Annotated in this window: 68 protein-coding genes and 5 tRNA genes (1 of these 73 cut by a window edge); 41 read left to right on the forward strand and 32 right to left on the reverse strand. The window is 62.1% G+C overall.

Annotation, left to right across the window (positions count from 1 at the left end; all coding sequences use genetic code 11):
- Positions 1-85: 85 nt before the first annotated feature.
- The 4 genes from WA070_RS08475 to WA070_RS08490 form a co-directional block, all read right to left on the reverse strand.
- Positions 86-880, reverse strand: a complete 795-nt coding sequence (locus tag WA070_RS08475; protein WP_422633657.1) for a tyrosine-type recombinase/integrase — start codon at positions 878-880, stop codon at positions 86-88.
- Positions 881-1,037: 157 nt separating this feature from the next.
- A tRNA-Ile gene (locus tag WA070_RS08480) sits at positions 1,038-1,113 on the reverse strand.
- Positions 1,114-1,143: 30 nt separating this feature from the next.
- A complete protein-coding gene (locus WA070_RS08485; RefSeq protein WP_422633658.1) occupies positions 1,144-2,184 on the reverse strand; it encodes a polysaccharide deacetylase family protein in 1,041 nt (346 codons plus the stop codon).
- 42 nt (positions 2,185-2,226) lie between these two features.
- Positions 2,227-4,029: a sensor histidine kinase gene (locus tag WA070_RS08490; protein WP_422633659.1), complete on the reverse strand. Its 1,803-nt coding sequence runs from the start codon at positions 4,027-4,029 to the stop codon at positions 2,227-2,229.
- Between the two features lie 172 nt (positions 4,030-4,201).
- Between WA070_RS08490 and WA070_RS08495 the strand changes: the two genes are divergently transcribed.
- Complete coding sequence (locus WA070_RS08495) at positions 4,202-4,675, forward strand: Lrp/AsnC family transcriptional regulator (RefSeq protein ID WP_422633660.1); 474 nt, start codon at positions 4,202-4,204, stop codon at positions 4,673-4,675.
- Between the two features lie 309 nt (positions 4,676-4,984).
- Here WA070_RS08495 and WA070_RS08500 read toward each other — a convergent pair whose 3' ends face one another.
- Together WA070_RS08500 and WA070_RS08505 are read right to left on the reverse strand one after the other, a co-directional pair.
- Positions 4,985-6,232: a tetratricopeptide repeat protein gene (locus WA070_RS08500; protein WP_422633661.1), complete on the reverse strand. Its 1,248-nt coding sequence runs from the start codon at positions 6,230-6,232 to the stop codon at positions 4,985-4,987.
- Between the two features lie 83 nt (positions 6,233-6,315).
- Positions 6,316-7,596, reverse strand: a complete 1,281-nt coding sequence (locus tag WA070_RS08505) for a hypothetical protein (RefSeq protein ID WP_422633662.1) — start codon at positions 7,594-7,596, stop codon at positions 6,316-6,318.
- 271 nt (positions 7,597-7,867) lie between these two features.
- On the opposite strand from WA070_RS08505, the gene gyrA reads away from it, so the two are divergent.
- Both gyrA and WA070_RS08515 read left to right on the forward strand, forming a co-directional pair.
- Positions 7,868-10,627, forward strand: a complete 2,760-nt coding sequence (gyrA, locus tag WA070_RS08510; RefSeq protein ID WP_422633663.1) for a DNA gyrase subunit A — start codon at positions 7,868-7,870, stop codon at positions 10,625-10,627.
- On the forward strand, positions 10,624-10,971 hold the full coding sequence (locus WA070_RS08515; protein WP_422633664.1) for a DUF952 domain-containing protein: 348 nt from the start codon (positions 10,624-10,626) through the stop codon (positions 10,969-10,971). The genes gyrA and WA070_RS08515 overlap by 4 nt, the downstream gene beginning before the upstream one ends.
- 200 nt (positions 10,972-11,171) lie before the next feature.
- Here the strand turns inward: WA070_RS08515 and WA070_RS08520 are convergent, their stop codons facing one another.
- The 3 genes from WA070_RS08520 to WA070_RS08530 form a co-directional block, all read right to left on the reverse strand.
- Positions 11,172-12,251, reverse strand: a complete 1,080-nt coding sequence (locus WA070_RS08520) for a serine/threonine protein kinase (RefSeq protein WP_422633665.1) — start codon at positions 12,249-12,251, stop codon at positions 11,172-11,174.
- A gap of 9 nt (positions 12,252-12,260) precedes the next feature.
- Positions 12,261-12,674, reverse strand: coding sequence for a DUF3010 family protein (locus WA070_RS08525; RefSeq protein ID WP_422633748.1), 414 nt, complete (start codon positions 12,672-12,674; stop codon positions 12,261-12,263).
- A 588-nt stretch (positions 12,675-13,262) separates the two neighbouring features.
- Positions 13,263-14,378, reverse strand: coding sequence for a glycosyltransferase (locus WA070_RS08530; protein ID WP_422633749.1), 1,116 nt, complete (start codon positions 14,376-14,378; stop codon positions 13,263-13,265).
- Between the two features lie 49 nt (positions 14,379-14,427).
- Between WA070_RS08530 and WA070_RS08535 the strand changes: the two genes are divergently transcribed.
- The 7 genes from WA070_RS08535 to WA070_RS08565 all read left to right on the forward strand — a co-directional run bounded on the left by WA070_RS08535 (position 14,428) and on the right by WA070_RS08565 (position 20,856).
- On the forward strand, positions 14,428-15,279 hold the full coding sequence (locus tag WA070_RS08535) for a lysophospholipid acyltransferase family protein (protein ID WP_422633666.1): 852 nt from the start codon (positions 14,428-14,430) through the stop codon (positions 15,277-15,279).
- A 59-nt stretch (positions 15,280-15,338) separates the two neighbouring features.
- Positions 15,339-15,983, forward strand: coding sequence for a phosphoribosylanthranilate isomerase (locus WA070_RS08540; RefSeq protein ID WP_422633667.1), 645 nt, complete (start codon positions 15,339-15,341; stop codon positions 15,981-15,983).
- A gap of 99 nt (positions 15,984-16,082) precedes the next feature.
- Positions 16,083-17,324, forward strand: coding sequence for a tryptophan synthase subunit beta (gene trpB / locus WA070_RS08545; RefSeq protein WP_422633668.1), 1,242 nt, complete (start codon positions 16,083-16,085; stop codon positions 17,322-17,324).
- A gap of 2 nt (positions 17,325-17,326) precedes the next feature.
- Positions 17,327-18,154, forward strand: a complete 828-nt coding sequence (trpA, locus tag WA070_RS08550) for a tryptophan synthase subunit alpha (RefSeq protein ID WP_422633750.1) — start codon at positions 17,327-17,329, stop codon at positions 18,152-18,154.
- Complete coding sequence (accD, locus tag WA070_RS08555) at positions 18,151-18,999, forward strand: acetyl-CoA carboxylase, carboxyltransferase subunit beta (protein ID WP_422633669.1); 849 nt, start codon at positions 18,151-18,153, stop codon at positions 18,997-18,999. The genes trpA and accD overlap by 4 nt, the downstream gene beginning before the upstream one ends.
- Before the next feature lie 26 nt (positions 19,000-19,025).
- Positions 19,026-20,348, forward strand: coding sequence for a bifunctional folylpolyglutamate synthase/dihydrofolate synthase (locus WA070_RS08560; protein ID WP_422633670.1), 1,323 nt, complete (start codon positions 19,026-19,028; stop codon positions 20,346-20,348).
- 67 nt (positions 20,349-20,415) lie between these two features.
- Entirely contained in the window at positions 20,416-20,856 is a 441-nt protein-coding gene (locus tag WA070_RS08565) for a DUF6628 family protein (protein ID WP_422633751.1), read from the forward strand.
- On the opposite strand, the gene WA070_RS08570 is transcribed toward WA070_RS08565, so the two are convergent.
- Entirely contained in the window at positions 20,841-22,163 is a 1,323-nt protein-coding gene (locus WA070_RS08570) for an AmpG family muropeptide MFS transporter (RefSeq protein ID WP_422633671.1), read from the reverse strand. The two genes, WA070_RS08565 and WA070_RS08570, sit on opposite strands and share 16 nt — an antisense overlap.
- 82 nt (positions 22,164-22,245) lie before the next feature.
- Entirely contained in the window at positions 22,246-22,704 is a 459-nt protein-coding gene (locus tag WA070_RS08575) for a response regulator (RefSeq protein ID WP_422633672.1), read from the reverse strand.
- A gap of 738 nt (positions 22,705-23,442) precedes the next feature.
- Here WA070_RS08575 and WA070_RS08580 point away from each other — a divergent pair.
- Together WA070_RS08580 and rsmD are read left to right on the forward strand one after the other, a co-directional pair.
- Positions 23,443-24,309, forward strand: a complete 867-nt coding sequence (locus WA070_RS08580) for a pseudouridine synthase (RefSeq protein WP_422633752.1) — start codon at positions 23,443-23,445, stop codon at positions 24,307-24,309.
- The gene (gene rsmD, locus WA070_RS08585; RefSeq protein ID WP_422633673.1) at positions 24,306-24,845 is read left to right on the forward strand and encodes a 16S rRNA (guanine(966)-N(2))-methyltransferase RsmD; all 540 of its coding nucleotides are present in this window, start codon (positions 24,306-24,308) and stop codon (positions 24,843-24,845) included. The genes WA070_RS08580 and rsmD overlap by 4 nt, the downstream gene beginning before the upstream one ends.
- Positions 24,846-25,026: 181 nt before the next feature.
- On the opposite strand, the gene WA070_RS08590 is transcribed toward rsmD, so the two are convergent.
- Complete coding sequence (locus WA070_RS08590) at positions 25,027-25,497, reverse strand: Fe-S oxidoreductase (RefSeq protein ID WP_422633674.1); 471 nt, start codon at positions 25,495-25,497, stop codon at positions 25,027-25,029.
- A 127-nt stretch (positions 25,498-25,624) separates the two neighbouring features.
- Positions 25,625-26,023, reverse strand: a complete 399-nt coding sequence (locus tag WA070_RS08595; RefSeq protein WP_422633675.1) for a GFA family protein — start codon at positions 26,021-26,023, stop codon at positions 25,625-25,627.
- A 115-nt stretch (positions 26,024-26,138) separates the two neighbouring features.
- Here WA070_RS08595 and WA070_RS08600 point away from each other — a divergent pair, with 115 nt between their 5' ends.
- Positions 26,139-28,415 carry an ATP-dependent helicase gene (locus WA070_RS08600; RefSeq protein WP_422633676.1) on the forward strand — a complete coding sequence of 759 codons (2,277 nt, stop codon included), beginning with the start codon at positions 26,139-26,141 and terminating at the stop codon, positions 28,413-28,415.
- Positions 28,416-28,539: 124 nt separating this feature from the next.
- Here WA070_RS08600 and WA070_RS08605 read toward each other — a convergent pair.
- The 3 genes from WA070_RS08605 to WA070_RS08615 all read right to left on the reverse strand — a co-directional run bounded on the left by WA070_RS08605 (position 28,540) and on the right by WA070_RS08615 (position 29,257).
- A tRNA-Ala gene (locus tag WA070_RS08605) sits at positions 28,540-28,615 on the reverse strand.
- Positions 28,616-28,758: 143 nt separating this feature from the next.
- A tRNA-Ala gene (locus tag WA070_RS08610) sits at positions 28,759-28,834 on the reverse strand.
- A gap of 87 nt (positions 28,835-28,921) precedes the next feature.
- Complete coding sequence (locus WA070_RS08615; protein WP_422633677.1) at positions 28,922-29,257, reverse strand: FYDLN acid domain-containing protein; 336 nt, start codon at positions 29,255-29,257, stop codon at positions 28,922-28,924.
- A 178-nt stretch (positions 29,258-29,435) separates the two neighbouring features.
- On the opposite strand from WA070_RS08615, the gene aroA reads away from it, so the two are divergent.
- From aroA to WA070_RS08645, 6 genes are all read left to right on the forward strand, one after another.
- Entirely contained in the window at positions 29,436-30,746 is a 1,311-nt protein-coding gene (gene aroA / locus WA070_RS08620; RefSeq protein WP_422633753.1) for a 3-phosphoshikimate 1-carboxyvinyltransferase, read from the forward strand.
- 11 nt (positions 30,747-30,757) lie between these two features.
- A complete protein-coding gene (locus tag WA070_RS08625; RefSeq protein WP_422633754.1) occupies positions 30,758-31,006 on the forward strand; it encodes a CBU_0592 family membrane protein in 249 nt (82 codons plus the stop codon).
- Complete coding sequence (gene cmk, locus WA070_RS08630; protein WP_422633678.1) at positions 31,003-31,638, forward strand: (d)CMP kinase; 636 nt, start codon at positions 31,003-31,005, stop codon at positions 31,636-31,638. Before WA070_RS08625 ends, cmk begins: the two co-directional genes overlap by 4 nt.
- A 170-nt stretch (positions 31,639-31,808) precedes the next feature.
- Entirely contained in the window at positions 31,809-33,521 is a 1,713-nt protein-coding gene (gene rpsA, locus WA070_RS08635) for a 30S ribosomal protein S1 (protein WP_422633679.1), read from the forward strand.
- Between the two features lie 161 nt (positions 33,522-33,682).
- Complete coding sequence (locus tag WA070_RS08640) at positions 33,683-33,973, forward strand: integration host factor subunit beta (protein WP_422633680.1); 291 nt, start codon at positions 33,683-33,685, stop codon at positions 33,971-33,973.
- A gap of 57 nt (positions 33,974-34,030) precedes the next feature.
- A tRNA-Leu gene (locus WA070_RS08645) sits at positions 34,031-34,116 on the forward strand.
- Positions 34,117-34,202: 86 nt separating this feature from the next.
- On the opposite strand, the gene WA070_RS08650 is transcribed toward WA070_RS08645, so the two are convergent.
- The 15 genes from WA070_RS08650 to WA070_RS08720 all read right to left on the reverse strand — a co-directional run bounded on the left by WA070_RS08650 (position 34,203) and on the right by WA070_RS08720 (position 42,283).
- The gene (locus tag WA070_RS08650; RefSeq protein ID WP_422633681.1) at positions 34,203-34,700 is read right to left on the reverse strand and encodes a DUF1643 domain-containing protein; all 498 of its coding nucleotides are present in this window, start codon (positions 34,698-34,700) and stop codon (positions 34,203-34,205) included.
- A complete protein-coding gene (locus WA070_RS08655; protein WP_422633682.1) occupies positions 34,697-35,917 on the reverse strand; it encodes a tyrosine-type recombinase/integrase in 1,221 nt (406 codons plus the stop codon). Before WA070_RS08655 ends, WA070_RS08650 begins: the two co-directional genes overlap by 4 nt.
- On the reverse strand, positions 35,910-36,164 hold the full coding sequence (locus tag WA070_RS08660) for a hypothetical protein (RefSeq protein WP_422633683.1): 255 nt from the start codon (positions 36,162-36,164) through the stop codon (positions 35,910-35,912). The genes WA070_RS08655 and WA070_RS08660 overlap by 8 nt, the downstream gene beginning before the upstream one ends.
- Positions 36,164-37,738, reverse strand: coding sequence for a DNA cytosine methyltransferase (locus WA070_RS08665; protein WP_422633684.1), 1,575 nt, complete (start codon positions 37,736-37,738; stop codon positions 36,164-36,166). The genes WA070_RS08660 and WA070_RS08665 overlap by 1 nt, the downstream gene beginning before the upstream one ends.
- Positions 37,738-38,148 carry a hypothetical protein gene (locus WA070_RS08670; RefSeq protein ID WP_422633685.1) on the reverse strand — a complete coding sequence of 137 codons (411 nt, stop codon included), beginning with the start codon at positions 38,146-38,148 and terminating at the stop codon, positions 37,738-37,740. Before WA070_RS08670 ends, WA070_RS08665 begins: the two co-directional genes overlap by 1 nt.
- Positions 38,145-38,447 carry a hypothetical protein gene (locus WA070_RS08675; protein WP_422633686.1) on the reverse strand — a complete coding sequence of 101 codons (303 nt, stop codon included), beginning with the start codon at positions 38,445-38,447 and terminating at the stop codon, positions 38,145-38,147. The genes WA070_RS08670 and WA070_RS08675 overlap by 4 nt, the downstream gene beginning before the upstream one ends.
- On the reverse strand, positions 38,447-38,893 hold the full coding sequence (locus WA070_RS08680; protein WP_422633687.1) for a hypothetical protein: 447 nt from the start codon (positions 38,891-38,893) through the stop codon (positions 38,447-38,449). The genes WA070_RS08675 and WA070_RS08680 overlap by 1 nt, the downstream gene beginning before the upstream one ends.
- Positions 38,893-39,318, reverse strand: a complete 426-nt coding sequence (locus tag WA070_RS08685; RefSeq protein ID WP_422633688.1) for a hypothetical protein — start codon at positions 39,316-39,318, stop codon at positions 38,893-38,895. The genes WA070_RS08680 and WA070_RS08685 overlap by 1 nt, the downstream gene beginning before the upstream one ends.
- Positions 39,315-39,593 carry a hypothetical protein gene (locus WA070_RS08690; RefSeq protein ID WP_422633689.1) on the reverse strand — a complete coding sequence of 93 codons (279 nt, stop codon included), beginning with the start codon at positions 39,591-39,593 and terminating at the stop codon, positions 39,315-39,317. The genes WA070_RS08685 and WA070_RS08690 overlap by 4 nt, the downstream gene beginning before the upstream one ends.
- Positions 39,593-39,742: a hypothetical protein gene (locus tag WA070_RS08695; RefSeq protein WP_422633690.1), complete on the reverse strand. Its 150-nt coding sequence runs from the start codon at positions 39,740-39,742 to the stop codon at positions 39,593-39,595. The genes WA070_RS08690 and WA070_RS08695 overlap by 1 nt, the downstream gene beginning before the upstream one ends.
- Complete coding sequence (locus WA070_RS08700; protein ID WP_422633691.1) at positions 39,726-39,878, reverse strand: hypothetical protein; 153 nt, start codon at positions 39,876-39,878, stop codon at positions 39,726-39,728. The genes WA070_RS08695 and WA070_RS08700 overlap by 17 nt, the downstream gene beginning before the upstream one ends.
- On the reverse strand, positions 39,875-40,156 hold the full coding sequence (locus tag WA070_RS08705; protein ID WP_422633692.1) for a hypothetical protein: 282 nt from the start codon (positions 40,154-40,156) through the stop codon (positions 39,875-39,877). The genes WA070_RS08700 and WA070_RS08705 overlap by 4 nt, the downstream gene beginning before the upstream one ends.
- A gap of 130 nt (positions 40,157-40,286) precedes the next feature.
- Positions 40,287-40,646, reverse strand: a complete 360-nt coding sequence (locus WA070_RS08710) for an HIRAN domain-containing protein (protein WP_422633693.1) — start codon at positions 40,644-40,646, stop codon at positions 40,287-40,289.
- Positions 40,647-40,651: 5 nt separating this feature from the next.
- Complete coding sequence (locus WA070_RS08715) at positions 40,652-41,185, reverse strand: DUF4760 domain-containing protein (protein WP_422633694.1); 534 nt, start codon at positions 41,183-41,185, stop codon at positions 40,652-40,654.
- A 324-nt stretch (positions 41,186-41,509) separates the two neighbouring features.
- Positions 41,510-42,283 (reverse strand): XRE family transcriptional regulator, encoded by a 774-nt coding sequence (locus tag WA070_RS08720; protein ID WP_422633695.1) that lies wholly within the window; start codon positions 42,281-42,283, stop codon positions 41,510-41,512.
- A gap of 3 nt (positions 42,284-42,286) precedes the next feature.
- Between WA070_RS08720 and WA070_RS08725 the strand changes: the two genes are divergently transcribed.
- The 13 genes from WA070_RS08725 (at position 42,287) to WA070_RS08785 (ending at position 49,215) form a co-directional block, all read left to right on the forward strand.
- Entirely contained in the window at positions 42,287-42,580 is a 294-nt protein-coding gene (locus WA070_RS08725; protein ID WP_422633696.1) for a helix-turn-helix domain-containing protein, read from the forward strand.
- Between the two features lie 62 nt (positions 42,581-42,642).
- Positions 42,643-43,104 (forward strand): hypothetical protein, encoded by a 462-nt coding sequence (locus WA070_RS08730; RefSeq protein ID WP_422633697.1) that lies wholly within the window; start codon positions 42,643-42,645, stop codon positions 43,102-43,104.
- 31 nt (positions 43,105-43,135) lie between these two features.
- Positions 43,136-43,942 carry a DNA-methyltransferase gene (locus WA070_RS08735; protein ID WP_422633698.1) on the forward strand — a complete coding sequence of 269 codons (807 nt, stop codon included), beginning with the start codon at positions 43,136-43,138 and terminating at the stop codon, positions 43,940-43,942.
- Positions 43,939-44,358 (forward strand): hypothetical protein, encoded by a 420-nt coding sequence (locus WA070_RS08740; protein WP_422633699.1) that lies wholly within the window; start codon positions 43,939-43,941, stop codon positions 44,356-44,358. The genes WA070_RS08735 and WA070_RS08740 overlap by 4 nt, the downstream gene beginning before the upstream one ends.
- Before the next feature lie 22 nt (positions 44,359-44,380).
- Positions 44,381-45,313 carry a DUF2303 family protein gene (locus WA070_RS08745; protein WP_422633700.1) on the forward strand — a complete coding sequence of 311 codons (933 nt, stop codon included), beginning with the start codon at positions 44,381-44,383 and terminating at the stop codon, positions 45,311-45,313.
- Between the two features lie 4 nt (positions 45,314-45,317).
- The gene (locus WA070_RS08750; RefSeq protein WP_422633701.1) at positions 45,318-45,896 is read left to right on the forward strand and encodes a hypothetical protein; all 579 of its coding nucleotides are present in this window, start codon (positions 45,318-45,320) and stop codon (positions 45,894-45,896) included.
- 2 nt (positions 45,897-45,898) lie between these two features.
- Entirely contained in the window at positions 45,899-46,084 is a 186-nt protein-coding gene (locus WA070_RS08755; RefSeq protein WP_422633702.1) for a hypothetical protein, read from the forward strand.
- The gene (locus WA070_RS08760; RefSeq protein ID WP_422633703.1) at positions 46,081-46,683 is read left to right on the forward strand and encodes a hypothetical protein; all 603 of its coding nucleotides are present in this window, start codon (positions 46,081-46,083) and stop codon (positions 46,681-46,683) included. The genes WA070_RS08755 and WA070_RS08760 overlap by 4 nt, the downstream gene beginning before the upstream one ends.
- Positions 46,683-47,105, forward strand: a complete 423-nt coding sequence (locus tag WA070_RS08765; RefSeq protein WP_422633704.1) for a VRR-NUC domain-containing protein — start codon at positions 46,683-46,685, stop codon at positions 47,103-47,105. Before WA070_RS08760 ends, WA070_RS08765 begins: the two co-directional genes overlap by 1 nt.
- The gene (locus WA070_RS08770; protein ID WP_422633705.1) at positions 47,087-47,959 is read left to right on the forward strand and encodes a hypothetical protein; all 873 of its coding nucleotides are present in this window, start codon (positions 47,087-47,089) and stop codon (positions 47,957-47,959) included. Before WA070_RS08765 ends, WA070_RS08770 begins: the two co-directional genes overlap by 19 nt.
- 7 nt (positions 47,960-47,966) lie before the next feature.
- Complete coding sequence (locus WA070_RS08775; RefSeq protein ID WP_422633706.1) at positions 47,967-48,398, forward strand: hypothetical protein; 432 nt, start codon at positions 47,967-47,969, stop codon at positions 48,396-48,398.
- A gap of 81 nt (positions 48,399-48,479) precedes the next feature.
- Entirely contained in the window at positions 48,480-49,034 is a 555-nt protein-coding gene (locus WA070_RS08780) for a hypothetical protein (RefSeq protein WP_422633707.1), read from the forward strand.
- 108 nt (positions 49,035-49,142) lie between these two features.
- Positions 49,143-49,215, forward strand: a tRNA-Val gene (locus WA070_RS08785).
- Positions 49,216-49,438: 223 nt separating this feature from the next.
- Here the strand turns inward: WA070_RS08785 and WA070_RS08790 are convergent.
- The gene (locus WA070_RS08790) at positions 49,439-49,798 is read right to left on the reverse strand and encodes a hypothetical protein (protein WP_422633708.1); all 360 of its coding nucleotides are present in this window, start codon (positions 49,796-49,798) and stop codon (positions 49,439-49,441) included.
- A 78-nt stretch (positions 49,799-49,876) separates the two neighbouring features.
- Between WA070_RS08790 and WA070_RS08795 the strand changes: the two genes are divergently transcribed.
- The 9 genes from WA070_RS08795 to WA070_RS08835 all read left to right on the forward strand — a co-directional run.
- Positions 49,877-50,197, forward strand: coding sequence for an HNH endonuclease (locus WA070_RS08795; protein WP_422633709.1), 321 nt, complete (start codon positions 49,877-49,879; stop codon positions 50,195-50,197).
- Positions 50,197-50,424, forward strand: coding sequence for a hypothetical protein (locus WA070_RS08800; protein WP_422633710.1), 228 nt, complete (start codon positions 50,197-50,199; stop codon positions 50,422-50,424). Before WA070_RS08795 ends, WA070_RS08800 begins: the two co-directional genes overlap by 1 nt.
- Positions 50,425-50,618: 194 nt before the next feature.
- Positions 50,619-50,891 (forward strand): hypothetical protein, encoded by a 273-nt coding sequence (locus WA070_RS08805; RefSeq protein WP_422633711.1) that lies wholly within the window; start codon positions 50,619-50,621, stop codon positions 50,889-50,891.
- A 185-nt stretch (positions 50,892-51,076) separates the two neighbouring features.
- Complete coding sequence (locus WA070_RS08810; RefSeq protein WP_422633712.1) at positions 51,077-51,280, forward strand: hypothetical protein; 204 nt, start codon at positions 51,077-51,079, stop codon at positions 51,278-51,280.
- Between the two features lie 26 nt (positions 51,281-51,306).
- Positions 51,307-51,597 carry a helix-turn-helix domain-containing protein gene (locus WA070_RS08815; RefSeq protein ID WP_422633713.1) on the forward strand — a complete coding sequence of 97 codons (291 nt, stop codon included), beginning with the start codon at positions 51,307-51,309 and terminating at the stop codon, positions 51,595-51,597.
- Positions 51,598-51,930: 333 nt separating this feature from the next.
- A complete protein-coding gene (locus WA070_RS08820; protein ID WP_422633714.1) occupies positions 51,931-52,251 on the forward strand; it encodes an HNH endonuclease in 321 nt (106 codons plus the stop codon).
- 281 nt (positions 52,252-52,532) lie between these two features.
- Positions 52,533-52,778, forward strand: a complete 246-nt coding sequence (locus tag WA070_RS08825) for a hypothetical protein (RefSeq protein ID WP_422633715.1) — start codon at positions 52,533-52,535, stop codon at positions 52,776-52,778.
- On the forward strand, positions 52,775-52,975 hold the full coding sequence (locus WA070_RS08830) for a hypothetical protein (protein ID WP_422633716.1): 201 nt from the start codon (positions 52,775-52,777) through the stop codon (positions 52,973-52,975). The genes WA070_RS08825 and WA070_RS08830 overlap by 4 nt, the downstream gene beginning before the upstream one ends.
- Positions 52,976-53,164: 189 nt before the next feature.
- A protein-coding gene (locus WA070_RS08835) for a head maturation protease, ClpP-related (RefSeq protein WP_422633717.1) crosses the window boundary here: on the forward strand, positions 53,165-53,530 show its 5' end (the start). It continues 477 nt past the right edge of the window; 366 of the gene's 843 nt are visible here — the first part of the coding sequence; its start codon is at positions 53,165-53,167; the stop codon falls past the right edge of the window.

A 53,530-nucleotide genomic window follows, 5' to 3' on the forward strand; every position in this document is an offset into this window, starting at 1 on the left:
CCAAAACCAACATCCCGATCTCGCCGCCTGAAAATCCAGCCGGCTGCTTAAACCATCGAAATGAGGGGTCCCTTTTAGACGCCGATCACCCCGCTAACGGGGTCCTTTTTGCACGCCGATCCACAGCCCTGAGGACACCGATTCGAACGGCCGTGAGCGCGAGGAGGCGAGAAGCAAGCTTGATGGCGATGCTGGATTTCGCCCGATCGACGCATTGCTGGAGGTCTAGAAGCTCAGGGATCGTCGTGAGAGCCGGTTGCCTCCTTCCCCGCCGTGCGGGCTTGAGAGCATCTCGAAGTTCGTCGATTTCCATGATCATCGCCACGGTCACGAGTTGTTCGCCCTTGGCTTTTTTGAAGACCGATCGAACGTAGCCCCGAACCCGCTTGGCGGTTTCAATAGCCCCGCGCGCTTCGATGGACCTTAACGCCCGAAGGATATCACTGCTCTCAATCATACCGATCGGTGTCGATCCGAAAACCGGGTAAAGATCCCGCTCGAAGCGATTGCGGACGCGCGTCGCGTTGGAAAGCGACCAAAGGGGCGCGTGATCCGATAACCATTCGTCGGCCACCCGGCGGAATGTTGCTTCGGCGGCATCCAGTTTCCGCTGCCGCTCTCGCCTTTTCTCCAGAACGGGATCTTTGCCTTCCAAGAGAAGGTCTCTGGCATCGTCACGCGCTACTCGTGCTGCAGCGAGTCCGATCTGAGGGTATCGGCCAAAGCTCAGCAGCCTCTCCTTGCCACCGTGCCGATATCTGAACCGCCATGATTTTGTGCCGGCTGGTGACACCTGCAGAAACAGGCCATGCGCGTCGGTGAGCTTGTAAGTGCGGTCTTTAATTTTTGCGTTCTTGATGTCTGCGATTGTGAGAGTCATTTTTACCCCCAAACCGGCCTACTTTTACCCCCAATTTTACCCCGAGTCGCGCGCAACATTGTGAAACGTCGTGCTACGATCTGAATAAACATCGGCCAATAAACCCTTCAAATTGAAGGGTTTATTGATACCATATGTGCTCTATGAATTGAAGCGTTGGTGGGCCCGGCAGGAATCGAACCCGCAACCTAGCCGTTATGAGCGGCCAGCTCTAACCGTTGAGCTACAGGCCCCACCTGGAACAGCGCGCTGATTAGGCAGCATTACGCTGCTTTGCAAGCCTCCGCGCGCATCGGCACTGCCGCCAGCAACGCGTTTAGACTGGCCGACGTCACGCCGCGCCGCGCCAGATGGGCCAGCACGGCATCCCACCACCTGTAAAAATCGATGCGATCGCCCTCATCGCAGACATAGGGCGTATGCCCCGGCTCCAGCGTCGGCGAATGAAAGCTGAAGTTGAGCACCCGCACACCCTCCTCGATCAGCGCGTCAATCGCTGCGATCGCTTCGCCCACGGGCACGCCTTCAGGCGTCAGCGGCACCCGGCTAAGCATGCGCGCGCGTGACAGCGCCCCTGCCAGCGGCCCCACCGCCTGTGCGGCGCGATACAGTCTCTCGCCGCCTCCGCGCAGCAATCCGACGAATGCCGTGGACAACGGCAATTCCACCAATCCCCGCGTCGGCCCCGCCCAATAGGCATTTTGCGGCAATCCGCAAAAGTCCGGCCCATGCTGGTGACTATAATCGAACCGGCTCCGCACCGAACTGTCCAACCTGAAACCGGCCTCCTCAAGCGCCTGCGCGCTATGCGGTCCTACGCCGTAACGCCCCGCGCGATAAGCAATTGGTCTCTGCCCGAAACGTTCCTCCATCCGGCGACACAGTGCCTCCAGCTTCGCCCGTTCGACGGCCTCAGGCAGGAATCCGACATAACTGTTGGCCGCGCTCACTTCCTCGACATGGGGCGGGTTGACCCACGGGTGCAGATGCGCGCCGATGTCGGCCGCGCCATCGTCGGCCCATTGCCCCATCATCGCCGCCGCTGCGTCGCATTCGATCACCGGATAGTCGGTGACATAGACCGGCTTCACACCGGCCTGCGCAAAATAAGCCTGCCCCCGCGCCATACCCGGCAAAGCGGTCACGCCATGGCCGGTGCGGCTGAACGGCGCATTCCAGTCGAATTCCTCTTCGGTATCGACGAACAGCATGAAACGGGTGCCAAAGGCGGGATCGAGCGCGATCATGTCGCTGGCCAGCGGCGCCGCCAACAAATTGCCGTCATGAACGTTGGAAATTGTCATGCCCCGTCCCTAGCGCGCAATGGTTGCGATAGGGTTGCGCTATCATCCCAGATCGGCGGCATCTTCGACAGGAACTGCTGCGGGAATGGCCAGCATCAGCCGTCCTGTCTCCACGTCCAGACTACCACCGCAAGTCCCCGCCAGACTACGGATCAACCGCAGCGAAAAGCCCAGCCCCAGCAAAGGACCATCTGGCCAGTCCCCATCGGACATGAAACCGGGATCAAGCAGTTGCGCCTCTTCCATATCCATGATGCTGCTTGGCCGATCGATCGCCAGAACAACCCGCCCGCCGCCACCGCCCGGCTGAAACCAGCAAGCCCCGGTAACCCGTTCGCCCGCAGGCGTAACCGAAATCACCGTGCGCAACAGATGCTGCACCATCCGCTCGCCCTGCACCGGATCGATCCGTACCTGCGGCAGATCGGGCGCCATCGATATGTCGATCGGCGCTACGCCGGACCCGGCCTGCTCGCGAAAGCGCGCCATCACCTGTGTCACCAGCAAAGCAGGGTCCAGTAATTGCCCTGCGCTTATCGGTTCACCGCGCGACACCCGCGCCGCCAGATCCAGATCGTCAAATGCCGCCAGCAAATGCCTGGCGTCCAGCGCGATCTTCCCCGCCATGTCGCGATAGGTCACGCCCGCTGCGCCGAAGAGTTCCTGCTCGATAATCTCGGCAAAACCCAATATCGCATTCAACGGCGTGCGCAGTTCATGCACAAGCTGGCGCAGCGAATCCGCCGACAGTCCGGCAATCGCCATCTGCGCGGGATGCCCCGCCACTTCATGCAGATAGGGTCGCCGCGCCTGCCCGCGATAGCCCTGGAACCGGCCCGATGCCGGGTCGAAAAAGGGCGAGGCGGATATGCGCCATTCACCCGCCATGGCTCCGTCAACGATCGTGAACCGGCCATTGCGAAAGCCACTACGCCGCGCGAATGCCCCCGCAACATGGCCGTCCGGCCCGCTCCCGCCCTCCAGCGCGATGTCGCCCAACGCCAGCCCGATCAACGCAGCGCGCGGCCCCTGATCGATCCACACCAACATGCCCGCCACGTCGGTTTCGAATGCAAAGCCATGCGTCGATGCAGCCGCCGGTTTGGCTTGAAGCGCGACGTCCGGCTCGACTTCGGACGCATAATCCTCTTCCGGTGCGGGGACCACCGGAGCCGCGCGCGCGCTGGTAAAGCGCGCGATGCGATCGACCAGATTGCGAATCTGATCCTGATCCCCTGCGCCATCGGGCGTCTCACGCACATCCGGCGCGTCCTTGATCGCCGGATCGGGCGCACATGCGACGTCATTGGCCGCCACCATTTCCGGCGTCAGCAGCATGTCCGCTTCGCCGGTCAGGTCGTCGCGCACGGTCGTCAGCACAAAATCGGATGTACCAAACGCCTCAAGCGCCAACCGCGTCTGCGGCCCCACATCCCGTCGCCCGCGCAGCACACCGCGCGCCGTCGGCGTCAGCCTGGACAGCAATGCCGCCCATGTCGCATCTGGCAAGTGCGCGCGTGCGATGGCGGCAGCGGCAATGGACGGCTTGTCATGCGCAAAAAAGGTAACGAGGCTGGCGGAACGCAAACGCCCGCCCAGTTCCACTACGGTCGCAATCCGCTGCGTTTCCGATAGCTTGGGCCGCAGGCTTTCCAGACGGTCGAGCAGCTTTGCGCTATCCTCCTGCGCCATGGGTTGCCGGTCGGCACGATCCTGCTGCGCCAGCAGATCGACGCATTGCCGCCACGCCGTTACCGCACCCAGTCCGGCACGGTCCTCGGCGGCCAGCACTGTTTGCATCAGATCGTTGAAACGCACCGAAAATCCCCATTCAGCGGCGACCATACCACATTATCTGCTCAAAACGGCAGTGATTATCCCCATCGATAAGCGCTCCTTCGACAAAGGGAAAGGGGCAGTCCACGAACGAATATGACCGTCGCATAGTGGGACAATTGCAATGCACTGAAACATTATTATGATAGGGGGCGAAAACCAGACAGGAAATTATAGAATAATGGCCGGCGCGAATATCGACGACATCGACCTGCAAATCCTTGGCGAATTGCAGGAGGATGGCAGAATGACCAATGTGGAACTGGCCCGCAAAGTCGGCCTGACCGCCCCGCCCTGCCTACGCCGCGTCCGCGCTCTGGAGGAAGCGGGCGCGATCACCTCCTATCATGCCGTGGTGGATCCCGGCATGCTCGGCTACACCATCACCGTATTCGCGATGGTCAGCCTAAAAAGCCAGGCAGAAGCCGATCTGAAAGCCTTTCAGGATCATGTCGCTGGCCTGCCCGAAGTGCGCGAATGTCACATGCTCAACGGCGAAATAGACTTCATTCTCAAAGTCGTAGCGAAAGACCTTCAGAGCTTTCAACAATTCCTGACGTCCAAGCTGACGCCTGCCCCCAACGTGGTCAGCGTCAAGACGTCCCTCACCATCCGCACATCGAAGAACCTGCCCGGCGTCCCCCTACCGTTATAAGATACAAAATCCTGCCCAGCGGGCAGGGCTATAGGACTGGCACCATGCGCGTTCTATTTGTTACCCGGAAGCTGTTCAGCATGACGCAGAAAACTGGCGGGTATCTATATGCGATAATCCTCTCCAGGCGGGAGAGGTGGCAGGCCGAAGGTCAGACGGATGGCTGGCACCCCACATGGTAAGCACCACCCGGCGACCATGTAACGTCCGTTCGCTTCGAGCGAAGTCGAGAAACGCAAGCACAGCGCCCAGCCTCTCGCCTTCGCCCGAACCAAACAGATTACGGTAAGATCGCCTCGCTCCGACTAATCAGGCCGCTTTCTGGCTCTGCTTTGCCACCCAAACCGACCAGAAACCGGCAACGCTTGCCCAGTTTCCGCTCGCCTGCGCCAGCGCCGCCTGCCCATTGGCCAGATCCCCCGACCGAGCCAGCGCCACGCCCAGGCGAGTGTTGACCCGACCGGCATCTACACCACCCTTGGACAGCGCCAGACGATATTGCTCCACTGCCTGCGGGAATTGCGACAGGGCGAAATAACTATCCCCGACTTCCACCGCTTCTTTGCCCGATGACGCTGCCGCCGCCTTCTTCGCCTGTGCGGGTAAAGCGGCCAGTTCCTTCGTCGCCTTGGGCGTCACGCTCTTGAGCAGCGCGCTGGTGATCGGCTGCGTCGTCGTCAGCTTGCCAGCGCTCCGTCCGGCTTCGATCACGGATTTGGCCTCGGCGAAATAGCCCGCCTTCTCTGCCAGTTGGGCATAGGCCTGATAATCCCGCTCGCTGGCCATCGCGCCATTGGCGGCCTGCAGGCGGTACAGATCCAGTTCCAGTTCCTTATCGACCGACGCCGCCGCCAGATAGTTGGTCAGCGCCGAACGCCACTCGCCCCGCTCGCTGGTCTGCAACAGACGCTCGCGATACAACTGGCCTACCTCGTTCCAGTCACCCGCCTGATAGGCCATAGAAATGCTCCGGTCGATCCAGGGCAAAGGCACCGGCTTGCCGGACGCGCGCTGCTGCGCCAGCGCCTGCTGCACGAACACCCGTGCATCCTTGGGCTTGTTCCGGCGCAGCGCGATGTCGGCGCGCAACAATGTCGCATCGACCCCGTCATATCCCAGCGTCCTGGCGTAATCGAGTTGCGCGGTCGCATCGTCATAATTACCCACGACATAGGACAGATAACCCGCGACATAGCGCAAGCGCGGCGCGTCCTTCTTGGGCAGAGCGCTGGTCTTGAACAAATCTGTCAGCGCAATGCGCTGCGCCTGCACGTCGCGCCTGCGCGTCGCCAGTTCGAACCGCAGGCCTGCGACCGTATAGGTTTCGAAATCGTTGGTCGGCACAAGCGCATTGATCCGCGTGCCCGCCGTCGTCACGTCGCCCGACCGCATCGCTGCTTCTGCCTGCGCCAGGTCGGCCCGGAAACTGTCGGACATGGCGATCGGCGGGCCGACATCCAGCTTGGGCTTTTTCGCCGCCATCACCGGCGTGGATAACAGCATCACGGCTGACAGGCCCGCAGGCAGGCCCTTGGATAGAATCGAACGTAGCCGCATGGCCCCCGAAGTCCCTTTAAAAACATGGAATATTCAATGAAAATGCGCCGCCGCCTGCTTTTGCGCGACGGCGCACATCATGATCAGGCGGCCTTGGTGCCCAGATAGGCGATCCACAGGTCGGCGATTTTCTTGCGCGATCCGCCCTGCACCGACTGGAACGCCGCCTTGGCAGCAGCATTGTCGCCGCCCAGCGCCTTGGCGATGCCCATGCGGGTGCTCACTTCGTCCGCGTCGACGCCGCCCTTTTGCTTGGCCAGTTCGAACATGGTGGCTGCCTTGGCATAGTCGCCATAGCCCATATAGGCATCGGCGGTCGCGGCGGCGATCTTGCCGTTCGCGGCCTTCTTCGCATCGGCTTCGGCCGACGGCAGGGACGCCTTGTCGCTCGCGATCTTGGCAACCGCCGCCTGATAGGTTTCTCCGCCCTGGCTGGCGTTCAACACGCCTTTGGACCGGCCCTGATCGATCGATGACTTGACCTCGCCATAAATGCCCAGCTTCGACGCCGTTTCGGCATATTCGATGAAGTCGCCCGCGACAACCAGACCGCCAGAAGCAGCCATCAGGCGCAGCACGTCCAGATTTTCGCGGTTGGAGATATTAGGATTGGCCTGCTGGAACAGGCGGATCAGCGTGCGCAGATTTTCGCCGCTCGGCTGCGCGCTATAGGCCAGCGTAGCCCATTCTGTCACTTCAGGTAGCTTCGCGGTCGCAGCCCGGCTCACGCCGATCTGATACCATTGCGCCGGCACGGCCTGTCCCGCCGCCTTCATCGCTTCGGCACCGGCCTTGAGCGCCGCCAGACCCTGCTGGTTCAACGAACGCTGCGGCTCGACGGACGGATTGGCAGTTCCCGCCTTGCCAAAATAAGCCTGAGCGAGTGTGGGATTGACCGCTTCGGGCTTATACCCTGCGGCCAACGCCGCCTGCGCGCGCTTGATCGCCAGATCGTAATTTTTCGCGCCCATCGCCTGATCGGCGGCAACGGCATTGAACTGACCGGCCTGTTCGGGCGGAGTAAGGCCGCTGTCCAGCATCTGGGTCAGTGCCTCTCCCTGCAAAACCGAATCTTTCGAAGCGATCGAGGTGTTCAGCTTGATCGCGCCGATCTGATATTTGTCGTCGTTCGACGTCGCCTTCGTATCGGCCTCGGCAAGGGCGGCCTTGGCACCTGCAAAATCCTGCGCATCGACAGCCTTCTGCGCCACCTGCAACGACTTGATGACCTCGGGCGACACGTTCAGCTTGGGGCCGGTCGCCTTCTTGGGATCTTCCTTCTTGGCCGCGAACGCAGGCGCGCTGATCGCGCCGCCCGTCATCGCAAGGGCCAGCACCAAAGCTACCTGGGTAACAAAACGCATGATCATCATCTCCTGCTCGCGTCCTGACAGTCGTGCCATGGACGATCCTTCGGGTGTGTAGCGCCGATTAGGGGTCGGCGCGTGAATAGGCATTGAACAAGCCTATATCGGCGGATTTTGCAACTGTCATGTCCCCGCTTCGTTCCATCGCGCGCCGCGACCGTCTTGTGTCCGCACGCGAGCGCGCGTGCGCGCGAGGGGTGACAAATTTGTTTCGCTCGGCTAACGCGAACATCAGACGCATCCCACCTTTCCAAAAAAGAGAATCGCCTTGAACGACGAGACAACCCTCGCCGACCCTTCGGACATCAGCCCCGTCAGCATCGTTGACGAGATGAAGGCGAGCTATCTCGACTATGCCATGTCCGTCATCGTGTCCCGCGCCCTGCCGGACGTGCGCGATGGCCTGAAACCAGTGCATCGCCGCATTCTCTTCTCGGCCCAGGAATCGGGCTTCGTCTACAACCGCCCCTATCGCAAATCGGCGCGTCTCGTCGGTGAGGTCATGGGTAAATATCACCCCCATGGCGACAGTTCGATCTACGACGCGCTGGCCCGCATGACGCAGGACTGGTCGATGCGCGTGCCGCTGATCGACGGTCAGGGCAACTTCGGTTCGATGGACCCCGATCCGCCAGCCGCCATGCGCTACACCGAAGCGCGCCTTGCCAAGGTCGCGACCGCCTTGCTGGACGATCTCGACAAGGACACCGTCGATTTCACGCCCAACTATGACGCATCGGAAAGCGAGCCGCAGGTTCTGCCCGCCCGCTTCCCCAACCTGCTTGTCAACGGCGCAGGCGGCATCGCGGTCGGCATGGCCACGAACATCCCGCCGCATAATCTGGGCGAAGTGCTGCGCGCGTGCCTGGCCTATATCGAAAATCCCGGCATCACGACCGACGAACTGATCGCCATCGTCCCCGGTCCCGATTTCCCCACCGCCCCGCTGATCCTGGGCCAGTCGGGCGCACGCAGCGCCTATCACACCGGTCGCGGCTCGATCATGATGCGCTCGCGCTATGTGATTGAGGAAGGGCGCGGCGCGCGCAATGATGGTCGCCAGTCGATCGTCCTGACCGCCATCCCCTATCAGGTCGGCAAGAACGGCCTTGTCGAAAAAATTGCCGAAGCCGCCAAGGACAAGCGGATCGAAGGCATCAGCGACATTCGCGACGAATCCAGCCGCGAAGGCGTGCGGATCGTCATGGATTTGAAGCGCGACGCGACGCCCGAAGTCGTCCTCAACCAATTGTGGCGCAACACGCCCGCGCAATCGAGCTTCCCGGCCAACATGCTCGCCATTCGCGGTGGCCGCCCCGAACTGCTGGGCCTGCGCGAGATTATCGAGGCCTTCGTCAAGTTCCGCGAAGAGGTCATCACCCGCCGCACCAAGTTCGAACTGAACAAGGCGCGCGACCGCGCCCATATCTTGCTCGGCCTCGTCGTCGCCGTCAGCAACCTCGACGAGATGGTCCGCATCATCCGTGGATCGTCCAGCCCCGCCGAAGCGCGCGAAAAGCTTCTCACCCGCGAATGGCCGATCGGTGAGATCGCCCAATATATCAAGCTGGTCGAAGCGATCGACACGGAAATCAGCGGCGAATTCTACAAGCTGTCGGACATTCAGGTCCGCGCCATCCTCGACCTGCGCCTCCATCGCCTGACTGCGCTCGGCCGCGACGAAATCGGCAAGGAACTGTCCGAACTGGCCGACGCCATCGCCGGTTATCTCGCCATTCTGGGCGATCGGGTCAAACTCTATGCCGTGATGCGCGAAGAGTTCGAAGCGATCGAGCGCGAGTTCGCCACCCCGCGCCTGTCCGAAATCACCGCCGCCGCCGACGGCATCGATGACGAAGACCTGATCGAGCGCGAAGACATGGTCGTAACCGTCACCGTGCAGGGCTATATCAAGCGCACCCCGCTCGAAAGCTTCCGGGCGCAGGCGCGCGGGGGCAAGGGCCGTTCGGGCATGGCGACCAAGGATGAGGACGCGATCACCGAACTGTTCGTCACCTCGACCCACACGCCCGTCCTCTTCTTCTCGACCGCCGGCAAAGTCTATCGCATGAAGGTCTGGCGCCTTCCCGAAGGTGGTCCGGCCACGCGCGGTCGGCCCATGGTCAACCTGCTGCCGCTTGGCCCCGGCGAAACCATTCAGACCGTCCTGCCGCTGCCGGAAAATGAGGATAGCTGGAAGGATCTGCACGTCATGTTCGCCACCGCGAACGGCACCGTGCGCCGCAACAGCATGGATGCCTTCGCCAATGTGCCCAGCAACGGCAAGCTCGCCATGCGCTTCGACGAAGGCAGCGACGATCGTCTGATCGGCGTCGCCATCCTCACCGAAGCCGACGACGTCCTCCTCGCCACGCGTCAGGGCAAGGCGATCCGCTTCGCCGCCACCGACGTGCGCGAATTTCAGAGCCGCACGTCGACCGGCGTGCGCGGCATGTCGTTAAAGGGCGACGACGCCGTCATCTCCCTCTCCATCCTCAAGGGCTTCGACGCCACCCCGGACGAACGCGAAGCCTATCTGCGCGCCGCCCCGTGGAAGGATAATGACGCCGAATCCACGCTCGACGCCGACCGCATGGCCGCCTTCGCGGGCGCGGAACAGTTCATCCTGACTGTCTGCGCCAATGGCTATGGCAAGCTGTCGTCGGCCTATGACTATCGCCGGTCTGGTCGCGGCGGGCTTGGCATCACCAATATCGACAATATCACCCGCAACGGCCCCGTCGTCGCCAGCTTCGCCGCCGCGCATGAAGATCATCTCATGCTCGTCACCGATCAGGCCAAGCTCATTCGCATGGGGCTGGACTCCATGCGCGTCATCGGCCGCAACTCGGCGGGCGTCCGCCTGTTCGATGTCGCCAAGAACGAACATGTCGTCAGCGCCGCCCGGATCGAGGACAACGAAGCCGAAGCCGCCATCGAAAAGGCGATCGAGGACGCCCCGCCCGGCGTAGCCCCCGAAGCCCCCGCCCCCGACGCCACCCCGCCGGGCGACAATGACGACGCATGAGCGACCTCTTCGCCTATAAAATCCTGACGGCGGAGCAATATGCGCAGTTCAAGGCCGACGGCGTGTTCCACGGAGCACCCGTCGATTTGACCGACGGCTATATCCACATGTCCACCCGCGAACAGGCAGCGGAAACCGCCGCCAAGCACTTCGCCGGACAGGACCGCCTGGTAATGGCCATGATCGACCTCGCCGCCGTGCGCGACGCGATCAAATGGGAAGAGTCGCGAGGCGGGGCGCTATTTCCCCACCTCTACGCGCCGCTGCCGATCAGTGCGGTCGCGGGCAAAGTCATCCTGCGGCTGGACGACACTGGACGGCATCTGTTCCCGGCAGGGTTTTGAAGTAGGCAGCAAGCAAGCGCTCGCCCGATCACCGCTCTCCGGCGAAGGCCGGAGTCCAGTCCAGACTATGAGGGTGGCAGCGGACTTAGAGAGTCGGCTTTGCGCCATTGGCGGTCGTTCGACAGCGGCTCGGCCGCGCCTGAAAGCGGACGTGTAAATTGTGGCTGCCTGGAACTTTCAAGGCACGATAGATTATGCTCTCACCGCGCCTCCGCCATCCCAACTGCTTCTAGCAGTGAGGTTGGCTTTAATGCCCGTTCCGTTCGCCAGGCAAATGCGCCGCTGACCATTTTCTCAACTGCATAGCCTCCGGGACATTTGATGACCCGATATTTGGCTTTTCTACGATAAAGTACCGGCTCAGGTTCAAACCGCCAGTCGGGAAGCGATGTTCTAAGATTATTGAGCTTAGCTATGAGCGCGGCTACCGTCTCAAACCGGTCATCACGGCTCACCTTGCAGCACTTCCTTATTACCGAAATCAATTCGGCTGGGCACCAAGGAGGAAGGCTTTTCAGTTCGATCAGTTTGCCCTTTTTAATTTTGTTTTCAATGATCGAGATAGCATATAGCTGATTATCGGGAGCTTCCCGCTTGAAATATTCGACCTTTTCTTTGGCCGTCAGCCAGTCGGTCTCATCGTATGGTAGATACCCGCCTAAAAGCTGATAAAGAACCAGGCCAAGTTGATAAATGTCTCCTCGCTGATAAGCGCGCCCGGAATCGGCCTCTTCCGGCGTGCGATAAAGCAATGAGTGGCGCGAGCCAGTCTGAGCATAGCCATTCTCACCGACGGTCACGACAGATCCGAAATCCCCGATAAGAAAGCGGCCGTCCCCATCACAGAATATATTGGAAGGCTTCAAATCGCGGTGAATGTAGCCTTTCCCATGGATAAAGCTCACACCGCTGGCTACATCCAACATGATATCAACGGCCCGCTTCACGCTAGGTCGTCCGGCTGACATCACATCGTCAAGGTCTCCGCTTTCGCAAAAGGGCGTTATGAAATAGGCATCTTCCGCATCAATTGGCGCGGCATCATCTACTTTCAGAACATGATGATGCGCCAAATCGCTGAGCATCTTGGGCTCAGCGTGCGCACCATCTCCCCAGTAGTAGAATTTTACGACAACCTTGCGATCAAGAATTCTATTTTTACCTATCAGAACAAAGCCGTTACCTCCTTTGACGTTAATTTCATCAAAGTCGATCTTACTCTCTAACTGGTCAACCACTGTACGTACGCTTGACGTCAGCATACTCTTATCTATCGGCATCGATCTATCTCAGACTTTCGCCAGCTTCCAAACAGCCGCCCGATAAGCATCAGCTTGATATTGCTTAACTGACTGCGGAGGTGTCGCGATGTTGCTCTTTTTCACAAAAGCTGCGAGCGTCGGCGGGCTTACGAAGGTGACTTCGGTGCCGGAAAGCTGAAACAACGCCTCGATCTTAAAGGTGATCCCGCCCGCCGCAAGTTGTCCAGTTGCTTGTCGAGATTTAATAATAAAGCCTTCAATTTTATTTTCGTTAGCGAAAGCCTTTATAGCTTTCATCAAGGCATCAAGGGACGCGGCATCCTCATGATCGTTTAGCGCGAGCCTCTTCGTGGTACACTTGAGATGCTCTATATTATCGTCGCTGTCGGAGCAGACTATAGAGAGAATTGCTTCTTTACCTTTTATGTCAACCCCACACATTATCACGGCTTTCACACTCCCTGTCAGACCGGCGCATCTGCCGCCAAAGTACCGGCTCAATCAAGTCGAATATGATGCGTTGTGATGGGTATCACTGTTATCGCACCGCCAATAAACGGCAGGTTTCGGGATTGCGCTCTGTTAGGCCAAAAGGCCGATGATGAAGGCGCATTGCCCACCGTCTCTTTCGAGGCGTACAATCAGCACCTTCTACCGGTGATGGTTTATAGTGGCGGATGTTGGGGATCGAGGTTGGTCGGCAGTCGACACCGGAGGAATGGCAGCTATCACAATGCTGCCGCTCCGAACCTGACATTCGCCTATCGGCCATCTCCCTCCTTCCAAAATAGGATTTCGTCTGATCTACCCTGTCCGGTGGATCACACCCTCCCTCCCCGGCCAACGCCATGCCCAGCGCCCGCCGCGCCGTCGCTTCATGGCCGCGTCACCGCCGCGCACCTGTCGCGTCATCATGACCCGACCGTGACGCCAGTGTCGCGTTCGCGGCGCTTCGCAGGCGCTTTACCGTCGCTTTACGCAGAAATTGCCCGACGACACTGTGAACTTCGGCCAAATCGCCGCTGTGACCTACGCCACCCGCTCCATCCGCGCCACCGTGCCGCCCCGCATCCAATAGATCCATCCGCCCCAGCCGATCCGCCGCGATCCCGCCGCGACGATCTGCACCGCCAGATGCGCCCATGTCACCACGAAGGGCAAAGCCGCATCCCACAGCAACGACCGCCGCGCCGCCCGCCGCTGGTCCGGCTCCAGCACCGCCGCGACAATCAGCGCTCGCATCAGCCCCCGCCCCCATGCCGCGCCATATCCGACCGCGACCGCCGCCCAGCCGCCCCACCCAATCGCCCACAGCCATCCGACCGCCTGCACCGCCACGACCGCCGTAGCGCTTGCCCACATGCCGAAGCTGTTCGTCAAAATATGCCGATATTGCCGCACGCCAAAGCCCAGCAGGCTCCCCATGTCCCCCGCGACCGGCGACGCCACCAGCAAATCGCGCACCGGCCGCAACCGCATCTTCGCCCGCCATCCTGCCAGCCCGATCGCCATGTCGTCTGACAATCGCCCCGCCATCACCGCGTCAAGGTTCAGCCGATCCGCGACTGCCCGCGTCATCGCCATCGCCCCGCCCCACGGCATCGTCGCGCTGGCCGATCGCGGCAAAGTGGCCAACTGCATCTCCACCGCGCCGACAAGCGCCGCCATCCCCGCACCTTCAGGCAACAGCATCCGGTATCCGGTCACGATATCCGCCTTCCCCCGCACCAGCGGAAACAACAGCCGCCCGACCAGCCGCACCGGCGGCACGATGTCCGCATCGATGAACACCAGATACCGGTCCTCCGCCCGCAACGCCCGCAGCGCCGCGCGCAGTTTATGCACCTTCTGCCCCTCATCATCCGCCACGCCCGCTGCGACGACCTGCACCCAGTCCCCCTCCCGCGCCGCAAGAGCGTCCGCCGCCGGGCAAGCCCCCGACGTCGCCAGCACCAGCCGGAACGGCGCGCTCTGCGCCTTCAACCGGGCGATCAAGTCCGCCCCGCCATCCCAATCGTCCCGCACGCTCAGCAGCATGGAGACGCCGCCCGGCGCTTCCTCCTTCCGGTCGGTCGGCACATGCCGCCAATACTGCGCCACCCCCACCAGCGTCAGCGCCTGAAGCAGCAGCCACACCCAAAGCATCACTTCACCCTCTTTACCGTCTCACCGCCTGCTGTATGACTGCCGCGCCATGCTATCCAACCCCTTTCTCTTCGCGCTGCTCCGCTTCCTGCCCGCGCCGGTCGCATCCTGGCTGGGCGGATGGCTCTCCCTGCGCATCGCCCGCCCGCGCATGAAGCTGCGCGACGCCCGCGCCCGCGCCAATCTGGCAATCCTGGCACCAGAACTGCCGGAGGCGGAGCGGGAGGCGATCCTGACTCGCCGCTGGGTGAATGTCGGCCGCACGCTGGCAGAACTCGCCAATGTCGATCGGCTGGTGAACGCCGCCCATGTCTCGGTCGAGGATGCAGCAGGCTATCAGGCGGTGCTGGACGGCCCCCGCCCGCTGCTCGCCTTGTCGCTGCATATCGGCAACTGGGACTTGCTCGCCGCGCATATCAAGGCATCGACCGACCGCCCCGGCCTTGGCGTCTATGCCCCTCCGGAGGATGAAAAGACCGCAGCCCAGCTCAAGAAAGCCCGCGAAAGCTATATGGGCGAAGCCATCACCGGCGACGGCGCGGCGCGCGGCATACTGAAACATCTGACCAGCAATCCGCGTGCCACCCTCTACATCCTGCTGGACGAACGGCGCGACCGGCAGGTCTGGTTCCCCCGTTTCGGACGCGACCTGCCGCCGTCTGGCAACCTGTCCGTCGCGCTGCGCCTTGCCCGCAAAGTGAATGCCCGCTTCCTGCCCTTCTACCTCGCCCGCACGAACGGCCCGCATTTCCGCGTTCACTGGCATGCCCCTCTCGATCCGCAGGAGATGAGCGACGACGCGATCATGGCGGCGGTGGATGCCTATCTTGGCAATGCCGCGATCGTCTATGCCGATCAATGGCTTGCGTTGCATGACATGGACCTGACCCAGGCGGACTAAAGTGCATGAATGCGTTCGATCCTATGCCTTCTACACCCTTTGCGGCTAAGGCCCCTGTGATGTCCCGACTCGCGATCAAAATCTGTGGCCTGTCCACCCCCGACACCGTGGGTGCCGCTGTTCGCGCCGGGGCCAGCCATGTCGGCTTCGTTCACTTCGCCAAAAGCCCCCGCCATGTGGAGGCCGACCAGATTCAGGCGCTCGCTGCCCATGCCGGCGGCACGATCGAGCGGGTCGCAGTGCTGGTCGATCCCACAGACGAGATGCTGGGCGAACTCATCGCCACTGGCGTCCTGACCGCGCTGCAACTTCACGGCGCGGAAAGCCCCCAGCGCGTCGCCGCCATTCGCCAGCGGTTTGGCCTGCCGGTGTGGAAAGCTATTTCCGTCAAGACCCGCGCCGACATCGACGCCGCCAGCGCCTATGCCGGGGCCGCCGACCTGCTGCTGTTCGATGCCAAAACACCGGACGGCGCGGCGCTGCCCGGCGGCATGGGCCTGCGTTTCGACTGGACGCTGCTGCGCGGCCTGAACATCGCCAGCCCATGGGGGCTGTCAGGCGGGCTGTCCCCCGACAACGCCGCCGAAGCCGTCCGAATCACCGGCGCACGCCTTATCGACGTGTCGTCCGGCGTTGAAAGCGCGCCGGGTATCAAGAGTGTGGACAAGATCATGGCCTTCTGCAAAGCGGTGAGCCAATGTTGACGCTGACCAGACCAGCCCCGCGCATCGGACAACGATGGCGCTGATCGCTTCCCCCAACCGAAGCGAATGCCCCATCATTGTCCCGGAAAGACCGACATCATGACTGACACTATCACCTTGCCCAACAGCCTGCGATCGCAGCCCGACGCCAACGGCCATTTCGGCGCATTCGGTGGCCGCTATGTCGCCGAAACGCTGATGCCGCTGATCCTGGAGCTGGAAAAAGTCTATAAAGCCGCGAAGGCCGACCCGACGTTCGAGGAGGAATATGACTATCTTCTCAAACACTATGTCGGCCGCCCCAACCCGCTTTATTATGCAGGCCGTTTGACCGAAGCGCTGCGTGCCGATGCCCCTGCGGGCAAGGGCGCGAAAATCTACCTGAAGCGCGAAGAACTCAACCACACCGGCGCGCACAAGATCAACAATTGCATTGGCCAGGCGCTGCTCGCTCGCCGCATGGGCAAGAAGAAGGTGATCGCTGAAACCGGCGCAGGCCAGCATGGCGTCGCCACCGCGACCGTCGCCGCCCTGTTCGGCATGGAATGCAAGATCTTCATGGGCGCCAAGGATGTCGAACGGCAAAAGCCTAACGTATTCCGCATGAAGCTGCTCGGCGCGGAAGTCATCCCCGTGACCTCCGGCTCTGCCACGCTCAAGGATTCGATGAACGACGCCCTGCGTCACTGGGTCTCGAACGTGACCGATACCTTCTACATCATCGGCACGGCGGCTGGCCCACATCCTTACCCAGAACTGGTGCGCGATTTTCAGTCGATCATCGGCAAGGAAACCCGCGCCCAGATATTGGAAGCAGAAGGGCGTCTGCCCGACATGCTGATCGCGCCAGTCGGTGGTGGCTCCAACGCAATCGGTATGTTTCACCCGTTCCTCGATGATCCCGAAGTCGCGATGGTCGGCGTCGAAGCGGCGGGCGAAGGGCTGCAGGGCAAGCACGCCGCCTCGCTGGCTGGCGGCGCATCCGGCATCCTGCACGGCAACCGCACCTATCTGCTTCAGGACGAAGACGGCCAGATCACCGAAGCGCACAGCATTTCGGCGGGTCTGGACTATCCCGGCATCGGCCCAGAACATAGCTGGCTGCATGAAATCGGTCGCGTCCAGTATAAGCCGATCACCGACGACGAAGCCCTCGCCAGCTTCCAGAAGCTGTCTGCGCTCGAAGGCATCATCCCTGCGCTCGAATCCGCTCACGCCATTGCGGCTGCCGAACAAATCGCGCCGACCATGGACGCCGATCGCATCATCGTCGTGAACCTGTCAGGTCGCGGCGACAAGGACATCTTTACCGTCGCCAACGCGCTGGGAGTGGAGATGTGAGCATGGATATACAGCAGGATCGCCTCGCCACTCGCTTCGCCGCCTGCAAGGCTCAGGGCCGCGCCGCACTCATCACCTTTGTCACTGCGGGCGACCCGGACGTCGCATCGACGCCTGCGATCCTCGACGCGCTGGTTGAGGGCGGCGCGGACATCATCGAACTGGGCATGCCCTTTACCGATCCGATGGCGGACGGGCCGGCAATCGAACTGGCCAATCTGCGCAGCCTGGGTTCGGGCACCAAGACGAAGGACATCTTCGCCCTCGCCGCCGATTTCCGTGCGCGTCATCCCGAAACACCGCTCGTCCTGATGGGCTATGCCAACCCAATGCTGGTACGCGGTGGCGACTGGTTTGCCGACCAGTGCAAAGCCACTGGGGTCGATGGCGTGATCTGCGTCGACCTCCCGCCAGAGGAGGACGCTGAACTCGGCCCTGCCCTGCGCGCGGCGGGCGTCCATTTCGTTCGCCTCGCCACGCCTACAACCGACGCAGCGCGCCTGCCGACCGTGCTGCGCGGCGCAAGCGGTTTCGTCTATTATGTTTCGGTTGCCGGGATCACCGGCAAACAGCAGGCGGCGCAGACTAACATCGAACTCGCCGTCACCAAGCTGAAAGCCGCAACCGACCTGCCCATCGCCGTGGGCTTCGGCGTGCGTACGCCTGACCAGGCCGCCGCGATCGGCCGCATCGCCAACGGCGTGGTCGTCGGTTCAGCCATCGTCGATATTGTCGGTAGCCACGGCAGCGCCGCCGCGCCCTTCGTTCAGCAATTCGTTGCCGCCCTGCGCGGTGCTCTCAACACCCAAATTCGGGAGACCGCCGCATGAGCTGGATCAACCGCGTCCGCAACGCCCTGCCCTTCGTCAAGAAGGAAACCTCCGCCGAAACGCTTTGGCACAAATGCCCGTCCTGTTCGGAAATGATCTTCATCAAGGAGTGGGAGGAGAACCTCTCCGTCTGCCCGCGCTGCGACCATCATGGCCGCATCGGGCCGTCGGAACGATTCGGTCAGATTCTCGACGCCGGTTTCATCCTGCTGCCAACGCCGCAGGTGCAGGAAGACCCGCTCAAGTTCCGCGATTCCAAACGCTATCCTGACCGGATCAAGGCCGCTCGTGCCGCAACCGGCGATCAGGATGCGCTAATCAACGCGCGTGGTGCAATCGACGATGTGCCACTGGTCATGGGCGTGCAGAATTTCGCCTTCATGGGCGGCTCCATGGGCATGGGTGTCGGCGCTGCCTTCATTCAGGGCGTCAATGATGCCATCGCCCACAAATGCCCCTATGTCATTTTCACCGCTGCGGGTGGCGCGCGGATGCAGGAAGGCATTTTGTCGCTGATGCAGATGCCCCGCTCGACAGTAGCGATCCGCAAACTGCATGCCGCTGGCTTGCCTTATATCGTCGTGCTGACCGATCCCACGACCGGCGGCGTCACCGCCAGCTATGCCATGCTGGGCGACGTGCAATTGTCCGAACCCAATGCCCTCATCGGCTTTGCAGGCCAGCGCGTGATCGAAAGCACGATCCGCGAGAAATTGCCCGAAGGGTTCCAGCGCGCCGAATATCTGCTCGACCATGGCATGATCGACATGGTCGTCCACCGCAGCGAACTGCGCGATACGCTGGCCCGTGTCATCGGCTATCTTGCGCCCCGCGTTGCTGCCTGACCCTGCCAATTTCCTGAGCGAGCACCATGGCTGACAACGCCGTTTCGGACGACCCGCAGGTTCAGGCGCAGCTTGACCGGCTTTGGTCTTTGTCCCCCGGAGCGGACATATTGGGGCTGGAGCGGATAGCCAAGCTGATGGAGCGGCTGGGCGATCCGCATCGCGCCCTGCCCCCCGTCTTCCACGTCGCTGGCACCAACGGCAAAGGCTCCACCTGCGCCTTTCTGCGCGCGGCAATGGAGGCGGATGGCAAAAGCGTCCATGTCTTTACCTCCCCCCATCTCGTCCGTTTCAACGAACGCATCCGCATTGCGGGACAGCTTGTCTCCGATGATTTGCTGGCCCGAACGCTCGAACGGGTATTGGACATTGCCGAAGGAATCGGCGCCAGTTTCTTCGAAGTCACGACCGCTGCCGCTTTCCTGCTGTTTGCCGAACATCGTGCAGACGCCTGCATCATCGAAGTCGGCCTTGGCGGACGGCTGGACGCCACCAACATCATTCCCAATCCCGTGATATGCGGGATCGCCCAACTGGGCATTGATCATCAGTCATTTCTGGGCGACACGCTGACAGCCATTGCCATTGAAAAAGCGGGCATTGCCAAGCATGGCGCACCGCTGGTCACACAACGCTACGCGCCATCCCTCTTCCCGGTGATGATGGAAGCAGTCGCCGCCGCCCGCACAAGCTGGATCGGGCAGGGCGATGGATGGGACGCTGCGGCCTATCGCGACCGGCTCCATTATCGCGATGAACAAGGACGGATCGACACGCCGCTTCCCCGACTGGCTGGCGCGCATCAGGTTCAGAACGCCGCTCTCGCTTTCGCCATGTTGCGGCATCAGAGCGCCATACCGATCTCCGAATCCGCGCTGAAGGCCGCACCGCTTTGGGCGCACTGGCCCGCCCGGCTCCAGCGGCTCGACCATGGCCCGCTGCTGGCGCCGTTGCCGGAGGCAACATGCGTCTGGCTTGACGGCGGACATAATGCTGGTGCTGGCGAAGCGATCGGGGCCTTTTTCACCGAAGATCGCCTGGAGGGGCAATCGCTCCAACTGTTGATCGGCATGCTGTCCAACAAGGGTGCGCAAGCCTTCCTCGCGCCGCTTGCGGGTCGGATCGCCCATATCCATGCCCTGCCGGTCCCCGGCCACGACCATCATCACGCCGACCGATTCGCCGCGATTGCAGCCCAATGGGATATCGGCTGCACTGCCCACTCCACACCGACTGCGGCCATTCGCGCCATAGCGGAGCAAGGTGATCCAGTGCCTAAGCTGCTGATTGCAGGCTCGCTCTACTTGGCGGGCGAAATTTTGCGACTGAACGAGCAATTGCCCGATTGATTCTACTTGCGATTGACTCGCAATAGCCTAGGCTGCGTTCATGAGTTCAACGCAGAAGGTGCTTCCTATGGCTTATGGAGAGACATCCCCCCTCGACCTGCCCCGGCCGATTCCGGGCGGTTATGGCAACCGACTATTCCTGTTCGTCATGCGCCGCATGGCGAGCGCCGGGGTCAACGACGCCCATGCCGCTAACGCGATGCTTGGCGCTTTCGGTCGCAGCTACCGCCGCCCGCTAGTGCTGATGCGCGCGATGATGCTGGAACTCGCACGCGCCTCCAGTCGCAAAATTCTGGTCGCTCCCTGCTGCTGCGCGCGCATGACTTCGGACGAAGCGCTGATGATGCAGGCGACGAGCGATGCCTTGCACGATCCGACCACCGCCTTTGAACAGGTCAGTCAACTGCTCGGCAACGATCACGCATTGGGGGCGCTGACCTGTCTTCAGGCCGTGGCGCAGGCCCATCATGACCTGGGCCGCCCGCTTGATCTTTATGCCGAAGGCTGATCCCCCGGATCATTCGCTGCGCTCCCCACGCTGGCGTCGATCAATCCGGCGCGCATCATCATCCAGAACAGAGCAATACCCGGCACGGCCAGAACCGTGGTGAGCAGATAAAAATCGGTATAACCGAACCGTTCGATCATCGTCCCTGCCGTCGTTCCGGTCAAAAACCGTCCGACGATGCTCGCTGCCGCCGAAATCAGCGCATATTGGGCTGCGGTAAAGCGCAGATCGCACAGGGCGGAGAAATAGGCGACCACGGTTACGCCGCCGATGCCGCTGGCGAAATTTTCAAAGCCGATCGCGCCCGCCATGCCCCAATTGCTTTTCCCCAGCGCCGCCAGCGCGGCAAAGCTGAGGTTCGACACGCCCATCAGGATCAGGCTGAGCAGCACCGACCGCTTCATCCCCATGCGCGCATAAAGGATGCCACCGATGAATATCCCGATCAGATAGGCCCAGAAACCTATGCCGATGTCGTAGATCGCAATCTCGTCGTTGCTATATCCCATATCATCGAACAACAGCCGAAAGGTCAGGTTCGCGAGTGTGTCGCCGATCTTGTGCAGCAGGATGAACAGCAGAACGAGAAACGCACCGCGCCGCTGGAAAAACTCAACCAACGGCCCCGCGATCGATTGCCACACTTCGCCCAAGCCGCGCCGTGCGACGGGATCGCGATGTCGCGCCGGTTCGCCCAGGATCAATCCGGTCAACATCGCAGGCAAGGCAAACACTGCACATGCCATGTAAGCGCCCTGCCAGCCAATCCGCGCCGCCAATATCAGCGCCAGCGCGCCTGCAGCAACTGACCCTATGCGCCAGCCATATTGCGACATGCCCGACCCGACACCCAATTGTTCGGGTTTGAGCATTTCGATCCGATAGGCGTCGATCACAATGTCGAACGTCGCGCCCGCCGCGCCCACCAGTATAGCAGCATAGGCAGTCTGAAGCAGGCCGGACGCCGGATCGACCAGCGCCAGATTGACCACAGCCGCCATGACCAGCCCCCCGGCGACGATCAGCCAGGACACGCGCTGTCCCAGTCGTCCGATGACCGGCAACCGCACGCCATCGACAACCCATGCCCACAACCATTTGAGATTATAGACAAGGAATGCCAGCGTGAACGCGGTTACGGCTTTCTTGTCTATGCCGTCCTGCGCCAGCCGCGTGGTCAGTGTCGCGCCGATCATCGCATAGGGGAAGCCCGATGATACGCCCAGAAAGAAGGCTGCGAGCGGTCCTTTCTGCACATAGGGTTTGAGCGCATCGCTCCAGCGGCTGCCCTGTATGGCATCGGTCATGATGGTGCGCGTCCCCTATATTCTGTCGCGCGCCACCATATGGCCTCCTGCCACGCTGGCAAGCGTGCGCTGCGCCGAAACGTTATTCGGTGTTGAAAAGGCTAAGGCCGACCGGCATCCGCGGCCGCCGCCGTGCGCCACGCAGTACGGCGTCGATCACGCCGATCGCCGCGATCAGATCACGGGGCGCATAGGGTTTGGCCAGACATCCCATCGCAATCGCACGGGCATCGATGGGGCAATTACCCGTCACGAAAAGAACCGGCAGCCCTTTGGCATGGGCGTGGCGCGCGACATCGACACCATTTCTCTCACCATGCAAAGCCACGTCGGCGATCACCAGATCGACACCCCCGCCGTCGATGACGACAACCGCATGGTCATATTCGTCCACCGTGGCGGCAATCCTGTATCCGGCCTGCTCCAGCGTATGTTCATTGTCGAACGCGACCAAAGGCTCGTCCTCGACCACCAGAACGCTGTGTATCACCTTGCGGCGCACCTTTCCGACGGCTCCCCCCTTCACCAGTCCGAAAAACATTTGCCAAGTCCGCCCTGTTTCCGCCATGCAATCTGTCAACGCTTCGCTCCGCGCCTGGTTGCCGCAGCGCATCGTTTCGCACGCTCCATCAAGCGGCGGGACGACATATTTTAGCTTATCGCTGACTCTGTACCCAAATGGGGGGAGTCGGCACCCGAAAAAAGGAATTTCGTCTTGGAACCGCCAAAAAAATCAGGGCCGCCGCGTCGGTCCGGCCCCGGTGGTCCCAAACGTCCTGCAGGCCCTGGCAATCACCCTAATGCGCCACGGGACGGCGCCGGACAAAAGCGTAGTGCCGGTCCCCGCCCGACCGAGGGGCGCAGCGGCAAGCCTCGCTTTGCGCAGGCAGACGGTGCGCCCGGTGAGCGTCGTTCGGATCAGAGCCGTGCCGGTCCCGGTCGCTCCGATCAAAGCCGATCCCCACAGTCTCGTTCGGATCAGCCCCGATCAGATCGCGGCCGTTCCGATCATGGCAGGCCCGACCGCGCCCGTTCGACCGACCAACGCACTGGACAGGATGGCCCTGGCAAATCCCGACCAACAGCGGACGGACGGCCCCATGGCAAGACCGGCAGTCCCGGTACGGAACGAAATCGAGCTGACGCGCCCCGCTCGGAGCGCAGCCGTAGCGACACACCTCGCGCTGAACGTAGCAGGCCCGGTGCTGCTCGCCCCGCACCCGACAGGTCCGGTCCAACCCAACCACAGGCCGCCAGAGCGCATGGTGGAAAATCCGGCATCGGGCAGTTCGCGTCCACCGTCGTGGCGACCGGCGACAAACCATGGTCGCGCAAACCCCCGCGCAAGTCGGGCGCTGCATCCGCCACCCCGGCCAATCCGCATCCCGCACGCGCCGCCGCGACCGAAACCGGCAAAGGCGAACCCCAGCGTATTGCCAAATTACTTGCGCGCGCCGGCGTCGCGTCGCGTCGCGAAGTCGAACGGCTGATCGAGGAAGGGCGCGTCACGATCAACGGCATCGCCATCGACACGCCAGCCACCCTGCTGACGTCGCTGCACAGTGTCGCGGTGGATGGCGTCCCGATCATGGCCCCGCCCCCGACGCAACTATTCGTCTTTCACAAGCCGACCGGCTGCCTGACGACGGAGCGCGACCCGGCCGGGCGAGCGACCATCTACGATCGCCTGCCTGCCGACATGCCGCGTGTCATGCCGATCGGGCGGCTGGATATGACCACCGAAGGGCTGCTTCTGCTGACCACCGACGGCGGTTTCAAACGTCAGATGGAACTGCCCTCTTCTGGCGTACCGCGCACCTATCGCGCCCGTGCCTTTGGCGAAGTCAGCCAGCAGCAGCTGGAGGATTTGTTCGACGGCATTGAGATCGAGGGCATTCGCTACGGCCCGATCGAGGCTAATCTGGAACGGCGTACCGGCGCCAATCAGTGGATCGAAATGACCCTGACCGAAGGCAAGAACCGCGAAGTGCGTCGCGTACTCGAACATCTTGGGCTTCAGGTTAATCGCCTGATCCGCACCAGCTATGGCCCCTTCGCGCTCGATGACCTGCCGGTTGGAGCGGTCTCTGAAATTAACGAGCATGATCTCGCCCTCTTCCGCAAGAGCCTGAAAGACAAGCCATGAGGATCATTTCGGGCCAATGGCGTGGCCGCCCCCTGACCGCGCCCAAGGGGGATGTCACTCGCCCCACTGGCGACCGCACCCGCGAAACGCTGTTTTCCATGCTGGTCAGCCGTCTTGGGTCTTTCGAGGGGCTGGCCGTCGGTGATTTTTTTGCCGGATCGGGCGCGCTGGGTTTCGAAGCACTATCGCGCGGGGCCGCGTCCTGCCTGTTCGTGGAGCAGGACAAACCCGCCCTCGATTCCATCCGCGCCAATGGCGAGCGATTGGGCATCAAACCGGATATCCGCCCCTCCAGCGTGCTCGCGCTCGGCAGCATATCCAAACCGCTGGACCTTATCTTCATGGACCCGCCCTATGGCACGGGCGCTGGCCAGGTCGCGCTCGACAAACTGTCCCGGCTGGGTTGGACCAGCGCGGCCACCTGGATCAGCATAGAGACGGATCTGAAAGAGAGTGTCACAGTGAAAGGCTTTGCCATCGATGTCGTCAGAGACGTCGGCAAGGCGCGCCTGACATTGCTGCGCGCGGAGAATTGATGGTGTGAGCGGCCTTGCCCCAAACCGGTTCGACAGGGGCGGCGCACACTATCGATATTCTCTATCTGTGGAGTGAGCCTGATGGGCGAAAGCCGATTCGATGGCCAGTCACCGTGCAAGCGGGTTATGTCTCATAAGCTATGGGCTGACTGCATGGATAGCCGCCAGCCCATATTACCGATTAACGCTTGCGGCCTTTGCGCGCTTCGCTGCGATTGACGCAGCTATCGGTGACGGTGCGCGAACAGACCGGATAGTCTTTTGCCTCCGTAGGTGGAGGCGTGACGTTTCCTCCGACAGTTACCGGATTTGCCGAAGAACCCATCGGCGCAGCCGCGTCTTTGGGCGCACCGGCAGGCGCAGGTGCCATGCCTACATTGTCAGGAACAGGCCCGGCTGGCTGTCCGGCATTGGGGTCCGCAGGCGGTGGCGTGGCCGGTGCGTTACCGGGCGGCGGCGGCGGAGCCATGCCGGGGCCACCATCGGGCGCAGGCGGCGGCGGCATGCTTCCATCGGTAGGTGCGGGCGGCGTAGCTTCAGGGGATGGCATCGCCGCGCCAGGCACCTGGTCGGGCATCGTCTGCGCCGTCGCGACGCCGGAAAGGCCGGTAAAGCTCAACAAGGCAACGCTGGCCAGCATAATGGATTTCATCGGGATCATCCTTCCAAAGATACGTCCCGTTCTATCGTCGGGAGTGGAAGACAAAACCGACACGGCAATGCCCCCGTTCCGGCCATGCCGACGAACCGTTTCTTATGCGCCACCAATGGAAAACCGATCAGGGGCCTTCGGGATAGCGATCGAATGTTGGCAAGGCATGCGCCGTTCCGACCCATGGCGCCGCTTCAGCCATCTGGATTTGCACCTGTGGCGGTAAGGCGGCTGGGTCGTCCAACGTGCCGGTCTGAATATCGATGGAGCCGGGAAAAACGACGGGGTTGGTGTAGAACAGCCCTGTGCCGCATGTGCCGCAGAAATGGCGCGTGGCGTTTGACGATGATTGGTAAAGCTGTGGTGTGCCGCTGATCGTTACCGCTTCTTCCGGGAACAGCGCCCATCCCACCATCGGCGCGCCAGCGCTGCGACGACAATCGGCGCAATGGCACAGCGCGCTATAGGCCGGATCGCCGGTCGCTTCGTAACTGATCGCCCCACATTGGCATTGTCCCGTCACCATCGCCCCGGCTCCTCTTGCATGATTCGCCATTTGTTCTCATAGATGACCGATCACCGCAAGGCCTGCCGATCGCCCGGCCCTTGTTCCCGCCTTTCCCCATGCCTAGTTGTCCAACATGACCCTTCCCGTGCCTTCCCCCGACGATCCACCTTATCTGCGGGGGCTGAATGCCCCGCAACGGGAAGCCGTGCTGACGACGGAGGGACCGGTGCTGGTGCTGGCTGGCGCGGGTACGGGTAAGACGGCGGCGTTGACGGCGCGGCTGGCGCATCTGGTCGCGACCCGGCGGGCCTATCCGTCTGAAATCCTGTCGGTGACTTTCACCAACAAGGCCGCCCGCGAAATGCGCGAGCGGGTGGGCAAGATGATTGGCCCGGCGGTCGAAGGGATGCCATGGCTCGGCACTTTTCACGCCATCGCGGCCAAGATGTTGCGGCGCCACGCCGAACTGGTCGGGCTGCAATCCAATTTCACGATTCTGGATACAGACGACCAGTTGCGGCTGATGAAGCAGTTGATTCAGGCTGAGGGCATCGACGAAAAGCGCTGGCCGGCGCGGCAACTGGGCGGACTGATCGATCAGTGGAAGAATAAGGGGTGGACCCCCGAGGACGTCGGCGCCGGTGAAAGCGAAGGCTATGCCAATGGCAAGGGACAGAAGCTGTACGCCGCCTATCAGGCGCGTTTGCGGGCGGTAAATGCCTGTGACTTCGGCGACCTGCTGCTGCATGTTCTCACGATCCTCAAAAAGCATCGCGACGTGCTGGAGAGCTATCAGCAGCGGTTTCGCTATATATTGGTGGACGAATATCAGGACACCAACTCCAGCCAATATCTGTGGCTGAGGCTGTTGGCGCAGACGCGCAAGAATCTCTGCTGCGTGGGGGATGACGATCAGTCCATCTATTCATGGCGCGGAGCGGAGGTCGCCAATATCCTGCGCTTCGAAAAGGATTTCCCCGGCGCGAAGATCATCCGGCTGGAACAGAATTATCGTTCGACCCCGCACATATTGGGCGCGGCATCCGGGGTGATCGCGGAAAATGGCAATCGTCTGGGCAAGACGCTGTGGACCGATATCGACGTGGGCGAAAAGGTGAAGGTCGTCGGCATCTGGGACGGGCCGGAGGAGGCCCGGCGGGTCGGTGAGGAGATCGAGGCGTATCAGCGCAATGGCGGATCGCTGGACGAGGCCGCGATTCTGGTCCGCGCCCAGCATCAGACGCGCGAGTTCGAGGATCGCTTCATCCAGATCGGCATGCCCTACCGCATCGTCGGCGGCTTTCGCTTTTATGAGCGCGCGGAAATTCGCGATGCGCTGGCCTATCTGCGGCTGGTCAACCAGCCTGCCGACGATCTGGCGTTCGAGCGGATCGTCAATGTCCCCAAACGCGGTTTGGGCGACAAGGCGGTGGAGAAGCTGCATCGACTCGCGCGGGCGGAGGGGATTCCGCTGGCGCTGGCGGCTGCTCGCATTCTCGACACCGACGAGCTGACGCCGCAGGCGCGGCGGTCGCTGGGCAACTTCATCGGCGATCTGGCGCGGTGGCGCGATCGGGCGACGTCATTGCCCCATGCCGAACTGGCGCGGCTGATATTGGACGAGAGCGGCTATACAGCCAGCCTGCAAGCAGAGCGGACGACCGAGAGCGCGGGGCGGCTGGAGAATCTGTCCGAACTGGCCCGCGCGATGGAGGAATATGAGACGCTGGGCGCGTTCCTGGAGCATGTCAGTCTGGTCATGGACAATGAGGCGCAGCAGGAAGAGCGCAAGGTCACGATCATGACGATCCATGCCGCCAAGGGGCTGGAGTTCGACACGACGTTTCTGGTGGGGTGGGAGGAAGGCATCTTCCCGTCACAGCGGGCGCTGGACGAAGGTGGCCTCAACAGTCTGGAGGAAGAGCGGCGACTGGCCTATGTCGCCATCACGCGGGCGCGGAAGAAATGCACGATCCTGCACGCTGCCAATCGGCGCATCTATGGCCAGTGGACCAGTTCCATCCCCTCCCGATTCGTCGGCGAATTGCCACCCGAGCATGTCGAGGAGGAAAGCAGCATGACTGGCGGGGCGTCGCTGTGGCGGGCCAACTGGTCGGAGCGGGACGATCCTTTCGCCAATGTGGCGCGGGGCAGCGGGCGTGGTCCCGGCTGGCAGCGGGCGCAGACGTCCGGGCAATTCAGTCGCGAGCCGGTACGGATCGTGGAAGCGCGGGCTTCGGCGGTGGCGATCGGCAACAAGGGTCGGAGCGATATGCAGGTGGGATTGCGGATATTCCACCAGAAGTTCGGTTATGGAATTGTCGCGGAGATCGAGGGCAACAAGCTGGAGATTGATTTCGAGACAGCAGGTCGCAAGCGGGTGATGGACAGCTTCGTCCAGCCCGCCTGAGGCCCATGCGATTTAGCGAGTGAGCACCACAGGTTTTGCGGAAATGGCGCGCTTTTCCTATGCCATTGTCATGATATTTCAATGACTTGGCGATGTAGGAAAAATAGGAGAAAATCGGAAAATTTGGTGGAGCCTAGCGGGATCGAACCGCTGACCTCCTGCATGCCATGCAGGCGCTCTCCCAGCTGAGCTAAGGCCCCATCCTGTGCGGCGACGTGCGCCGTGTCTTTGCGCTGTGCAGGGCGTGTCATTTGAAGTCGTTTGCGACCTCTTGACACCCCTCGCTTGCGCTCGGGAGTTTTGCCGGAAGCCGTCCCCCGGACGACTTCTTGATCGGCAAAACTGGTGGAGCCTAGCGGGATCGAACCGCTGACCTCCTGCATGCCATGCAGGCGCTCTCCCAGCTGAGCTAAGGCCCCATTCCATAGATGAAACGCCGTTTGGGTCGGCGTTTCGGAGGCGCTGCCATTAAGTGGCAGCAACCCCCTTTGCAACAATAAAATATTTTAAGTGTCGTCGGCGTCGTCATTGCCCGGCGCTTCGACACCAAGGTCGTCGTCGCCGCCCAGATCGACGTCATTGTCCGGCGAATCATCATCCTCGTCCACGTCGAGATCGAGGTCCAGATCGTCATCGACGGTCTCAGCCTCACCATCGGCGGTTTCGATGACCTTCTTGGGCGCTTCTTCATAAGGAAGCGGCTGCTTGGACTTGAGAACCGGTTCGGGTTCCCAGGCAGCGCCGCAGTTGATGCAGGTTACTGGATCGTCCTTACCCAGATCGTAGAAGCGCGTTGCGCATTTTGGGCAGGTCCGTTTCATGCCCCATTCAGCCTTCACCATGGTCCGGCCTGTTCCTTCTTAGATGCTCAAACAGAAATCACGCGGCGCAACACAGGTTGCCCGCGATACGGCGGGTGCCTTGCCATAGGCCAAGCGCGCTGTCAAAAGCCGGGCGCAAATTTTCCCGCCAGACCAGACTGGACCGATCGTGACCGTTTCTGCCGACCTGCCCCGCCCCATGACCTTTTCCGCCGCGTCGGCGCTGTCGGGGAAGGTGACCGTGCCGGGCGACAAGAGCATTTCGCACCGCTCGCTGATGCTGTCGGCGCTGGCCGTGGGCGAAAGCCGGGTCGAAGGGCTGCTGGAAGGCGAAGACGTGCTAGCCACGGCGGCGGCGATGCGGGCGATGGGCGCAGACATCGTGCGCGATGCGGACGGCATATGGCATATTCATGGTGTTGGCGTCGGCGGACTGCTGCAACCGGACATCGCGCTGGACATGGGCAATAGCGGAACATCGACGCGCCTGCTGATGGGATTGCTGGCCAGTCAGGATCTGACGGTGACGTTCGTCGGCGACGCATCCCTGAGCAAGCGGCCGATGGCGCGCGTCACCGAACCGCTGGCGCAGATGGGCGCGAGTTTCACGACCAGCCCCGGCAATCGCCTGCCGCTGACCATGCGGGGCGCTTGTCCGGCGGTGCCGCTGGACTATCGCCTGCCCGTCGCGTCGGCGCAGGTGAAATCGGCGATCCTGCTGGCGGGACTTAATACGCCGGGCATTACGCGCATCGTGGAGCCTGTTCCCACCCGCGACCATAGCGAACGGATGCTGAAAGGGTTTGGCGCGGATTTGAGCGTCGAAACGCAAGCCGACGGCACGCGCATCATCACGCTGGTCGGCGAAGCGGAATTGCAGCCGCAGCAGATCGTGGTGCCGGGCGATCCGTCCTCCGCCGCCTTCCCGATGGTCGCGGCCTTGCTGGTGCCGGGATCGCAGGTGAGGATCGACAATGTCGGGCTGAACGCGACGCGCGCCGGGTTGATCGACCTGCTGCGCGAGATGGGCGGCGACATCGCCATCGTCAACGCGCGCGAAGTCGGCGGGGAGCCGGTGGGCGACCTGATCGTCACGGCGTCTTCGCTGCACGGGGTCGAGCCTGACCCGGCCCGCGCGCCCAGCATGATCGACGAATATCCGATCGCCTTCATTGCCGCCGCACTCGCGCAGGGGCGCAGCGTGTTTCGCGGGCTGGAGGAATTGCGGGTCAAGGAATCGGACCGGATCGCCGCGATGGCCGCTGGGCTGCGCGCGATCGGCGTGAGCGTCGAGGAACTGGACGACGGCATCATCATCGAAGGCAGCGGCGGCGCGCCATTGACGGGCGGCGGGCCGATCGCCACCAAACTGGACCATCGGATCGCGATGAGCTTTGCCGTGGCGGGGCTGGTATCCACGGGCGGCGTCACCATTGACGATATGCGCCCGGTCGCGACCAGCTTTCCGACCTTTACCGCGCTGCTGACGACGATCGGGGCGATGGTATGAGTGCCGGCACGATGGAATGGGATCTGGCCAATATCGTCGGCATGGCTGGCAGCGCGATGATGGTGGCCGCCTATGGATATAGCAATGTGGTCAAGACGATGAACTTCGTCCTGTTCAACCTGCTCAATCTGGTCGGATCACTGTTGCTTATCTGGTCGCTGACCGTGCATTTCAATCTGGCGTCGATGACGCTGGAGATCGTGTGGACGATCATCGCCCTGCTGGGCCTTATCAAGGCGTTGAGGACAAAATCCGCATGATTATCGCCGTCGATGGTCCTGCCGCATCGGGCAAGGGCACCATAGCCAAGGCGCTGGGTCGTCATTACGGCCTGCCCGTGCTGGACACGGGCCTGCTGTATCGCGCGGTGGGCCTGAGCGTATTGAAGCAAGGCGGCGACCCCGATCATCAGGACGATGCGCTGGCGGCCTGTGGTTTTGACGACACGATCCTGGACGATCCGGCGTTGCGTAGCGAGGCGGTCGGCAGCCTCGCGTCGCGCGTGTCCGTGCATCAGTGCGTGCGCGATGCGCTCGTCGCCCGGCAGCGCGATTTTGCGACGCAGCCGGGGGGCGCGATCCTCGACGGGCGGGACATCGGGACGGTGATCGCCCCGGATGCCGACGCCAAGATTTTCGTCACCGCCAGCGTGCATGTGCGGGCCGAGCGCCGCTTTGCCGACGCCCTGTCCCATGGCGCGAACCCGGACATGGACACGCTGATCGCCGACATTCAGGCGCGCGATACCCGCGACATGAGCCGCGACCATGCGCCGCTGAAACAGGCGGATGGCGCGGACTTGCTAGATACCAGCGATTTGACTATAGAAGCGGCCGTCCGGCAGGCTGTTGCGCTTGTGGACGCCCAGCTTGAAGGTCGCTCCAGAAGCTGACCCGTCAAGGCGCTTGGCTTATGCCATGCGCCCTTTTCGCTTTTCAAAGCAGCGCGTTCCCAAGCCTCTAACGTGCGGGATATGTTCAGAATATTCGGTTCTGTGCATGCTTTGGCCAAAGACCATCGGATCCAACCGGTTGGCCAGCAATGATGAGTGAAGGACTACACATGGCCTCTACGGCATTCCCCACGCGCGACGATTTCGCCGCGCTTCTCAATGATTCTCTCGGTGGTGAGGACGGCGGCTTCGAAGGCCGCGTCGTCAAGGGCACCGTTACCGCCATCGAAAACGACCTGGCCGTCATCGACGTAGGTCTGAAGTCCGAAGGCCGCGTGCCGCTGCGCGAATTCGCGATGCCGGGCCAGAAGGCTGACATCAAGGTCGGCGACGAAGTCGAAGTCTATGTCGATCGGGTCGAAAACGCCCATGGCGAAGCCATGCTGTCGCGTGACCGCGCGCGCCGCGAAGCCGCATGGGACAAGCTGGAAGCCGAATTCACCGAAAGCGCGCGCGTCGAAGGCGTCATCTTCGGTCGCGTCAAGGGCGGCTTCACCGTCGATCTGGACGGCGCCGTGGCGTTTCTGCCCGGCAGCCAAGTCGACATTCGCCCCGTGCGCGACGTCACCCCGCTGATGGACATTCCGCAGCCTTTCCAGATCCTGAAAATGGATCGCCGTCGCGGCAACATCGTCGTGTCGCGTCGCGCCATATTGGAAGAAACCCGCGCCGAACAGCGCAGCGGCCTCATCCAGACGCTGGCCGAAGGTCAGATCATCGAAGGCGTGGTCAAGAACATCACCGATTATGGTGCGTTCGTTGATCTGGGCGGCATCGATGGCCTGCTGCATGTCACCGACCTGTCGTACAAGCGCATCAACCACCCTAATGAGATGATCAACATCGGCGACACCGTTCGCGTGCAGATCATCCGCATCAACCGCGACACCCAGCGCATCTCGCTCGGCATGAAGCAGCTGGAAAGCGATCCGTGGGAAGGCGCGAGCGCCAAGTACCCGATCGGTGCCAAGCTGTCGGGCCGCGTCACGAACATCACCGAATATGGTGCGTTCGTCGAGCTGGAGCCGGGCATCGAAGGTCTGGTCCACGTCAGCGAAATGTCCTGGACCAAGAAGAACGTCCATCCCGGCAAGATCGTTTCGACCAGCCAGGAAGTCGAAGTTCTGGTCCTCGAAGTCGATCCCGAAAAGCGCCGCATCTCGCTGGGCCTCAAGCAGGCACAGTCGAACCCATGGGACAGCTTTGCCGAGCGTCACCCGATCGGTTCGACCGTCGAAGGCGAAGTCAAGAATGCGACCGAGTTCGGCCTGTTCATCGGCCTGGACGGCGATGTCGACGGCATGGTCCACATGTCCGACATCGCGTGGGGCATTTCGGGCGAAGACGCGCTGGCGCTGCATCGCAAGGGTGAGGCCGTTTCGGCCGTCGTTCTCGACATCGACGTCGAAAAGGAACGCATCAGCCTTGGCATGAAGCAGCTTGAGCGTGGCGGTCCTGCCGCTGGCGGCACCACGGCTGCTGCTGCTGGCCTGAACAAGAACGCGATCGTTACCGTGACCGTCCTTGAAGTGCGCGACGGCGGTCTGGAAGTCCAGGCTGGCGACGATGGCGCGACCGGCTTCATCAAGCGCAGCGACCTGGGTCGCGATCGTGACGAGCAGCGTTCGGAGCGTTTCCAGACCGGCCAGAAGTTCGATGCCATGATCACTGGCTTCGATCGTGCCAAGAAGCCCACCTTCTCGATCAAGGCGATGCAGATCGCCGAAGAGAAGCAGGCCGTGGCACAATATGGCTCGTCCGACAGCGGCGCGTCGCTGGGCGACATTCTGGGCGAAGCGCTCAAGGCCAAGACCGAAGGCTAAACCCTTCGACCTTATCGCAACGCGGAGGCCCGCCGGACCAGATGGTTCGGCGGGCCTTTGTTTTTATTCCCATATCGAAACGATCTTCGTTGCTCCCTCATTGTCAACGCCTTGCGAAATCTCTATGCAGGTAACAGGCACGGTTGAGGGGCGAAGAACCGATGATCCGTTCGGAACTGATCCAGAAAATGGCCGACGAAAATCCGGGACTGAACCTCCCGGAGGTGGAGCGCATCGTCGATCTGTTTTTTCGGGAAATCGTTGACCGGCTGGCATCAGGTGGCCGGGTCGAACTGCGCGGCTTCGGCGCGTTCACAACGCGCGCCCGTGACGCCCGCACCGGCCGCAATCCCCGCACCGGCGAACAGGTGCCGGTCAGCGCCAAGCGCGTCCCCTATTTCAAGCCGGGCAAGGAAATGCGCGAACGGTTGAATGTGAAGGGCGAAAACTGATCGCGGGCTTGACCCGCTGCGCGCCAGCCGTCAGGGAAACATGATCTGCGGTCATGTGCGGACGTGGCGAAATCGGTAGACGCAGCGGACTTAAAATCCGCCTTCCCCTGGAAATGCGGGTTCAAGTCCCGCCGTCCGCACCATACTGAAATAACACGCTTTTCCGGCGCGCTTCGGCGTGGCCGGGTTTCGTCGTTCCGACAAGCCATTCCGACATTATTCCGACAAGTCAGCATAATGAGACGAGCGGCTGATCGCTCTTCACGTACAATGGGTGCCTTGGGTAACCGCCTTGTGTCGTTCCGAGGCACCTAAGATCTACACCGAGCGAATCGGCCTTTCCAACAATCGCAGCGCCCCGACCGCGGTGTGCTCCATGAGCTCCCCACGCTGCCAAGACTGGCAAGCCGTCCTCTTTCGCTTTGGCCATAATGTAGTCGATATACCCGTCATTCTCCGGTCCAATCGGGTCAGCGGCAGACAGCATTATCTCCGGCTTTGTCGCGCGAAAGGCAAAAAGGTTCATAACTATAATACCGCCGAATCCGTCGCGGCGCGCGAAAGCCTTGCAGCGCTTGATGGTAGGGTCATCGATGACGTCATCGGCGACGGATGGGTTGAGCATGATTATCGGCAGCGAGTGCGCGCTGCTTTGCCACTTGCGAGACAGTGAATACCGGAACAGGCCGCAGTCGGAGAACTTCACAACCTTCTCTATGTCGCTCATCGATCCACTTCCTTCCGCGCTCGCTCGGCGATATGCCGCTGCCTTGCCGTCCCAGCGCTCCGCGCCTTCTCCTGCGTCGCCTTGTTGTATGTCGCCGTCTGTTGCAACGTTCGATGTCCTGAAACCGGCCGGATGTCGTAGATCCCAGCGTCGCCCATCTCGGTCGCTCCGCCATGGCGAAAGCCTGTCATGGTGAATTCCTTGGGTAGTCCAGCCGCCTCGCGAATCGACCGCAGGCGCCGCCCGACCTCGCGCTCGGTGAAACGCTCACCGGTGCGCTCATTGATGACGATATGCCCCTGCCCCCGCTCCATGCGGGCAAGCTCTGCCTCCAATTCAGGATAGAGCAGCGCACCCCGCGCCCGGACATCAGGATCATCGCTATCGGGGTCAGGATCGCCGCGCAGGGGGATAATCTGCGTGTAGCCCGTCTTCCCCTGGCGCATGGCGAACTGCACGCCCGGCTGGTAATCCTCCCAGAAAAAGCCCCGCTCTTCGTCGCCCGGCTCGTTGATGTAGCCGAACACGTCCGACACGCGGCGCAGCAGTTCGAACGAAATCGCTGCAGCGGCAGCCATCGACTGATGCCCCATCTCGCGCGCCTTGGCCCGGAACAGATCATATTCCGCCCGCGTGTTCGCCCGGTTGCCCTTCTTGGCCGTCATCTTGATGCCCATGCGGCTGAACGGGTTCGGGTCTTTCACCCTCTTCGCGCGAATCGCCTCGTTCCACACGCGGCGGCAGACCTGCATGCAATAAGCGCCCTGACGCTCACCCTTCTGCTTGATCAGCAGTCGGTAAAGCGCGTCGGCATGGCTGGCATTGACCTCGACGGCGCGGCGCTGCCCGAACACCGTCGTCTTCAGCTGTACCGATTCCACGATCGCCATCATCTCGCGATAGTCCTCGCGGGTGCGATGGCTGGCTTCCAGAAACCGGACATGGCCGCGATACCAGCCAAACAGGGCCGACACGGTGCCCTCGGCTGGCCTGCCCTGCACACCCGTGCGCCAATCATCCAGCGCAGCATTTAGCATGTCAGCCTTGCCGATCGCGGCAGATAGGTCCGTGCCCAGCGCCTCCGATTCGACCGGGCACTCGCGGCCAAACTTCTCGGCTGGGGGCTTGGCCCAGCTGGGCCGTTCCCAGAAATAGGCCTTGCCGCCCTTCGCGAGCCGTTTCGCGCGCAGGTAGCGCGGCAGGATGATCTTAGCCACCTAAGCCCTCGAATTCGCTATCAATGTCGGTCGATGGCCCTCCGAACAGATTTGCCGTGGCCTTCTCCAGCTGCTCACGCAGATATACGACGGAGCCGTTGCGCCCCACGCGCCGGCCCGTGATCGATCCGGCATGCTCCAGGCGATCGAACATCTTCGGGGCAAGGCCGGTGTAATTCAGTGCCTCGTCGCGGGTGAAAGTGAAGGGCGGCGTGTTGAACGTCACCTGTGGTGCCGGAGCGCCCATTATGCAGCCTGCCTTTCCACGCGCTGGAGATAGTGGCGGATGACGTTGACCGGCATGGAGTTGCCCAGCGCCTTGTAGCGCGGGCCGTCGGCAATGCAGTCCGTCACGATCCTGTCGCCGTCCCTCCACACCGCCCGCCCCTCGATCGCCGCCAGTTCGGCTTCGTCGGCGTCGACGGTGCGCGTGCGGTAGGGGATGGCGGTGAAATGGTCGGGGAAGCCCTGGAGCCGCTCGCACTCGACCGGCATGAGGCGGCGCACTCCGGTTGTCGGCGAAGCGATGGCCGGCGGATGAGCCTTGGCCGAGAGCCCGTGGCAAGGATCTCCCGGCAGAGGGTTAGAGCCATTTTGCGGACTGGTGACCTGCGTCGTATCAAAGGCAACGACGTGCGGCTGGCCCGTCGTCAGGCTGAATGACGATTCCTCGCTGATCCCCATGCCAGCATCGCGCAGCCGCATCCGGCCCTCCGCGTCGGGCGACATGCTCTTCGCCTCACCCGTCCGACCAACGGCATCCGCATGCACGGTATAGGCGATAGCCATCTGCCCGCCTGCGTTCGCATGGCTCTTGGCGTGGCCAATCGCACGCAGCGTCGGGGCGAGATCCGTGGCGGCATCCGCGCCATAGTCCTTCGATGAAAACGCGACCGGCACAAGCGGCGTGCCGCGCCCGGTGCCGTCCTCGCTGACGTCGAAGCCTTCCCCGCGCAGACTGTGGGTGACGAACATACCGCCTCCGCTGTCAATGTGCTGATTATCCAGCCCCAACTTGCTACCAAATGAGGCGGTCAAAGTTGGCGCCGTTTCAGCGATCAATCCGCCATCGCAGTCGAAGTCGGTGCCGAGGCCCCCGCCTCCAGTGCTGCGGCTAGGGATCGTGGGAGCCGCTTGCCCCGGTTCCCGGCGCGGCGGATGATTCCCGTGCAGGCCAGCGCGCTCAAAAAGTACCGCAGCGGGATCGATCCCGTCCACAAAACTTGCGACAAGGATGACACGCGCGCGTCGCTGGGCCAGGCCGAAATATTGAGCGTCCGAAACGCGCCACGCGGCCTTTCCGAAGGGTCCATCAACCATGCCCGCACTAGGCCACCGTCCGCGTTTGAGTGGCGAAATGACGGGGGTATCGCTCCCGACAATTCCTGCCAGGAAACATCCGAAGGGGTTGTCGGCGTGGGAGAGGATGCCGGGGACGTTTTCCCAGAGGAACCCGCGCAGTGATCCGGCGCGTCGAAGAGCATGGACAAGGCGAAGGAACTCCATCGTGAGGTTGCCGCGTGCATCGGCCATGCCGCCGCGCAGGCCCGCGACCGAGAAGGACTGGCATGGGGTGCCCGCGACGAGCCATTGCGGCAGAGTGATGCGCAGGCGGCGCAGGAAGCGCACGCGAATGGCGGTGAAGTCGCCCCATAGGGCTGGGCCACCGCCGTTGCGGGCGCGGCGGGCGTCCTGCGCGCCGTGGCGGTGCGCCATGATGGCGCGGGGCGCGGCCTCGATCTCGGAGGCGAGTGTCCATTGCCAGTGCGGCATGGCGACTTCCGGTGCGCCGATGCCCGAGCAGACGGTTGCGGCGATCATCAGTCCGGCCTCCCGATCATCTCATTATGGACATGCACCAGCGCGCTGATCGTGGTGGACGCCACGTCATTGTCGCCGAAGCTCGCCACCACCGTGCGCTCCTTTGTCTCGTCATCCTGTGCGACAATGTGCAGGCCGTCGGCTGGCCATATCTCGTTTTCCGCCAGGCTTGCCGGGTGACGATGGCTTTCGATCCAACGCAGGTGCCAGTTGGCGGTCAGGGCGTTGATGGCTGCGTTGATCGGGTCAGGCGCTTTCACCGGCACGCCATGTTCGTGGCAGAACTTGCACAGGGCCGGATTGCCTGAGCAGTGGTTGAGTATGCCGGACGCGCTCTTCACCGCGTGGCGCGGCCCCCAGCGGGTGGGCGTCAGGACGAAATCGTCGGTGTCGGTGCCGAACTTGCTCATTGCGGCTCTTCCGCCGGCGTCACGCGCAGATCGATATCGATGCCAAGAGCGCTGCGGAGTGCGGCTGTTGCGATCTCAATGTTTATCGTCGGCGCCGCGTCAGCCTGCACCACCAGTTGCGCCGATAGCGACGGCGTCGCCCAAAGCGCCAGGGGCAGGACGGCTGTCATGGATACCGCACGCTCATCCCGATCGAGCGCGGGCGCGCGCCTAGTTAGCCGGACATCGCCAGCCTTGCTGAATGTCAGCCAGAACGCGAAATGAAAATTGTCGCCTGATTGGTATGCGTGCAGGCTCATCAGAAATCCCCCGGCGCGACCTGCGCGCAGATGATGCCTTCGGCGCGCCACATGGCGACGACGCTGGCGCGATCCTCAAAGATCAGGTCGGGTTTGCCGCGTTCGAGCATCCAGGATCGCTTGAGGCGATAGTCCGCCGTGCGATCGTCGCCTGCGCGCATAATGACTGGCAGTTCCCCCAGCCCGTGATCGCGCAACCATTGCTCGGTCGCGGCACGGCACTTGTCGGAACGGCCGGTCCAGATCTCCAGACGATGCCCGGCGTCGATCAGTGCCGCCGCCGTTGCCTGAATGGGAAAGATGGGCGTGTCCGCGTGGCACTCGGCGTGGAAGGCGTCCCAGTTCTGTTCGGGCCACTCCGCCTCGCCGCTGGTCGGCAGTGCGATATGGTGCAGGCGATGCTCGCAGTCGGCAAGCGTGCCGTCGAGGTCGAAGACGACGAACATCAGGCGGCCTCCCCTTTGCGGAAGCCGCCATCGCTGGTCAGTCCCTGCGCGCGCTTGAACGCCTGCTTTTCGAAGATACGCTTGCGCATTTCCGGGCTGTCGATGCGATCGAACTCGGTGAGGGATGCACCCTTCATGTCGACGTCACGGCGGAAGCAGAACGCGGCCAGGGTGACCATCACACCACCAACTTCCTGCGATGTTTCTCCGACGGGCCGCCCATAGACATAATCCACAACGCGGGACACCTCAGCGGGCGTCATGCCTTCAGCTTGGGCAAGTTCCAGTGCCTCTTCCAGGAACCGCATGATCCGTTCGAGCGGGTCCATGGCGATTTCCTCGCCAAAGACCTCCACCATCCATTTGCCGACAGCGGTCTGGAAGTCGCCCATGTCGCCGCGCAGCTTGCTGGTCAGATCGGTCATTGTTCACTCTCCCGCTGGCACGGGTCGATGTCCGCGCAGTCGCCTGTGCAGACCGGGCACGTGCATTCGTCGCCCGGATCGGATTGATGCGCAGATCGACCGGCCTCGACGGCCGACCTGCTGGGGTGAGGTGACGGCCTTGGGGAGAGGGTCAGGTCGTCCGAGGCTGCCGCCTGCCGTGCGGAGGGGGTCGGCACGGCAGGCGGGATGGGATTGTGCATCAGGGCGCGCATGCGGGTGAGGCGCATCATGGCGATGGCGGCATAATCCAGCATCACTGCGCCCCCGTGATCGCGCCGGTCGCCCGGCACAACATCGCGAGCAACTTGAAGCTGAACAGCAGGATGGCGGCCATGCCCATGCATCCGCCGAACAGGATGATGCGCGACACGGCGGAGCATGCGGGATCAGGGCCGATCGACATGAACGCCCTCCCCCATGAGCAGCGCGGCGATGGCCTTGTCGGCATAGATCTGGAACTCGCGCAAGATCAGGGCGAGCGCGGACAGGCCAGCGAGGGTGATGAGCGCTTGTGCGGCGAGGTGGAGGGCGGCGCTCATGCGACCATCGCCCCGCGGTGCGGCGTCGCGGCCAACCCCTGCCCTGCGGCAGGCTCCAGCTGCTCGGCGGCGGCCAGCATGCGGCTGGCACCATTAATGAGCAGGTCGCGGGCCGCCGCGCTGTCGGTGAGCAGGATCTCGTGCGCTTCGCTGGCGCAGTGGCCCGCGATGTTAATCAGGTCGACGGGGCGCAGCGGGTTCTGCGCCGCGCGATATTCGCCAAGCCGGGACAGCGTCTGCGCGACGGCTGATCCAATATGGTAGCTGGGGATGGTCATGATGATCTCCCCACCGTCTCGCGCGCTGGCCGGATGCCTAGCGGGTCAGGTGATGGAGGTATAAACACCATAATGGTGCTGCCGTGTCAACACCATTATGGTGTCATTCATCCGGCGGGATGTAGTCCAGTTAGAGCTCGTCATCATCGATCGGCGATTCGGCCGTCGGCTCGGGTAGTGTGGGATGCTCGCCGTCCAGCCCGAGCCGGATGACGGCGCCCCACGGCGCGACATCCTGGAAGATCGCCGCCGTCAGCCTGCCGCGCGCGAGATAGGTTCGGATCAGCTGCGCCTGAAACGACTTCACATAGCCGATCTGGACGCCGCGGGCGCTGAACACGGCGACGGCCTGCGGATCGACCGGGTTCTTCGGTTCGGGAATAAGATCGACCGGCTCGCCAGGGGCTGACCAGAGGATCTCCGATCGACGGTTCGACTTATCCTTGTTCGGGTGGTCGGCGCCGACGATGGCTAGGGACAATTGGGGCATTCAATCTAGAACACTTTTTTCCACCAAATGGACCGCTTTGGTTTTTTCGCCCCCGCGATCCATTCATGAAGCTGCTCAAATTCAAGGTAAATTGTATTCGATCCGGTGCGCGATCTAAGGGCGTAAACAAGCGGAGCGGAAGCCGTCCAATATTTTACAATCGTGCCATGGCTAAATCGTTTGATATATTCGAAGTCCATGATGCCGAACTGAATTGAAACCGAAATCAACTCCATGTCATTTAGGACCAATCGAATACTCTCGACTTCCGCAGTTCCTTCAAGGCTTGCGTCTGCCCACTTCACTAGCCCACCTGGATCTTTAGCCAGTGCGATAAACTGCTTGTTGGCATTAATCATATCCTGATCAATGCTAGTTTTCGCTATATGATCCATCGTGGCGCGGCGCCGCGCCATCGCGCGCTGGGTTAAAACCCCCCAAATAGCGATTGCTGCCGCTATCAGCCCTATGCCGGCTGGCAATAAAATGGCCCCCAGCGATGCGCTGGAGGCCGAAGAAAAAAATATGATTGTAGGCAAACTCTTTTAGCCCAGTCCGCCCCAACCGTCTTTGATAAACGAGTGATGCATCATGCTGCTTCTCCCACATTGTCCACCGGGATGGTGGCGCAGAAAGGTGAAAATCGGGTTACGCACCAAGCAATAACGTTCCGACATTTCGTTGGTTCAGGAGATAGCGCGGCGGCCGACGGTTTTCAATGTGTTGTTTTGGCGAGAGAAAATTATAGTGCTGCATTTTCAACGCTTTAAATTCCTTTCCGACAAATTCTCAATCGCGCTCCGTGTTCTGCATCCACCGTCGGCGCGCCGCCGGCCACCCGTTCGGTGATTCGGGTCGGTTAATCAGTGCCTCCGGCCCGACCAAACCACCCGCCCAACAATCCGAACGTCCCGCGCCTCTACGACCTGTTTCTCGTGCATCGGGTTATCGGAAATGACTTCCACCTTGCCGTCGGCGGCTGGCCGGAGCCGCTTCACAGCGCCCGCCCCAAATAACGCGATCGCCCAGATCCGATCCGACATGTTGAGCCGCGTCTGGAGCGTGTCGATCACGAGCATATCGCTGTCGAACAACGTCGGCTGCATGCTGTCGCCCACGCCATTTGCCACCAACAGGCGATGTGCCGGAGCCTGACTGATCGTGCGCAGAAGGTTTGGATCGAAATCCATGGTCCCTTCCTCGATATAGTCGTCCAGGTTCGACCCGTCGCCCATGGCGAAGCCGAGGTTAATCCGTCGCAGGGCGATCGCGCCATCACCGTCGGCCGACCCACGCACCGGCGGATGGTCCGACCGAGCCTCATGGGCAGCACGCTCGCTAGCGCCTTGAGTGATGATGTCAGCCTGCGGCACGCCCAGCGCCCTTGCCGCCTTTTCAATCCACTCGTGCTTTAGGCCTCGCTGGCCCTTTTCCAGCCGCTCTACTTGCTGCGCCGACGTCCCCATACGCCTCGCCAGTTCCGGACGAGACCACCCTTTTGCCTCGCGAAATGCAGCAATGTTATTTTCAAGAGCCATACGCCCTATTGCACCAATATGGTGCTGTCCTCCCATACTCCAATTTGGTGTTGACAATTCTTCGTCAGTGACACCATAATGGTGTTGCAAGGAGTTCATGGCATGACCTTAAAGGAATGGCTGACTGCGAAGGACATTACGGTCTCGCAGTTTGCCAACATCATTTCACGAACGCCGGAGGCGGTGCGCAGATACGTTGTCGGCGAGCGCATTCCTGATCGGGAAACCATGCCCCTGATCGCCGACGCGACAGGCCATAGCGTCACGCCGAACGACTTCTTTGATTTGGGCGCCTCCCCCGCCCTCTGCACCCACTGCGACGCCCGGCTGGATGACATATCCATCCGGGCCTGTTCGTTGATGGACTGCCCCAATGCCCAGAGGGACGCGGCGTGATGAGTGACTGTTGCGATCATGGGAATTCTCTACGCGCAGGCGCGCCCAGCGTGTTGGGCAAGTTGCCCCGTCTTACCCAAAGTTCTTATCGCGAGGCTGTCAGCCAGACGGTCAGCGCGCTCGCCGCGCCGGAAGGCCTGACGGATCAGGACATGGCGGAACTGATCGGCGCGTCCGCCGCGACGGTCGGCAATGCGCGCAACCGGAAGGGCGACCTGTCCCCGCTCCCGCTACTCGGCGTCGGCAAGGCGTTCGGCCCGCAGGCGCTCAACACCATCCTCGCCCTGATCGGCGCAAAGGCGGTGCCGACGGACGCGATCTGCTGCGGCAATGTTTCGCACATCCCTGTGGCGATCGCGCAGGCACTGCCGCTGCTGATCACGCTGCTTGGCGACAATGTGTGCTGCGACGACGACGTGCGCACGCTCGACAAAGCGGGCGCGATCGAAACGATCATCAAGGCGGCTGGCATGCTGGAGCGCCGCCGCAACGAGGTTCGACTGAAAGACGTGACGGTATCCTGAACTGATCGGGCGCAAAGCCCCGGAGAAAATCATGACCTGCGCAACCAGCGCGGCACTGCTCGATAGCAGTTCCGCGAACGCTATTTCCTTGCCTGTCACACCGACCGCCGTCGTGATCGGTGCGGCAACGCTGTATCTGGGTGACAGCTATCAGATCCTGCCGCGTCTTGGCCGGATCGATGTGATTGTCACCGATCCTCCATACCAATTTCGCGCAGAGGGCGGCGGCCACTATCGCGCAGATCGCAAGGGCATGGACCAAATCCTCGCGGAGGAACTAAGCGACGGTTTCGATCACAGCGTCATCAATCCGCTGATGGTCGGATCAGTCGTGGTCTTTTGCCATAATGACCAGTTGCCCAAGCTGCTGACCTATCTGGACGGCAGCTTCGAACGCCAGGCGCTGTGCATCTGGCGCAAGAAGAACCCGCAGCCGGTCGCCAACAAGCATTATCGGCCGGTTTTCGAGTTCTACATCCACGCCTGGAATCGCGGCGCACACCCGCGTGGCACACTGCTCGACCTCGATCGCGAGATCGTGGCGATGGCACCACGCGGCGATGCAAAATTCGGCCATCCCACGGTGAAGCCTGATGCGGTCATGGACAAGATCATCACCAATGTCGCGCCCGGTCTGATCTGTGATCCCTTCATGGGCACCGGATCGACCGGGGTCGCCGCAGTTAAAGCGGGCCGACAGTTCATCGGCATCGAGAAGAACCCCAAGCATTTCGCGACCGCCTGCGCCCGCCTTGCGGCGGCACAGGGGATCGCGCCAGCGGAACAGCAGGGCCGCCCCGAACCCACCCTCACCCTGCCACAAGGAGCAACGCAATGAGTGACACGGCATATCAGCCGGGCGATCCAAACGGGTCGCGCCGGGCAGCAGACGGCGGGCATGTGCCCGGTGCCTGCAGCACATTGGGCGAGTTCGTCCGCTCGCTCGAAGACGGCCAGTTCGATGCCGACTGCTATGAGCAGATCAAGGATCTGTCCGCCTCTCTGGCCGAACACGCCTGGCGCAATGGCGGCAAGGCGAAGGGCAAGGCGACCATCACCCTAGACTTCAACCAAGACGGCGGCGTCACCGAGATCAAGGCCAGCTTCAAGATCGCGAAGCCGGAAGACCGCCGTCCCAAGTCGGTGATGTGGCGGACGGAAGACAACCGCTTCACCCGCACGCAACCCAATCAGCAACAGCTTTTCGGCATCCGCGACGTGAGCGGACAGGCCGAACGCCCCCGCGATTACTGATCCACCACAGGAGTAGAAGACCATGGAAATCGAAGAACTGAAAGGCACCATCGGCGAGGCGCGCGACCTAGTCGAGGACTATATCAAGCCGGAAATCCGCATGATCGAAGAACCGGGCACGGGCATTTCGGTCCCGTTCGTGCTGGTCGGGAACCGCGATCCCCAGCCCATCCCGTCCCGCCATTTCGATGACTATCGCCTGACGCCGATGCGCCGCACCGGCACGGCTGCCCTCACCTCGCTCGATAGCCTGATCGCTCACGCCATCCGCTTCAAGGATGAGGATAGCGCGATTTTCGCCAATGACGATCGCAAGGCCCCCGCCCTGACGGTCGTGCTGGACTATCACCGCATCGGGGCACTGAGCGATCCGCGCTTCGGCCAGCATCGTGCGCAGTTCGCGTTCCCCCTGTCCGACGAGTGGCAGGCGTGGCTCGACCATGACGGCCAGAAGAACGCCATGACCATGGTCGACTTCGCCGAGTTCATCGAAGAACACGTCATCGATGTGCTGCACCTGATCCCCGAGGAAGACGAACTGTCGGAGGATTTGCAGAAGTTTATCAACGCCGGTGGCGGCGAAGCCCTGATCGCCACGCCCCAGCGGCTGGTAGAATTGTCGCGCGGGCTTCAAGTCAATGAAAGCTCGGCGATTCGGGAAGTCCGGCACCTGTCGAGCGGTGAGGCGCAGATCAGCTTCACCTCCGAGCATACGGACGCGACCGGCCAGCCGCTGCGCATCCCCAGCCTGTTCCTGATCGCCATCCCGGTGTTCCGCAACGGGCCGCTTTACCGGATCGCGGCGCGCCTGCGCTATCGCAAGACCCCGGCTGGCGTCGTGTTCTGGTATGACCTGTGGCGCACCGATCGCGTGTTCGACCACGCCTTCAAGGAAGCCTGCCAGCGCACTGAGGTGGAAACCGAATTGCCGCTGTTCTTCGGCAAACCGGAATAACCCGATGAAGCACCGGGGTCATAGTTACCGCAATAGTGTCGCTGGCCGGTCGCTGGAAACGCACGCGGGCATCGGCGGGACGTCCTTCGTGGCGCACATGCGGTGTTCGCGCTGCCCATGCGTCGGCACCCGCAACCTGCGCGCGATTATGCCCCCGGAGCATATTGACCGGAAATTCCTGCAGGCCGGCTGGTCGCTCGATCCGCACACCTGCCCCGATTGCCTGAAACAGGCCAGCCAAGAGAGAAAGACTATGTCGGCAAAGCCTTCGCCTACCGCGATGCGCGCCCAGGCGCAGATGTTCACGATGCTGCAAACCCACTTCGATACCGACAAGGGCGCGTTCGCCAAGGAATGGTCGGACGATCGCGTCGCCACCGAAACCGGGCTGGCCAAAGCGCTGGTGGTCGAGTTTCGCCAGACATGCTTCGGCGAACTGAAAGAACCCGACGAGGTCCGCGCGCTGCGTTCCGACATCAGCGCGCTCGAAACCCTTGCCCGTGAGACGAACGCCAGCTTCGCCGCCGAGATCGCATCACTTCGCACGCGGCTGGCGGCCATCTCGTCGCGCTGGGGTGCCTGACTATGGGCGCCCTCCGTCTGCGCGCGCGCCTGGTCAACGCCATCCGTCGCCGATTCCCACACCCGGCCGTCGTAGCGAAACGCGAGCGCAGCCGTGTGGCGACGAAGGCATCCAGTGACCGGGCCACCGCTGCCCGTGCCGCCGTGTTGGCAAAGGTCGCGCAGATGCGCCGTGAGGTGCAGCTATGAGCCGGACGACCGTTCCCTGCGCCAATGGGTGTGGCGCTGATCTGCGCCCCGACCCGGCACGTAAGACCGGCATGTGCCTGCCCTGCTATCGCAAGCGGCAGCATGAAGTGACACCCAGCCGGGCGGCGAAGATCAGCGCCGCCATGAAGGCCAAGTTTCAAGATCCGGTCTATGCTGAATTGCACCGCCGCCGCACGGGCGAAGGCATCCGCGATGCGATGGCCAATGACGAAGCGTTCCGCCAGCACCGGCAGCAGCTTGGGCGTCAGGTCGGAAACCTCAAACTGGGTTTCAGTAATGAACCGGCTGGGTCGGATGCGCGCATGGCGTCCGGCCGCAAACAGAGCGCGACGAAGCTGCGCCATATTCCCGAGCGATATCGATCGCTCTATCGGCAGCTTGTCGCTTCCAAGGAAATGACGGCGCAGGAAGCCGCGCTGCATTGTCGGGCGAAGGCAGCTGCTGATCGGGCCAAACCCCTCAGCTTTGAAGAGCAGCTTCGTCGGGTTCAGGAAGGCGCGCAGATCGTCCGCAAGTTCAAACCGCGCGCGACCGATCATACGTTTACGCTGGGCGGCGTCGCCACGGGGATGCTCTGATGGCGGCACCATGGTATATAAAGACGCCGCGCAGGTCGGGCAGCCGCGTGTCGAGCGTGACGGCTGGTATGACCGAGCGGCCGGTCCAGCGCGGCGCGATCCGTCTGCTGGCCATGCAGCGCATTGAAGCCGTCGCGGTGCCCAATGGCGCGCACCTTGCGGGCGACAAGCTGGCACGCATCAAGCAGATGGCCGCGTTGCGCAAGGACGGGTTGCGGCCGGGCTTCCCCGATCTGATCCTGTTCGGTCGCCAGCGCCAGCAGGTCGGCTTTATCGAAGTGAAGCGTGAGATCGGTAACGACCTGTCTGACGTTCAGGAAGATTGGCGCGACATTCTTACCGGCTTGGGATTTCCCTGGGCGATGATCCGCCAGCCGGAAGAGGCTTTGGCGGCGGTGCGCGCATGGGGGTGGATACGGTGAGCAAGCGTCCTGCATTTCAGTTCTATCCGGGCGACTGGCGCACCGATCCGGGCCTGAGGCTCTGCTCGTTGCTGTCCCGTGGCCTATGGATCGAGATGATGGCTATCATGCATGAGGGCGAACCTTACGGCCACCTGACCGCGCAGGGCCGCCCGATCTCAGACGAGATGCTGGCGCGCCTGATCGGCGAAAGTCCGGCTTCGGTAAAGCGGGCCATGAAGGATCTGGAGGCGAACGGCGTCTTCTCTCGCACGGATGCGGGCATCATCTACAGCCGCCGCATGGTGCGCGACGAAGAGATCCGCGACGCGCGCGCAGCAGGCGGATCACTCGGCAAGGCCCATGGTGCAAAGGGGGCTTCGCACGGAACTAAGGGGGGTCGCCCGCGCAACGAAAAACCCCCCTTAGTCGATGATGAAAGGGGGGTTATTTTACCCCCCCCTTCTACTTCATCTCCTTCTCCATCTTCAATTGTTGTTGATGATGTTGATGACGCGGGAGCGATCGACGTCGATGAACTGACCGACGAACTGGCGAGAATGGCACGGGTCCGACACGTCGATCCCGGTGCGATTGGCCGTCACATCGATCTGGTTCGGGAATGGATCGACCACGGCGCAACGCCGAACGACATGCGATCCGCCATCCGCGACGGCGTCAACGCTGCGTCCGATCCCATTAACAGCCTCAAATATTTCAGCGGCGCAGTGCGCCTCAAGGTCGCAAAAAGGGAGAATGATCATGGGTCAACTGGCCAGGGTTCAGTCGCGCAGCACAGCGGTGATGGAATTCTCGGAGCCGCCGCTGCCCGACGGGCTGCGCGGCGCTCTGAACAGCAGGCAGAGTGTGCTTGAACTAAAGGTGCCCGGCCCCGTCAGCCGTGCCGCATTGCAGGCCTATGTCGATGGTGCATCTCCCCCGCTTCCTGACGAAGAGGACATCGACACGATCATCGCTGGCCTTGCCATCGCCTTGCCGCGAAAAAAGGACACTGCCCAAACCGATGGTGTGAAACTCGACATTTACGCCACCGCGCTGGCCGATGTTCCTCTTGTCGATCTGCGCGCTGCCGCCGACGCAATGATCAAAACGGCGCGCTTCTTTCCGACTGTCGCCGAGATCCGCGCCGCCGCTTCCAAGGCTGGCGGCCCACGCTCGGCACGCATTGCGCGCGCGCAACTGATGATCATGCGGCACGATCGGGACTGGACGGCGCCTGTCGCGCCCGCCGATGCGGTCGATGTCCGTGGCGCGGTGCGCGAAACGCTGGCGGCGCATCCTTCGAAGCGGTAAGAACAAGAGTAGAACGGGAGCATCAATAAAATGGCACGGCGCAGGGCGGCAGCCCGTAAGATTGACCGGAAAAACAGGGATGTGATTGGCCCGACCCCAGAGCAGCAGGGGCGCGCCACCTATGCACTCGGGGACGTGGTCGACACGCGGCCAGGCGGCAAGGCGATCACGATCGGCAAGGCGTATCGGCGAGAACCGTATTTCGAGGAACTGGCGCGGCGCGAGGCGACCGGGATCAGTGAGGATGATCTGCGGTGCCTGCGCTTCTATCGCAATGCCTTCGAGGCGGCGCAGCGCTCGCCTGTTCGGTCGGTGCTGAACCGTGACTCAGGATCAGGACAGGGTGAGGGTCCAATGCTGGCCACCCTTATGTCTGCGTCGGACCATACATATCTGGAACGCGGCGTCGGCGCGATTGTCAGCACGCTGCGTGCGGTTGCGCTGGACGATAAGAGCTATGCGCAGGTGGCCATGGACAGGTGGGGCAGTCGCGAGCAGCGGTGGATCATCAACGGCGAGCATCGCGTCAAGATCGTTCCGAAGTCAGGGAAGCATGCCGGTGTGGTGCGCGAAGAGTTCTTGCAGGCAGTGGGCAGACTGACGGTCTGTGCCCTGCCCTACATCCGCACAGGATAGGGCTTGCTCGGGGGTGCCAAGTGTGTCACATATCACGGCATAGGAATTGCGTCTAAGACAGACGCTGCTAGCGCACCAAGCGCCTGCCCAACCAGCAGGCACATGCTACGCCCCCATCGTCTAGTGGTTAGGACGCTCCCCTTACACGGTTGAGACGCCGGTTCGAATCCGGCTGGGGCGTGCGCGCTGCGTTCATGTTTTTGGGTAACTTTGCCATCAGTTCCGCTTACCCTCAGCGGAGGCCGCCGGACCAGTGCCGCTTCATGGCGCTAGTCCGGTGTTGCTATTTACCTCCCGTTTGGAGCGTCGCCCCATGAACATCGCAGAAGCGAATGAGACCAGCCTGGTCAGGCCGCGCACGGCCGCTGAGTTTCTCGATAACGTCTACAGCAACACTGCCGATATCATGACTTGCCTTTACCCTGCTGGGTTAGACGACGAGTTGCTGAAGCAGCGATCCGCTCATATTCCGTCCGAGTAGCGATCATGCCCTTGCGACCTATTTCGGCGCTGAGTTGTCCTCGGCGATCGGTGGGTTCGGGCCGCTCATTCATGATGGCCGCCGCTCCATCGTGGCTCGCGTGCATGCTCAACACCATGTCATCGATGAACTTTGCGGGGTCGGGCTTCATAACCGCGATGTGAGCGAGAAGGTCTTCAAGGAGTAATCGGTAGGCGTTAATCGTGTAGCGGCTCTCTTCTGCGAATTCCCTGATCGACTTGAGTTGTTCAACCACCGCCGCCCATTTTTCATTGTCGCTCATGCACTATCCCTCTGATTCGAACGCGGTGACCATACGCGCCGATTTAGATGAATCGCGACATCTAGTTGGAGGCTGGTCATGGCATGGCCCACAACCAGCCGCCACCAGCGCGGCTATGGCACGGCGCACGACAAGATGCGGGCCATGCTGATCCGCATCGTCATCCTGTGCGAGGAATGCACGCGGCAAGGTCGGGCGACGCCCGGCACCATCGCCGACCACATCACGCCGCTGTCACGCGGCGGCACGGGCGAGCGGTCCAACTATCAACTGCTCTGCCAGACCTGCTCAGACGCCAAGACGGCGGCCGACAAGGGTGCGGCGGTCATCAGGGGCAAGGGCATCGGGCGCGATGGTAGGCCGACCAGTCGCGACCATCCATGGAACAGGAGCAAGTGATGTCCGAATCCGTGGAACTTCTGGGCGGGCCATCCGATGGCACTCGCCTGGCTATCAGGCATGGCAACGTCATTCGCATGGCTAGGGCGCAGCCTACGGTGGTGACGCGTGATGATGTTCCACCGCAAGGCTTGTCAATTGATGAAGTCATCTATGAGCGGAGCGCGCGCAACCCGTCGCGCTTCATCTTCCGACCGAGTCAGCGAGACGGTGTCGATTGCGGATGACGCGGCAACGGCGGTGAGCGTGGTGCGCAACAATATTGCGCCACGGCGCATTATCCGAACACGCGCAACATTATAACACCCCCCTATCCAAAAGTTTCAAAGGCCGTCTGGGCTAGGACCGAACGGCCCCTCCGTGCGCACGCAGAGCAATTTTTGAGGGGGGAGGGTTTCGGCGCGACCGCCGGGAGGGCCGTATGGCTGACGTGATCGCGATCGATGGCGGCGACGGCGTTCCGCCCGAGCCGAACTGGCGCACCATTTTCGGTCGCGCTGCCGACCGGCAGACTGCCGCGTCTTACTGGCGCGACATCATCAGCGAGATGCGCAGCGCCGAAAAGCTGGCTGTTGCCAACTCGCATTCGATCAAACGGCTGGTCGTTGCCTATGTCACCTATGACATCAGCGCCCGCGAAGTTCTGAAATCTGGCCCGGTCATCAAGGCCAAGAAAACCGGCGTGCCCACCTAACGTCCGTAGTGCAGTTATTTTTCCCATTATTAATAAGAACTTAGGGGCAGAAATGCCCCTTTTTCGTGCCTCCAAACCAGTCCCCGCATTACCCCGCGAAAACCGCAGAAATCCGCCGTTTTCTCACACCAACCCGCCGCCCATTTACGCATGATTTACGCATGTATTGCGCACAGGAGAAGCCGATGTCAGACCACGAAACCGACCTACTCTATGGCGTTGCAGCCATCGCCGAGCATCTGAAGTTGCGGCCCAAACAGGTCGCGCAGATGCATGACCGGGGACATATCCCGACGTTCAAGATCGGGGGCAAGGTCTGCGCCCGGCGCTCGACCCTCGCCAAACATTTCGAGGCGCAGGAGGCGGCGGCGCGGGCAGTCACGCCGTGATGTCACGCGTGACAGGAGCGTGACCAATGAACAGGCGCGCAGTAGAATGGGCGGCTGGCCAGCGTGTCCCGCGCGCCGCTGATAAGCTGGTCCTATGGGGTCTCGCACACCATGCCGATTTGAAGACGTTCCGCGCGTGGCCCTCGATCGCCGCACTGACTGCCTTCACCGGCATGAACCGCAAGCAGATCATAGCGGGGCTGGACAGGCTGGAAGCATCCGGGCGCATCATAGACACCAAGGAGCGGCAAGGCAGAACGAAGCAGGTCAAGGTCTATTGGGTCGCCGTCGAACAGTGCCCAATCGGGAACCCTTAAACAGTCCCCTATCCTAACACCCTTTCGGCCCGCCAAAGAGTCCCCGATCGGGGACACGGAAGATAGAGTTATACTCTACCGCTGGCGAGCGCCTTCCAACTTACCATCCTATCCAATGCTGAAACATCATCATCGGCCGACCCGTCAGGGGAGGCAAGCAGCGGAGCCGACCCCGACGCCCGGTAGGGCGCAGGAGGGGATCGGCGGTGGCCAGCCGCAAGGTGGCAAGGGAAAGCTGTGCCATCCGGCAACGTCAGGAGACGCGCGCGGGCGCGGGGGTCGGCTGACGCCACCCCTTCGCCAAACAAACGCAACCATCGAAGGAGACAAGACATGGCATGGTCAAAGGAAAGCCGTCACAAGAGAGGCTATGGCGTGGCGCATGACAAAATGCGCGCGCTCCTGATCCGCACGGTCATTCTGTGTGAGGAATGCACCAGACATGATCGCGCTACACCGGGCACGATTGCCGATCATATCGTGCCACTATCGCGCGGCGGCACTGGTTATCGCTCCAATTATCAGCTGCTCTGCAAGCCATGCTCGGACGCCAAGACGCTGGCCGACAAGGGGGCGACAGCGAAGGACGCGGCAGGCGTGGGGCGCGACGGTCGGCCCACCGATCCAAGCCACCCATGGAACCGACGGCGCTGACGCCACCCCCGGCATCGAAAGTTTCAAAGGCCGTCTGGGCTAGGACCGAACGGCCCCTCCGTGTGCGCCGAGAGCAATTTTTCACCCCCCACCCTTTCGGAGAGAAGCCATGCCCCCACCCCCATGCCCGCGCTGTGGCGCTGGCGTCGAACTGAAGCGCCCGCCCCGTCTGGGCGTGCCCGACAAGGTTTACTGCGGTGAAAGATGTCGGGCCGCCGAAGAGAAAAAGCGATGGAAGGCGAAGCGCCGCGCAGACCGCAAAATGATGAAGGAACAGAACGATGGAAATCAGTGAACAGACCGCCGCCGCGATCGAACTTTGCCGCAGAATCAATCGCAGCGCGGCCCGGCAGTATGAAGATCGGGGCATCGAAAAGGCCGACGTGGCAATCGCGGCGATCTATTCGGCGCACGATCTGGCGATGGATTTGCATAACGGCGACCCGCACGCGGCAATCGAATGGATGCGCAACGCGACCGACATCATGGAGCGCACGTTGCTGGAACAGGCGAGGACAACAAATTGAGTGCCGCGCGCAAACTGGCGGCTTTGTCGCCTGAAGCCCGAAAGGCAGCGCTCGCGGCGCTGGGCGAGATCAGCCGGCCAATGACGAAGATCGAAATTGAGGGACGGCTGGTTGATGGGTTTTCGCGTTCGATCAGGCGACCCCTTGCCCGCGCCCTCGCGTCCTTCGACATCATCGTCTTGGAGCGGCGCTCTTAAATATTGACGCCCGGCCCGACCGCGTTCATATCTTGTTCTCGCCACGCACGCTCCGCGCTGCATGACGGTCGCGCCCGGCGATACCGGGACACACTGGCCCCGTATGCTTTCGCGCTGCTGGTGTCCGTGATGCCGATACGCTCCACGCTGTCGGGCCACACCTATCCCCATCGTTGAAGGAGTGTGCCCATGCACCTCAAGGTTGATGCCGCCCATCGACCGCCCCCGATTGCCGATGTTGGCGACGGCGGCGGCTGGCAGTTCGAGACGCGCGCCCTAGCGCCCGACTTCAAGCATTTTGAGGTGCGCTCCCTCGCGTCCTCGAACCCTACGGTCTCGATATTCGACTATATCGGGGATGACGGCAACGGAGGGGGAGTGTCATCCTCGCGCGTCGCCGCCGCCCTGCGCTCGATCGGCGCGAAGCCCTTAACGGTCGAGATCAACTCACCCGGCGGCAACTATTTCGAGGGCGTTGCCATCTACAATTTGCTGCGCCGACACAGTGCGCCCGTCGCCGTGCAGGTGCTGGGCATCGCCGCGTCGGCGGCATCC

Source organism: Sphingobium sp., from assembly GCF_049304695.1.
GTDB lineage: Bacteria > Pseudomonadota > Alphaproteobacteria > Sphingomonadales > Sphingomonadaceae > Sphingobium.

Coding starts and splice junctions, on each gene's coding strand:
- WA070_RS08500 (WP_422633661.1), bottom strand. CDS start 6,232: ATGCGGCTACGTTCGATTCTATCCAAGGGCCTGCCTGCGGGCCTGTCA.
- accD (WP_422633669.1), top strand. CDS start 18,151: ATGAGCTGGATCAACCGCGTCCGCAACGCCCTGCCCTTCGTCAAGAAG.
- WA070_RS08695 (WP_422633690.1), bottom strand. CDS start 39,742: ATGTCGATCGGCCCTGATCCCGCATGCTCCGCCGTGTCGCGCATCATC.
- WA070_RS08560 (WP_422633670.1), top strand. CDS start 19,026: ATGGCTGACAACGCCGTTTCGGACGACCCGCAGGTTCAGGCGCAGCTT.
- WA070_RS08750 (WP_422633701.1), top strand. CDS start 45,318: ATGAAGCACCGGGGTCATAGTTACCGCAATAGTGTCGCTGGCCGGTCG.
- WA070_RS08570 (WP_422633671.1), bottom strand. CDS start 22,163: ATGACCGATGCCATACAGGGCAGCCGCTGGAGCGATGCGCTCAAACCC.
- WA070_RS08535 (WP_422633666.1), top strand. CDS start 14,428: ATGCTATCCAACCCCTTTCTCTTCGCGCTGCTCCGCTTCCTGCCCGCG.
- WA070_RS08520 (WP_422633665.1), bottom strand. CDS start 12,251: ATGCCGATAGATAAGAGTATGCTGACGTCAAGCGTACGTACAGTGGTT.
- WA070_RS08770 (WP_422633705.1), top strand. CDS start 47,087: ATGGGGGTGGATACGGTGAGCAAGCGTCCTGCATTTCAGTTCTATCCG.
- WA070_RS08680 (WP_422633687.1), bottom strand. CDS start 38,893: ATGTTCGTCGTCTTCGACCTCGACGGCACGCTTGCCGACTGCGAGCAT.
- WA070_RS08625 (WP_422633754.1), top strand. CDS start 30,758: ATGGAATGGGATCTGGCCAATATCGTCGGCATGGCTGGCAGCGCGATG.
- WA070_RS08650 (WP_422633681.1), bottom strand. CDS start 34,700: ATGAGCGACATAGAGAAGGTTGTGAAGTTCTCCGACTGCGGCCTGTTC.
- WA070_RS08600 (WP_422633676.1), top strand. CDS start 26,139: ATGACCCTTCCCGTGCCTTCCCCCGACGATCCACCTTATCTGCGGGGG.
- WA070_RS08710 (WP_422633693.1), bottom strand. CDS start 40,646: ATGCCCCAATTGTCCCTAGCCATCGTCGGCGCCGACCACCCGAACAAG.
- WA070_RS08485 (WP_422633658.1), bottom strand. CDS start 2,184: ATGACAATTTCCAACGTTCATGACGGCAATTTGTTGGCGGCGCCGCTG.
- WA070_RS08815 (WP_422633713.1), top strand. CDS start 51,307: ATGAACAGGCGCGCAGTAGAATGGGCGGCTGGCCAGCGTGTCCCGCGC.
- WA070_RS08575 (WP_422633672.1), bottom strand. CDS start 22,704: ATGTTTTTCGGACTGGTGAAGGGGGGAGCCGTCGGAAAGGTGCGCCGC.
- WA070_RS08595 (WP_422633675.1), bottom strand. CDS start 26,023: ATGGTGACGGGACAATGCCAATGTGGGGCGATCAGTTACGAAGCGACC.
- WA070_RS08705 (WP_422633692.1), bottom strand. CDS start 40,156: ATGACCATCCCCAGCTACCATATTGGATCAGCCGTCGCGCAGACGCTG.
- rsmD (WP_422633673.1), top strand. CDS start 24,306: ATGAGGATCATTTCGGGCCAATGGCGTGGCCGCCCCCTGACCGCGCCC.
- WA070_RS08530 (WP_422633749.1), bottom strand. CDS start 14,378: ATGCTTTGGGTGTGGCTGCTGCTTCAGGCGCTGACGCTGGTGGGGGTG.
- WA070_RS08720 (WP_422633695.1), bottom strand. CDS start 42,283: ATGAACTCCTTGCAACACCATTATGGTGTCACTGACGAAGAATTGTCA.
- WA070_RS08640 (WP_422633680.1), top strand. CDS start 33,683: ATGATCCGTTCGGAACTGATCCAGAAAATGGCCGACGAAAATCCGGGA.
- WA070_RS08700 (WP_422633691.1), bottom strand. CDS start 39,878: ATGAGCGCCGCCCTCCACCTCGCCGCACAAGCGCTCATCACCCTCGCT.
- WA070_RS08810 (WP_422633712.1), top strand. CDS start 51,077: ATGTCAGACCACGAAACCGACCTACTCTATGGCGTTGCAGCCATCGCC.
- WA070_RS08760 (WP_422633703.1), top strand. CDS start 46,081: ATGAGCCGGACGACCGTTCCCTGCGCCAATGGGTGTGGCGCTGATCTG.
- WA070_RS08755 (WP_422633702.1), top strand. CDS start 45,899: ATGGGCGCCCTCCGTCTGCGCGCGCGCCTGGTCAACGCCATCCGTCGC.
- WA070_RS08505 (WP_422633662.1), bottom strand. CDS start 7,596: ATGCGTTTTGTTACCCAGGTAGCTTTGGTGCTGGCCCTTGCGATGACG.
- WA070_RS08740 (WP_422633699.1), top strand. CDS start 43,939: ATGAGTGACACGGCATATCAGCCGGGCGATCCAAACGGGTCGCGCCGG.
- aroA (WP_422633753.1), top strand. CDS start 29,436: ATGACCTTTTCCGCCGCGTCGGCGCTGTCGGGGAAGGTGACCGTGCCG.
- WA070_RS08765 (WP_422633704.1), top strand. CDS start 46,683: ATGGCGGCACCATGGTATATAAAGACGCCGCGCAGGTCGGGCAGCCGC.
- WA070_RS08525 (WP_422633748.1), bottom strand. CDS start 12,674: ATGTGTGGGGTTGACATAAAAGGTAAAGAAGCAATTCTCTCTATAGTC.
- rpsA (WP_422633679.1), top strand. CDS start 31,809: ATGGCCTCTACGGCATTCCCCACGCGCGACGATTTCGCCGCGCTTCTC.
- WA070_RS08820 (WP_422633714.1), top strand. CDS start 51,931: ATGGCATGGTCAAAGGAAAGCCGTCACAAGAGAGGCTATGGCGTGGCG.
- WA070_RS08805 (WP_422633711.1), top strand. CDS start 50,619: ATGGCTGACGTGATCGCGATCGATGGCGGCGACGGCGTTCCGCCCGAG.
- WA070_RS08490 (WP_422633659.1), bottom strand. CDS start 4,029: ATGGTCGCCGCTGAATGGGGATTTTCGGTGCGTTTCAACGATCTGATG.
- WA070_RS08670 (WP_422633685.1), bottom strand. CDS start 38,148: ATGAGCAAGTTCGGCACCGACACCGACGATTTCGTCCTGACGCCCACC.
- WA070_RS08590 (WP_422633674.1), bottom strand. CDS start 25,497: ATGAAATCCATTATGCTGGCCAGCGTTGCCTTGTTGAGCTTTACCGGC.
- WA070_RS08795 (WP_422633709.1), top strand. CDS start 49,877: ATGGCATGGCCCACAACCAGCCGCCACCAGCGCGGCTATGGCACGGCG.
- WA070_RS08745 (WP_422633700.1), top strand. CDS start 44,381: ATGGAAATCGAAGAACTGAAAGGCACCATCGGCGAGGCGCGCGACCTA.
- WA070_RS08790 (WP_422633708.1), bottom strand. CDS start 49,798: ATGAGCGACAATGAAAAATGGGCGGCGGTGGTTGAACAACTCAAGTCG.
- WA070_RS08825 (WP_422633715.1), top strand. CDS start 52,533: ATGGAAATCAGTGAACAGACCGCCGCCGCGATCGAACTTTGCCGCAGA.
- trpB (WP_422633668.1), top strand. CDS start 16,083: ATGACTGACACTATCACCTTGCCCAACAGCCTGCGATCGCAGCCCGAC.
- cmk (WP_422633678.1), top strand. CDS start 31,003: ATGATTATCGCCGTCGATGGTCCTGCCGCATCGGGCAAGGGCACCATA.
- WA070_RS08495 (WP_422633660.1), top strand. CDS start 4,202: ATGGCCGGCGCGAATATCGACGACATCGACCTGCAAATCCTTGGCGAA.
- WA070_RS08615 (WP_422633677.1), bottom strand. CDS start 29,257: ATGGTGAAGGCTGAATGGGGCATGAAACGGACCTGCCCAAAATGCGCA.
- trpA (WP_422633750.1), top strand. CDS start 17,327: ATGGATATACAGCAGGATCGCCTCGCCACTCGCTTCGCCGCCTGCAAG.
- WA070_RS08515 (WP_422633664.1), top strand. CDS start 10,624: ATGAGCGACCTCTTCGCCTATAAAATCCTGACGGCGGAGCAATATGCG.
- WA070_RS08665 (WP_422633684.1), bottom strand. CDS start 37,738: ATGATCGCCGCAACCGTCTGCTCGGGCATCGGCGCACCGGAAGTCGCC.
- WA070_RS08800 (WP_422633710.1), top strand. CDS start 50,197: ATGTCCGAATCCGTGGAACTTCTGGGCGGGCCATCCGATGGCACTCGC.
- WA070_RS08690 (WP_422633689.1), bottom strand. CDS start 39,593: ATGCTGGATTATGCCGCCATCGCCATGATGCGCCTCACCCGCATGCGC.
- WA070_RS08725 (WP_422633696.1), top strand. CDS start 42,287: ATGACCTTAAAGGAATGGCTGACTGCGAAGGACATTACGGTCTCGCAG.
- WA070_RS08660 (WP_422633683.1), bottom strand. CDS start 36,164: ATGGGCGCTCCGGCACCACAGGTGACGTTCAACACGCCGCCCTTCACT.
- WA070_RS08540 (WP_422633667.1), top strand. CDS start 15,339: ATGTCCCGACTCGCGATCAAAATCTGTGGCCTGTCCACCCCCGACACC.
- WA070_RS08675 (WP_422633686.1), bottom strand. CDS start 38,447: ATGAGCCTGCACGCATACCAATCAGGCGACAATTTTCATTTCGCGTTC.
- WA070_RS08565 (WP_422633751.1), top strand. CDS start 20,416: ATGGCTTATGGAGAGACATCCCCCCTCGACCTGCCCCGGCCGATTCCG.
- WA070_RS08475 (WP_422633657.1), bottom strand. CDS start 880: ATGACTCTCACAATCGCAGACATCAAGAACGCAAAAATTAAAGACCGC.
- WA070_RS08685 (WP_422633688.1), bottom strand. CDS start 39,318: ATGACCGATCTGACCAGCAAGCTGCGCGGCGACATGGGCGACTTCCAG.
- WA070_RS08735 (WP_422633698.1), top strand. CDS start 43,136: ATGACCTGCGCAACCAGCGCGGCACTGCTCGATAGCAGTTCCGCGAAC.